This is a genomic window from Streptomyces sp. NPDC050145 (genome assembly GCF_044460245.1).
Taxonomy (GTDB): Bacteria; Actinomycetota; Actinomycetes; order Streptomycetales; family Streptomycetaceae; genus Streptomyces.
This window is the reverse complement of the sequence record NZ_JBITJS010000005.1, coordinates 1-54,710: the sequence shown is the minus strand read 5'-3', so window position 1 is coordinate 54,710 and position 54,710 is coordinate 1. Positions and strand designations below refer to the sequence as shown.

Here is a 54,710-nt window from a genome sequence, read left to right as displayed (position 1 = left end):
TGCGAGCTGGAGCACCCGCTGACCCTGCGCGAGCTCGCGGGCCGCGCCGCCGACCGCCTCCCGGCCACCGCCCAGGGCATCCGCGTCGCCGGCGACCTCGACGCCACGATCCGCACGATCGCCGTCTCCGGCGGCTCCGGCGACAGCCTCTTCGCCGACGTCCGCGCGGCCGGCGTCGACGCCTTCCTCACCGCGGACCTGCGCCACCACCCCGCGAGCGAGGCTCGCGAACACGCTCCTCTCGCGCTGCTCGACGCGGCGCACTGGGCCACCGAGTGGCCCTGGTGCGAGCTGGCCGCCGCCCAGCTCGACGAGATCTCCGACCGTCACGGATGGGGCCTGCGGGTCCACGTCTCCAAGACGGTCACCGACCCCTGGACCGCCCACGCGGCGTCCAACCCCGCATCACTCTCTACCTTTGGAGCCCCCAACTGAACGCCGCGCCCGCCGACCAGATCCGCCTTCTCGACGTCCAGGCCCTGGACGTCCGTCTCCAGCAGCTCGCGCACAAGAAGAAGTCGCTGCCCGAGCACGCCGAGATCGAGTCGCTCACCAAGGACCTCACGCAGCTGCGGGACCTGCACGTCGCCGCGACGACGGAGGAGAGCGACTGCGCCCGCGAGCAGACCAAGGCCGAGCAGGACGTCGACCAGGTCCGCCAGCGTGCCGCCCGCGACCAGCAGCGCCTCGACTCCGGCGCGGTCACCTCGCCGAAGGACCTGGAGAACCTCCAGAAGGAGATCGCCTCGCTCGCCAAGCGCCAGGGCGACCTGGAGGACGTCGTCCTCGAGGTCATGGAGCGCCGCGAGTCCGCGCAGGAGCGCGCCGCCGAGCTCGGTGAGCGGCTCGCCTCCGTCCAGGCGAAGATCGACGACGCGACGTCCCGGCGCGACGAGGCCGCGTCCGCGCTCGACGCGGAGGCCGCCACGGCCACCAAGGAGCGCGAGGTCGTCGCCGGGTCCATCCCCGCCGACCTGCTGAAGCTCTACGACAAGCTGCGCGTGAAGGAGGGCGGCGTCGGCGCGGCCAAGCTGTTCCAGCGCCGCTGCGAGGGCTGCCGCCTGGAGCTCAACATCACGGAGCTCAACGAGGTCCGCGCCGCGGCCCCCGACGCGGTCGTCCGCTGCGAGAACTGCCACCGCATCCTGGTCCGCACCTCCGAGTCGGGCCTGTAGTTCCGTCGAACCGAGCATGAGCCGAGGTTCCGGGGCCCTGCCCCGGACCCGGCTCCTCACCTGCCGGAGGGGCTTGTGGTGAAGCCGGACATGTCCCCGCCCACCACCTTCGTGCTGCTGCGGCACGGGGAGACCGCGCTGACGCCCGAGAAGCGGTTCTCGGGGTCGGGGCGGGGGGCCGACCCCGAGCTGTCGGACCGGGGCCGCGAGCAGGCGGACCGCGCCGCGCGGGCCCTGAAGCCGAACACCCCGCCGATCGACGTGATCGTCACGTCCCCGCTGGCCCGCTGCCGGCAGACCGCCGACGCCGCCGCCGGCCTCCTCGGCCTGGACGTGACCGTCGACGACGACCTCCGCGAGACGGACTTCGGCGCCTGGGAGGGCCTGACGTTCAAGGAGGTCGGGGAGCGCCACCCGGACGACCTGAACGCCTGGCTGGCGTCACCTTCCGCAAGCCCCACCGGCGGAGGCGAGTCCTTCGACACGGTCACCACACGCGTCGCCGCGGCCCGTGAGCGCCTCTCGGCGTCCCATCGGGGCCGCACCCTTCTCCTCGTATCGCATGTGACGCCGATCAAGACGCTGCTGCGCCTGGCACTGGGCGCTCCGACGGAGGCCCTGTACCGGATGGAGCTGTCGGCGGCGTCGCTGTCGTCGATCGCGTACTACGCGGACGGCAACGCGACCGTCCGCGGCTTCAACGACACCGCACACCTGCGCCGGGATTAGCCGGCGAGGCGGCTCGCCTCGCGGGCCAGTTCCTCGACCCGCGCCCAGTCCTTCGCCGCGACGGCGTCCGCGGGAAGCATCCAGCTGCCGCCGACGCAGCCGACGTTCTTCAGCGCGAGGTACGAGGGCGCCGACGCGGGGGAGATGCCGCCCGTCGGGCAGAAGCGGGCCTGCGGGAGCGGGCCCGCCAGCGACTTCAGGTACGCCGTGCCGCCCGCGGCCTCCGCCGGGAAGAACTTCATCTCCGTCACGCCGCGCTCGAGCAGCGACACGACCTCCGAGGTCGTCGAGACGCCGGGCAGGAACGGCACGCCCGAGCCCTTCATCGCGTCGAGCAGCGTGTCCGTCCAGCCGGGGCTGACCAGGAACCGGGCCCCGGCGGCCACCGCGTCCGCGACGTTCGCCGGCGAGATCACGGTGCCCGCGCCGACGACGGCGTCCGGCACGGCGTCCGCGATCGCGCGGATCGCGTCGAGCGCGGCGGGCGTGCGCAGGGTCACCTCGATCGCGGGCAGGCCGCCCGCGACGAGCGCCCGCGCGAGGGGTACGGCGTCGGCGGCGTCCTCGACGACGACGACGGGGACGACGGGGGCGAGGTCAAGCACGGAGGAGGAGGTCATGGGGACATCCTGCCGCGCGCGACGCAGCATGCGCAAAGCCCATTGCGCATGCTGCAACGCAGGTGGGGGTGGGCCTCAGTGGATCTCGTCGACCAGGACGTCCAGGCTCCACGGCCGCCCGGCCTTCGCGGGCTCCTCGACCTCCACCACGTAGCCCTGCTCGCGCAGCACGTCGACGAGTTCCGCGGGCCCCGCCGGGGCGACGCCGGACGTCAGCAGCGAGCGGACGATGCGGCCCTTCGTCGCCTTGTTGAAGTGGCTGACCACCTTGCGGGTCGGCGCGTGCAGCACCCGGACCGTCGCCGTCCGCCCCGCGAGCTCGCCCTTCGGCTTCCACGCGCTCGCGTACGCCGCCGACCGCAGGTCAAGGACCAGGCCCGCGCCCGCCGCCTCCGGCATCACCTCGGCCATCGGCGTCCGCCAGTGCGCGCCGAGCGCGCCGAGGCCCGGCAGCTTCACGCCCATCGAGCAGCGGTACGACGGAATCCGGTCCGTCACCCGCACCGCGCCCCACAGCCCGGAGAACACGAGCAGCGAGCGCGCCGCCCGCTTCTTCGCCGCCGCGTCGAGCGAGGCCAGGTCCAGGGCGTCGTAGAGCACTCCGGTGTAGATCTCCCCGGCGGGCCGGGCGCCGGCCGTGCGCAGCTCCACGTTCTTCGCGATCTCGCCGCGCAGCCCCTCGCTCAGGCCGAGCACCTCGCGCGCCTTCTCCTCGTCGGCGGCGCACAGCTCGACCAGCTCGTCGAGCACGGCCGCCCGCGCCGCGGCGAGCCCCGGCAGACTCAGCCCCTCCGGCTTCAGCGGCGCCCCGCGTCCGGAAGCGGCCTTACCCTCCGACGGCGGCAACAGCACAAGCACGGGCACTCCTCATACGGCGGTTCATCGGGCGGTCGGATCTCGACCGCCCAGGGTACGGCCCGTGCGCCGCCGCCTCCGCTTCCGCTCAGTCCGTGGTCTTGGTCTTGGTCGGCTGCCAGGGCGGCGTCTGGCCCCAGTGCCAGCGCGGCACGTCCGCCGCGTCGACCGGCGGCGGGTTCGTCCCCGAGTAGACCAGCGCCATCCGCGTGCCCCACTCGATGTAGTAGACGAACACCGCGCGGAACTCCGGGTCGGACGGCAGCCCCACCTCGTCGGCGGAGTCGAGCAGCAGGTCCACCCAGCGGCGGCGCTGCTCCTCCGTGATGCCGCGGCCCAGATGCTGCCGGGCCATGTGCGGATGCCCGCCGCGCTCCTGCGTGTACCGGGACGGCCCGCCGAAGACCTCGGCCAGCCACAGCGCCACGTGCCGCGGGTGCCCCGCGTCCATCCCGGCGAAGACGGGTTCGAGGAGCGGGTCGCTCAGGACGTGCCCGTAGAACACCTCGGTCAGCCGGTCGAACGCCTCGGCGCCGCCCGCCCACGTGAAGATGCTCGGGGTGCGGCCCCCGGTACCGGCGATGCCTGTGGGCTCGTAGTGCTGCATCTCCTCGATGGATTCGATGTACGGCCGGATGGCATCGAGGAAGGCGGGAAAGTGGGGCCCCCGGCGGAAGCCCTGAAGATGGTCCTCGACGGAGGTCCACCGGATCCGCAGCACGTACCGCTCCGGCTCCTCCACACAGTGCGTCAGCTCGTAGTCGACGCACTCGGGCGCGGCGGCGAGCGACCCGGCCGCCTTCCGGTAGGCGTCCTCGAACTCCTTCTGCCGGTCCGGTGCGATGCGATAACGGATGTACTCGACGCTCGACGACATGCCGCTGCTTCTCCCCTTGACGGTCACGGTGCTCCGGCGCCCACCTTGCCCCGTACCGCCGAGCGCTGTCAGCCGGACCAGGCATCGCCCCTGAAGGCGCGCGGCGAAGCCGCATGCCTTCAGGGGCGCGGGGAACTGCGCGACCAGCCACGACGCACCCGCACCCGCCCCACCACCCGCACCCGGCACACGAAGAGGCGCCCCCGCACCCACCCACCCCGAGCCCACAATGCCGCCCCGCCCGGAGGGCCATACGCTCGATGCATGCCCCGTCGCCATCTCCGTGTGACCGGCGCAGCGCAGGTGCCGCTCGGCGCCCTGCTGCGCGAGCTGCGTACGACGCTGGACGTGCCCGGGGCGTTCCCGGACGACGTGCTCGCCGAGGCCGAGCGGGCCGCCGCCGATCCGCCCGGGCTGCCGACCCGGGACGAGACCGCGATCCCGTTCTTCACCATCGACCCGCCCACCTCCGTCGACCTCGACCAGGCGATGCACCTGTCGCGGCGCCCCGGCGGCGGCTTCCGGGTGCGGTACGCGATCGCCGACGTCGCCGCGTTCGTCCGGCCCGGCGGGGCCGTCGACGCCGAGGCCCACCGGCGCGTCACCACCCTCTACTTCCCCGACGAGCGCGTCCCGCTGCACCCCACCGTGCTCAGCGAGGGCGCCGCCAGCCTGCTGCCCGACCAGGTCCGGCCCGCCGTCCTGTGGACGATCGACCTCGACGCGGACGGCCGCACCGAGACCACCGACGTCGTCCGCGCCCTCGTCCGCAGCCGCGCCAAACTCGACTACGAGGGCGTGCAGCGGGCCATCGACGACGGCAGCGCCGAGGAACCCGTCGCCCTGCTCGCCGACATCGGCCGGCTCCGGGAGGCCCTGGAGATCGAGCGCGGCGGCATCTCCCTCGACGTGCCCGAGCAGGAGATCGTCGCCGCCGACGGCACGTACGAACTCGCCTACCGCGCCCCGCGCCCCGCCGACTCCTGGAACGCGCAGATCTCCCTGCTCACCGGCATGGCCGGCGCCGACCTGATGCTCGCCGCCGGCACCGGCATCCTGCGCACCCTGCCCGCCGCCCCCGACGGAGCCGTCGGCCGGCTGCGCCGCACCGCGAAGGCCCTGCGCATCGACTGGCCGCACCACGTCTCCTACTCGGACCTGGTCCGCTCCCTCGACCCGCACGTCCCGCACCACGCCGCGTTCCTCCAGGAGTGCACGACCCTGCTGCGCGGCGCCGGATACACCGCGTTCAGCGGCGGCGACCTGCCCGAACTCAGCACGCATGCCGCCGTCGCCGCCCCCTACACCCACTGCACGGCCCCGCTGCGCCGCCTCGTCGACCGCTACGCCTCCGAACTGTGCCTGGCCGCGAGCGCCGGCCAGTCCCCGCCCGGCTGGGTCACCGAGGCGCTGTCCGCCCTGCCCAAGGAGATGGCCGAGGGCACCCGGCGCGGCAACACCGCGGAGCGCGAGAGCATCGACCTCGTGGAGGCGGCGCTGCTGCGCCACCGCGTCGGGGAGTTCTTCGACGCCTGTGTCGTGGACGTCAAGGAACGCGAACCGGCGGTCGGCACCGTCCAGTTGAACGACCCCGCCGTCGTCGCCCGGATCGCGGGCGGCACGTCGCCGCTGCCGCTGGGGGAGCGGCTGCGGGTGCGGCTCACCCAGGCCGATCCAGGACGGGCGAAGGTCGAGTTCGCGCCTGCCTGACCCGGTCCAGGGCGCGGGCCAGCTGATCCGGGTCCTCGGCGTGCAGCCGCACCACGCCGACCTCCTTCGGACGGCCGAGCAGCGTCAAGTACCGTACGGGCTCGGTCAGTTCGATGGTGATGCTGGTCTGCGCGCCCACGTCCAGGTTGAGTTCGCCCTCGCGCGGGGTGTGCGTGAACCGGTTCTCGCGCCGCACCTCCGCGATCCGCTCCACCGGTATCCGCAGGTCCACATGGGCGCCGCGCCGCACCCGCAGCGCCTCACGCGTCACCACGTGCGGCCGCGTCACCGACGCCGCGTGCAGCCCCAGCACCATCACCACCGTGTACACGTCCAGCACCAGCGTCACCCGGTGCAGCACCGGATAGTCCCGCAGCAGCGCCCACATCCCGAACGTCTCCACAGCGCACACGAACGCGAACGCGTACATCATCAGGGCCTGCCCCCGGGCGTACGGGAACGCGCTCGCCCCCGCCGGAACGCCGTGCCGGCGCCGCGCCGCCCACATTCCGAAACTCGCGAACACCCGCAGCTCGTGCCCGGCCATCCGCCGCACCGGCTCCGGCAGCACCGCCCGCGGCGCGCCGCGCTTCATGACGCCCCGCCTCACGAGGCACCCCCTTCCGCGGCCAGGCGCAGGGCCAGCCGGACGGCCTCCGCCTGCGCGGGGGAGAAGTCGGCGAGGAACGCGTCGAGCAGCGCGGGCCGGTCCGGCCCGTCCGGCGCCGGCAGGTCGGCCGGCAGCCACGCCGCCAGGGCGCGGGCCGCCTCCGCGACCCGCGGATCGTTCGGTGCCGCGTCGGCCAGCGCGTCGAGCCGCGCGTAGATCTCACGGGCTGCGTCCGCCGCGCCCGGTGCGGCGAACGCCGTGGTCATCGCCGCCATCATCTCCGCGCGGGCCTCGGGCGGAGCGGTCGTATCGATCAAGGTCAACATCTCCCGGTCCTTCACGGCCATCGGCGACTCACCCTCGCTCTCTCCCGACTCGCCCGACTGGCTCAACTCGCCCAGAAAGGCGGAAAGTTCCGCCGACACGAACCCGGCGTCCGGCAACGTCCCCTCCTTCGCATCGGCCAGCAGCGCCCGTAGCCGCGCCCGCCGCTCATGGATCGCGGCCTCCTGTCGGGCCAGGTCGGCGTCCAGCTCGGCCAGCACCTCGACGAGGTCGCGCCCCGCGTCGTCCGCGAGCACGTCCCGCACCTCGGTCAGGCCGAGCCCCAGTTCGGTCAGCCGCCGGATGCGCGCCAGTTCGACGGCGTGCCGCAGCGTGTACTCCCGATAGCCATTGGGCCGCCGCTCGGGCTCGGGCAACAGTCCCAGGTGGTGGTAGTGCCGGACGGCCCGCGTGGTGACGCCGACGGTCGCGGCCAACTCTCCGATCCGCATGCCCTCAGTAGAAACCCTGACGCTGCGTGAAGGTCAACAGCCACTTGACGGCTAACGCCGTTAGCCCTACGCTCCGAGTCTCAGGCTAACGTCGTTAGCCGCACTGTTCGGATCGGGGAGGCCCTCATGAGCACGACCACAGCACCCACTGTCACCTCCGCCCCCTCCGCCACCTCCACCCCTACCGGAAGCAGGCCGCTCACCGTGATCCGCCGCACCGCATGGCTGCTGGGCGCACTGTTCTGGTCGGCGTTCACGATCGTGGAGGCGATCAACCACGGGTGGCTCGCCGGACTCCTCGCCGTGGTGTTCTTCATCGCCCCGGACCTGACGTTCGCGGTGGGCGCGGGAGAGGCGGGCCGGCTCCGACTGGAGAAGGGGCAGCTCCAGCCCAAGGCCGTGCCCTTCTACAACCTGGCGCACCGCGCCCTGGTCCCGTTCGCCCTGGCCGTCGTCTGCACGGTCCTGCCCGGCGACTGGACGCCGGCCTTCGCGGGCATGTGCGGCTGGCTCGCCCACATCTCGTACGATCGCGCCTTCGGCTACGGACTGCGGACCAAGGAGGGCTTCCAGCGTGCCTGACCTGAAGGAGGGCCGGCGGCTCACGCCCCGTGCCACGGAGATCGCCGCAGAGGCGCGCGCCCTGCTGGAGGAGTCCGGCCCCGAGGCGCTGACCATGCGGGCCCTCGCCGACCGCCTCGGCATCAAGGCCCCCTCCCTCTACAAACACTTCCCCGACAAGCAGGCCGTCGAGGCCGAACTCGTGGCGCAGATACTGGCCGAGTCGGCGGCGGCCTGCGAGGAGGCCGAGCGGGCGCACCCCGGGTCGTTCGACGCCCTCGCCGGGGCGTACCGCGACTGGGCCCTCGCCCACCCGCACCTCTACTGCCTCGCCACCGAGCGGCCCCTGCCCCGGGCCGCGCTGCCCGCCGGCCTGGAGGATCGGGCCGCGGCGCCCCTCGTCCGGGCCTGCGGCGGTGACGCCGACCGGGCCCGCGCCGCCTGGGCCTTCGCCCACGGCATGGTCGTCCTGGAGATCCACGGCCGGTTTCCGGACGGCGCCGACGTGAGCGGCGCCTGGCGGACGGGGGCGGCGGCTCTCGTCCCGTAGTGACGGGAGCGGCGGGTAAGATGGCCCGCACGGCAGACGAGCCGGGCGGGCGGCCGCGTGGGGTTCCACCAGGAACCTCCCGAGGAACGTCCGGGCTCCACAGGGCAAGGTGGTGGCTAACGGCCACCCGGGGTGACCCGCGGGACAGTGCCACAGAAAACAGACCGCCGGAGGCTTCGGCCGCCGGTAAGGGTGAAACGGTGGTGTAAGAGACCACCAGCGCCTGAGGTGACTCAGGCGGCTAGGTAAACCCCACCTGGAGCAAGGTCAAGAGGAGCCACCTCGGTGGCTCTGCGCGGACGATCGAGGGCTGCCCGCCCGATGTCCGCGGGTAGACCGCACGAGGCCGGTGGCAACGCCGGCCCTAGATGGATGGCCGTCGCCCCGACGACCGCGAGGTCCCGGGGAACAGAACCCGGCGTACAGCCCGACTCGTCTGCCCCTCACTCCCCGCCCGGTCATCGGGCGTCGACCGGTCCCGCGGCCGGCGTGCTGCGCGCACCAGTAATCCATCTGCCCCCGGCGGAAGTTCGCGAGGGCGCCCGCGAACGCGCTGTAGGCGTCGATCCGTTCCTGGCGCAGCCGCTCCGAAGCCGTCAGATCAGCGGAGGTCGCCCCAGGCGCGTCATGCGCCACACCGTGCGCCACCGCATCGGACGCCGCTCACCCGCCGACGTGCGGACGCCCTCGACGAAGCCCGCCGCCCATGCGCGCAGGCCGCCGAGCGAGCGGGTGCGGGCCAGGGTGAGGAGGGTCCAGGTCGTCAGGTAGAGGGGGATCAGGGGGAGGGGGAGGCGGCGGCGGGCCAGCCAGACGCGGTTGCGGGCCGTCATGCGGTGGTAGACCGCGTGCCGGGCGGGGGAGGTCTTCGGGTGCTGGAGGAGGAGGGAGGGTTCGTAGAGGACCTTCCAGTCCGCGTCGAGCGCCCGCCACGCCAGGTCCGTCTCCTCGTGCGTGAAGAAGAAGTCGGCGGGCCAGTCGCCCGTCTCGGCGAGCATGTCCATCGAGAAGGCGTGGCCGCCGCCGAGGAACGAGGTGACGAGGCCGCGGCGCATCGGGTCCTTCGCGCGCAGCCGCGGCACGTGCCGGCGCTGCGTCTCCCCGTGCTCGTCGGCGATCCGGAAACCGACGATGCCCAGGCGCGGGTCCGACGCGTACAGCTCCCGGATCGTGCCGAAGACGTCGGCGTCGACGAGGAGCCCGTCGTCGTCCAGCTCGACGGCCACGTCCACGTCGCCGAACGCGCGCAGCCGGGCCAGGGCGACGTTGCGGCCGCCGGGGCAGCCCAGGTTGTCGTCCAGCTCGACCGTCGTGACCTCGAAGGGGTACGTGTCGTACGCGGGCAGCACCGTGCCGTTGCCGATCAGGACGACGCGCACCGGGGCGACACCCTGCTTGGCGACCGAGTCGAGGAGGGCGGCCACGTCGTCGGGGCGGTTGCCCATCGTGATGATGGCCACGCCCAGGCGGGGCGGTTCGGTCGTGCGGCGCCTGTCAGTCATGGCGGCGATGGTAGTCGTTCACCTGGTTCACCTCGTGGCCGCCTCGACGGCGCCCGAAGAGGCCCGTCCCCCGGGCGCGGCAGGCGCGGCCGACGCGTCAGACCTTCTCCAGTGGCTTGTGCGGGCCCTGCGGCAGCTCCACGCGGATCGCGTCGCCGGGGCGCACGACACCGCCCTCGCGGACCACGCTCATGATCCCTGCCTTGCGGACCACGGCGCCCGTCTCCTCGTCCCGCCCGACGCACTGCTTGAGCAGCCCGTCCTGGAACGTGTCGATCTGCACGCACGGATTGCGCAGCCCCGTGATCTCGATCACCGCGCCGCCGTCCCCCAGGTGCAGCAGCGCCCCCGTCGGCAGGGCCAGCAGGTCCAGGCCGCGCGTCGTCACGTTCTCCCCGAGGTCGCCGGGGCGGACCGCGAAGCCCTCACCCGCCACCTCCGCGAACAGCTCCTCGTGCATCAGATGGACCTGCCGCAGATTCGGCTGCGTCGGGTCCTGACGCACCCGGGAACGGTGCTTGACCGTGACCCCCGCGTGCACGTCACCCTCGACACCGAGCCCGGCGAGCAGTGTGATGCTGTCCCGGTTCGGCTTGGTGAAGGAGTACGCGCCGTTGCTGCTGACCGCAGTGACGAACCCGGTGGTTCCCTGCATGATCTGCCCCCTGTGCCTCGTGATCCCGGGACACCCTAACCAGGGGCCGCGCACCGCCGGTCAGGCGCCGCCCAGCGAGCGTTCGGCGACGCCTGTGACATGGGCGGAGAGCCTCGCGCGGGGGTCGGGGGTGAGGGTGCTCAGGGCGACCAGGGCCGTCACGACGACGTCGCACAGTTCCGACTCGACGTCCTGCCAGGAGTGGCTGACGCCCTTGCGCGGGTTGTGGCCGATCGCGCCGATGACCGCCTCGGAGACCTCGCCGACCTCCTCCGACAGTTTCAGCATGCGCAGCAACAGCGATTCCTGGGGCGGCAGTTGGCTGTTCTCGTCGATCCAGGTGCGCAGTCGGCCGATGGTCGTCCACAGTTCGTCGTCGTTCATGGGGTGAGGGTAGGCGGGCCGGGGCGGGTCACTCCTCGCCGGTCTCGCCCTCCGCCGGCTCGGCCACCCGCTTGTTGCGCGAGCCGACCACCGCGAGCGCCGCCGCCCCGGCCCCGACGAGCGCCGCCGGCACCATCCAGGGCCGGTCGAGGACGCCCGCGAAGGCGCGGTCGAGGGAGTAGCGGCCCGGTCCGGTCACGGCGAGGCCCGCCGCGACGAAGCCGAGAAAGGCGGGGTACTCGTAGCCGCCGCCCATCGCGAAGAACCCGTTCGGCGCGTGCACCGCGGCGGCTCCCGCCATCGTCCCGGCCGCGGCGGCGCCCGCCACCGGCGTCGCCAGGCCCAGGGCGAGCAGCGCGCCGCCGCCCGCCTCGCCGAGCCCGGCCGCGAGCGCGCTGGCCTTCGGCGGGCTGTAGCCCATGGACTCCATGGCGGCGGCCGTGCCGGACAGGCCACCGCCGCCGAACCAGCCGAGCAGCTTCTGCGCGCCGTGCGCGGCGAGAACCCCGCCGGTGCCCAGGCGCAGCGCGAGCAGGCCCAGGTCGACGCGGTTCGAACGGGAGGCGGAGGACGTACGGAATCGTGTGCAGGTCATGTCTCCACGGTCCTGCAGCAGTGGGCCCCGCACCACGCGTACGGGGCCCGTTCGGGTGGTGGGCCCGGTGGCGGGGTGCCGGGGCCGGTGCCAGCCTGAGTCCATGCCCATCCAGACAGCCAAGCTCAGCGACCCCGCGGTCCGTGCCTTCGTCACGGCGCTCAACTCCCACGACCGGGACGCCTTCCGCGCCGCCCTCGCACCCGGTGCGACCATGGCCGACGACGGCAGTGAGCGGGACCTCGAGGACTGGACGACCCGCGAGATCTTCGACTCCCACGGTCACATGGAGATCGAGAAGGAGACCGCGGGCGGCCGCGGTCTCGTCGCCCAGTACAGCAACGACACGTGGGGCGAGATGCGGACCGCGTGGCGGTTCGACGTCGCCGGCGGGAAGGTCACCCGGTTCGAGACCGGTCAGGCGTGAGGCTCCGTCCCCGCGGGCCGGGGGTCAGGGGATCGGCACCGCCGTTCCGCTCACCCGGACGCGGGGGTCGCCCGCGCGCAGCGTCACCGTGAGCTCGCCGGGACGGCCCATGTCCGCGCCCTGGTGCAGGGTCAGCACCGCCTCGTCCGGCACCAGGCCGAGCTCCCGCGCGTACGCGCCGAACGCGGCGGCCGCGGCGCCCGTCGCCGGATCCTCGACGACTCCGCCAACGGGGAACGGGTCCCGTACGTGGTACGTGAACTCCGCCTCCCGCCATACGAGTTGTACGGTCGTCAGGTCCAGGCGGTGCATCAGCGCCGCGAGCCGGTCGAAGTCGTAGGCGAGGTCGGCGAGTCGTTCGCGGGTGGCCGCGCCGAGGACCAGATGGCGGGCGCCTGCGTACGCGATCCGGGGCGGGAGCGCCGGGTCCAGGTCGGCGGCCGGCCAGTCGAGCGCCGCGAGTGCCTCCGTCAGGTCGGCGGGGGCGACGTCCTCGGTGTGCGGGGCGACGCTGGTCAGGGTGGCGCGCAGGGTGCCGGCGTCCTCGTGGACGCTGACGGGGACCTCGCCGGCCCGGGTGTGGAACAGGTAGTCACCGGTGCCGTGGCGCTCCGCGAGGGCGACCGCAGTGGCCACCGTCGCGTGGCCGCAGAACGGGACCTCGGCGCGGGGGCTGAAGTAGCGGACGGTGTGGCCCGTGCCGGTCTCGGCCGGGGTCACGAAGGCGGACTCGCTGTAGTTCAGGTCGGCGGCGATCTTCAGCATGTCGTCGTCGCTCAGGGCGGTGGCGTCGAGGACGACGCCGGCGGGGTTGCCTCCGGCGGGGGTGGTGGCGAAGGCGGTGTAGCGCAGCACGTCTGTCATGCCGCCCATTCTTGTCATGCCTCGGCGGTGAGCGCCGGGGTGTTGCGATCTTGTTGCCCGGGGCGCGTGCGCGCCGTTGTGGATTGCTGGTTCGTCGCCGGCTGCGGGGCGGTGGGGCTTCTCGCGCCCACGCGGCGGAGCCGCAAATAGACACAGCCCCGCGCCCCTGGAGGGCACACTTCGTGCGCCCCCAGGGGCGATGGGCCCGCCCTGCGCCGGAGGCGGTCAGCCTCGGCCCACGTACGGCATGTTCGTGGCCAGGATCGTGGCCGACTGGATGTTCGCGTCGAGGGGGAGTTCGGCCATGTGGCGGACCGTGCGGGCGACGTCCGCCACGTCCATCACGGGCTCCGCCGCCACCGTCCCGTCGGCCTGGAGGATCCCGCTCTGCATGCGCTCGGTCATGTCCGTCGCCGCGTTGCCGATGTCGATCTGGCCGACGGCGATCCGGTACGGGCGGCCGTCCAGGGACAGTGACTTCGTCAGACCCGTCAGCGCGTGCTTCGTCGTCGTGTACGCGACCGAGTGCGGCCGGGGCGCGTGCGCCGAGATGGAGCCGTTGTTGATGATCCGGCCGCCCTGGGGGTCCTGCTCCTTCATCTGCCGGAACGCCGCCTGCGCGCACAGGAACGCCCCGTTGAGGTTCGTGTCGACGACGTGCCGCCAGGCGGCGTAGTCGAGGTCCTCCACCGGCACGCCGCCGGGACCGAACGTCCCCGCGTTGTTGAAGAGCAGATCGAGCCGCCCGAAGTGCTCCCGCACGGCGGCGAAGAGCGCGGCCACGGCGCCGGGGTCCGAGACGTCGGTGCGGACCGCGAGGGACTCGGTGCCGGGCGCGAGCCCCGCCGTCTCCTCCAGGGTCTCCACGCGCCGGCCCGCGAGGGCCACCCGCCAGCCGCCCCGCAGCAGTTCGAGGGCGACGGCCCGGCCGATGCCGGACCCGGCTCCCGTGACGACAGCGGTGCGCGGCGCGGTGGGGTGCGAAACGTTCATGGGGCCGCAGCGTACGGGTCGTACCGCCACGTGGACATCACCCATCCGACATGTGGCTGTCGTGTCCGCGACAGTGCGGCTTCGTCCCGGCTTCGTCCCGGGCCACTCCAATCTCCCTTGACGCCGGCGCCGGCCGGCCGCCAGGGGAGGGCACATGTCGCACGAAAGCTCGCACGTACCGCAGCACGCCCAGGAACTCCGCGCCGCCGCCCGCCACTTGGGCCGCCGCCGCTTCCTCACCGTCACCGGCGCGGCCGCCGCGCTCGCCTTCGCCGTGAACCTCCCGGCCGCCGGCGCCGCGGCCGCCGCCGAGCTCGACGCCCGCAGAATCACCGACGACCCGTTCACCCTCGGCGTGGCGTCCGGCGACCCGCTCCCGGACTCCGTGCTCCTGTGGACCCGGCTCGCCCCCGCCCCGTACGAACCCGGCGGCGGGCTGCCCGCCGAGCGCGTCGAGGTCCGCTGGGAGCTCGCCCACGACGAGCGGTTCCGCCAGGTCGTGCGGCGCGGCACCACCACCGCGCACCCCGAGTTCGACCACGCCGTGCACGTCGAGATCGAGCACCTCGCGCCCGGCCGCGTCTACTACTACCGCTTCCGCGCCGGCGACTGGACCAGCGAGACCGGCCGCACCCGCACCGCCCCCGCCGCCTCGAGCCGGGCCGCCGCGCTGACCCTCGCCGCCGTCTCCTGCCAGGCGTACCACGACGGCTACTTCACCGCGTACCGCCACCTCGCCCAGGACGACGTCGACGTCGTGTTCCACCTCGGCGACTACCTCTACGAGTACGCCGTGAACTCCGCCGGCGGCGCCCGCAAGTACACCGACCGCGTCCTGCCCGCCGTCTTCAACCGGGAGACCATGACGCTGGAGGACTACCGACTGCGGTACGCCCTCTACAAGTCCGACCCCGACCTGCGGGCCGCGCACGCCGCGCACCCCTTCGTCGTCACCTGGGACGACCACGAGACCGAGAACAACTACGCGGGCGACACCCCCGAGAACGACGTGCCGCCCGAGGAGTTCCTGCTGCGCCGCGCCTCCGCGTACCGCGCCTACTGGGAGAACCAGCCGCTGCGCCGCCCCCAGCGCCCCGACGGCCCCGACATGCGGCTCTACCGGCGCCTGCACTGGGGCCGGCTCGCCCAGTTCGACATCCTCGACACCCGCCAGTACCGCACGAACCAGGCCAACGGCGACGGCTGGAAGTCCCCGACCCCCGAGTCCGAGGCCGCCTCCCAGACCCTGCCGGGCCTCACCCAGGAGCGCTGGCTCACCGACGGCTGGCGCCGCTCCCGCGCCCTGTGGAACCTCGTGCCCCAGCAGGTCACGTTCGCCCGCCGCAACAACCCCGCCGCCGGCAACACCACGCTCTCCATGGACTCCTGGGACGGCTACCCCGCGTCACGCGAGCGGGTCCTCGCCGGGGCGGAGGCGGCCCGCGTCGAGAACCTCATGGTGCTCACCGGGGACGTGCATGTCTCGTACGCGATGGACATTCACCGGGACGCGAACGACGCCGGGTCGCGGACCGTCGGTACGGAGATCGTGACCACGTCGATCACCAGCGGGAAGGACGGATCGGCCCGCCCGTCCAACTGGGCCGGGTATCTGGAGCGCAATCCGCACCTCAAGCACTATGGGGGGCAGCGGGGTTACGCGACGGTCGCTCTGGGCGAGCGGGAGGCTCGGGCCGACTTCAAGGTGGTCCCGGCGGTTACCGTCCCGGGGGCGCCGGTCTCGACGGCGGCCTCCTTCATCGTGCCGGTCGGTAGCCCTGGCCTGCACCCGGCCTAGGCGTCGCGTCTGCCGGGCCGTGGTCCGTCGCCGACCGCGGCCCGGTGGGGCTTCTCGCGCAGTTCCCCGCGCCCCTGAAATGCAGACCCTTCGGGTCGCATTTCCCCGACCAGCCTCCCCCACTCACCCGCACCCGGCGACGAAACCGATCACGCCTCCCCCGGATACCGCACCCCGATCGCCGAGCGCACAGCGTCCAGCGTGCGCATCACACCCAGAGATCCATCCAGCGGCACGAGCGGCGATTCGACCGACCCGCCCCGAAGGCACCGCATGACCTCGACCGCCTCGTGCCGCATCGAATCCCGCGGCCCGTCCTCCGCCGTCGCCACGAACTCCTCCGGCTCCCGCCCGTCCCGGTGCAGCACGAAGCGGTCCGGGTAGAAGAAGCCGCCCGGCACATCGATCCGCCCCGCGGAACCCGTCACCGAAGCCGTCACCCCCGTACCGGAGTTGACCGCACAGTGCAGCAGCGCCTGCGCCCCGCCGGACCAGGACAGCAGCATCCCGGTCTGGAGGTCGACGCCCTCGGGGGAGAGCTGGGCCCGCGCCGTCACCGACTCGGGCTCGCCGAGCAGCAGATGGGCGAACGACACCGGGTACACGCCGAGATCGAGGGTCGCGCCCCCGCCCTGCGCCGGGTCCCGCAGCCGGTGCGAGGGAGGGAAGGGACCCGCAAGCCCGAAGTCGGCCTGGACCGTGCGGACTTCACCGATCACGCCCTCGTCGACGAGTGCCTTCAGGCGCCGGATCAGCGGATGGCAGTACATCCACATGGCCTCCATCAGGAACAGCCCCCGCGACCGGGCGAGAGCGACGAGCTCCTCCGCCTCCCGCGCGTTCAGGGTGAACGCCTTCTCGCAGAGCACCGCGCGCCCCGCCTCCAGGCAGAGCCCCGCCGCCTCGCGGTGCGCGGAGTGCGGCGTGGCCACGTACACCACGTCGACGTCCTCGTCCGCGGCGAGCGAGGCCCAGTCGCCGTACGCCCGGCCGATCCCGAACCGTTCGGCGAAGGTCTTCGCGCCGGCCTCGGTGCGGGACGCGACCGCCACCACCTCCGCGTCCGGCAGATCCATCAGCTCCGCCGTGAACTGCTGCGCGATGCCGCCCGTCGCGAGGATCCCCCAGCGCACGCGTTCCCCAGCCATCCCAGTCCCACCCCGGTTCCCGGTCCCGACCACTCCGCCGAGCTGAGAGCATAGGTAATCGCACGCACGACCGGGAGAGTCGGCGGACACCAGGACGGGATACGGGGGAGCTTCGGGATGGCGGAGAGCGGGAGCACCGGGACGGCAGGGAGCACCGGGACAGCGCCACCGCCACCCCGGACCGGACCGCCCGGCGCGGCGGCCCGCACCGGCCTCCTCGTCACCCTCGTGCTCGGCGGACTCACCGCCGTGCCGCCGCTGTCGATGGACATGTACCTCCCGGCCCTGCCCGAGGTCACCGGCGCCCTGCACACCTCCGCCGCCACCGCCCAGCTCACCCTGACCGCCTGCCTCACCGGCATGGCGCTCGGCCAGCTCGTCGTCGGCCCGATGAGCGACAAGTGGGGCCGCCGCGGACCGCTCCTGGCCGGCCTCCTCGTCTACGTAGCCGCCACCGCGATCTGCGCCCTCGCGCCGAACGCCGCCCTGCTCATCGCCTTCCGGCTGCTCCAGGGCCTCGCGGGCGCCGCCGGCATCGTCATCGCCCGCGCCGTCGTCCGCGACCTCTACGACGGCGTCGCGATGGCCCGCTTCTTCTCCACCCTGATGCTGATCTCCGGTGTCGCCCCGATCGTCGCCCCGCTCATCGGCGGCCAGGTGCTGCGCGTCACCGACTGGCGCGGCGTCTTCGTCGTCCTCACCGCGATCGGCCTCGCGCTCACCGCGCTCGTGTGGAAGTGCCTGCCCGAGACGCTGGTGCCCGAGCGGCGCCACGGCGGGGGAGTGGGCGAGGCGCTGCGCACCATGCGCGGCCTGCTCGCCGACCGTGTCTTCGCCGGGTACATGATCGCGGGCGGTTTCGCGTTCGCCGCGCTGTTCGCCTACATCAGCGCCTCGCCGTTCGTCATCCAGGAGATCTACGGCGCCTCGCCGCAGACCTTCAGCCTGCTCTTCGGGCTGAACTCGGTCGGCCTGATCCCCGTCGGCCAGCTCAACGGCAAGCTGCTCGTCGGCCGCGTCGACCTCGACAAGGTCCTCGGCACCGGGATCGGCCTCATCGTCCTCGCCGCCGCCTTCCTGCTCCTCGTCGCGACCGGCGTCCTCGGCAGCCCCGAGCGGCTCGGCCTCGTACCGGTCTCCGCGGGCCTGTTCGCGCTCATGGCCTCCATGGCCCTGACCACCCCGAACACCAACGCGCTCGCCCTCATGCGCACCCCGCACGCCGCCGGCTCCGCCTCCGCGCTGCTCGGCACCTCCTCCTTCCTCATAGGGGCCGTCGCCTCGCCGCTCGTCGGCATCGCGGGCGAGCACACCGCCGTCCCCATGGCCGTCGTCCAGCTCTGCTGCGGACTCGCCGCCGCCCTCGCCTTCGTCACGCTGTGCCGCCCCTGGCAGCAGCGCGCCGAGGAGGTGCGGGAAAGCTGAGCACGCCAAGACTGCGCCACGGCACCCCCGAGCGGGCCGGGCTCGACCCCGCGCTTCTCGCCGAGCTCGTACGCGGCGTACGGCTGCTGCCCGAGGGACAGCAGCCCTGGTGCGCGGGCGCCGTCCTGCTCGCCGGACGCGGCCCGGTGATCGCCGCCGAGGCCGTCTGCGGCTGGGCCGTGCGCTACTCCGCCTACGACGAGCGCACCGACCGGGGCGTGGAACTGCCACTCGCCGCCCGCGTCCCCATGACCCTCGACACCCCCTTCGACCTGGCGTCCCTCACCAAGCTGTTCACCTCGATCGCCGCCGTCCAGCAGATCGAGCGCGGCACCCTCGGCATCGACGCCAAGGTCGGCGCGTACATCCCCGAGTTCACGGCCGCCGCCGAACACGGCATCACCGTCCGCCGGCTCCTCACCCACACCTCCGGCCTGCGCCCCGAACTCCCGCTCTACGAGGCCCGGGACCGGGCCGCCCGGATCGCCGCCCTGCGCACGGAGCGACCCGTGTCGGCGCCGGGCGAGTACCGCTACTCCGACCTCAACATGCTGCTGCTCCAGCACGTCCTGGAGCGCCTCACCGGCCGCCCGCTCGACGTGCTGATCCGCGACGGCATCACCCGGCCCCTCGGTATGACCGCCACCTCGTTCGGGCCCCGGCCGGGCGCCGCCGCCACCGAGGACCAGGGCCGCCCCTGGGCCAAGGCCGACCGCGGCATGCTGCGCGGCGAGGTGCACGACGAGAACGCCTGGGCGCTCGGCGGCGTCGCGGGCCACGCCGGCCTCTTCTCCACCGCGCCCGACCTGGCGATCCTGTGCCGGACCCTGCTCGGTGGCGGCTCCTACGGCACCGCCCGCATCCTCGGCCCCGACTTCGTCGACCTGATGCTGGCCGCGCCCGGGCTCGGCTTCGCCGTCGACCAGCCCGGGTTCATGGGCGAGCTCGCCGGGCACGGCGCGGCGGGGCACACCGGCTTCACCGGCACCAGCCTCGTCGTCGACCCCGCCACGGACACGTTCCTCGTGCTGCTCGCCAACACCGTCCACCCGCGCCGCCGCCCCGCCGACAGCGCGCCGCGCGCCGCGGCGGCCACCTGTCTCGCCCGCGCGGTGATCCCGCTCGGCGCCCCTTAAAATTCCCGGCCTTAAAATCTCTGGGTGAACGCCCCGATCCAGTCCTCCGCCGACACTCTCCGTTCGGCCCTCGCCGGTCTCCTCGACGGACTGCCGCCCACCCAGGCGGCCCGCGCCGTCGAGCGGCTCATCGCCAGCTACCGGGGCACCACCCCGACCGACGCGCCGATCCTGCGGGACCGCGCCGACGTCGCGGCGTACGCGGCGTACCGGATGCCGGCCACGTTCGAGGCGGTGCGCTCGGCGCTGGGCGCGCTGCTCGACGCCGCCCCGGCCGACTGGCTGCCCGGCTCCCACCTCGACATCGGGGGCGGGACCGGCGCGGCGGTCTGGGCGGCGCACGACGTCCTGCCCGGCAACCGCCCCACGACGGTCCTCGACTGGTCCGAGCCCGCGCTCGCCCTCGGCCGCGAACTCGCCTCCCGCGACGCCGGCCTGAAGTCCTCGGTCACCTGGAAGCGCGGCCGCATCGGTACGGGCGATCCGCTCCCCGGCGCCGATCTCGTCACCATCTCCTACGTCCTCAAGGAGCTGACGGAGGCGGATCGCGCGGCGGTCGTCGACGCGGCGGCCGGTGCCGCGGACGCCGACGGCGGGGCCGTGGTCGTCATCGAGCCCGGCACCCCGGACGGCTACCTCCGCGTCATCGAGGCCCGCGACCGGCTGATCGCGGCCGGATTCCAGGTCGCCGCGCCGTGCCCGCACAGCGCGGCCTGCCCGATCGTGGCCGGCACGGACTGGTGCCACTTCTCCGCGCGGGTCGCCCGGTCCTCCCTGCACCGGCAGGTCAAGGGGGGTTCGCTGGCGTACGAGGACGAGAAGTTCGCGTACGTGGCGGCCGTCCGCTTCGACCCGGAGCGGGGGGCGTCCCGCATCGTCCGCAAGCCCCAGATCCGCAAGGGCCAGGTCCTCCTCGACCTCTGCGAGCCGGTCCCCGGGCTGGACCGTGTCACGGTGACGAAGAAGCACGGCTCGCTCTACCGGGCGGCCCGGGACGCGGAGTGGGGCGACCCCTGGCCCCCGGCCTCGGCCTGAGCGCGGCGTCACCCGGCGACGGTCGTCACGGGGCCTCGGACTCGCCCCGCTGATCCCGCAGCCTGCGCAGCAGCTCCCGTTTCTGCGTGGCCGCGTCTACCCCCGCACCTCCCGTGCGGCCTCCGCGGCCACCGCCGCGCAGCGCCTTGCGGGAGAGGTTGCTGCGGGTGCCGCCGACGCCCAGCATGTTGCCTGATCCACCTCGGGTCATGGTGTCCTCCACGAATCGACCGACGAAAATGAGGACGAGACGTTGCGTCTCGTTCTCGGAACGTGCCCCACTCTGGGCGAGACGCACCGTCTTGTCAAGCGTTTTCGAGGGTCGCCCAAGGCTTGTGAGACGGCACGTCTCGCCTCGCTTCGCTGCTACATTCGATCCATGTCAGCCACGCCAGCCAGCAATCCCGCCAAGAAGACGGCCCCCGACTCGGCCCGCCGCAGCGAACGCTCCCGCCGCGCCATCTACGACGCCGCCCTCGGTCTCGTGGGAGAGGTCGGCTACCCCCGCACCACCATCGAGGGCATCGCCGCCCGCGCCGGCGTCGGCAAGCAGACGATCTACCGCTGGTGGGGATCGAAGGCCGAGGTCCTGATGGAGGCCTTCATCGACCTCAACGAGCAGAACGCGCGCGCCGTCGCCGCGAACCACCCCGGCGTCCCCGTCGGCGGCTCGGGCCTGCCCGACACCGGCGACCTCGCCGCCGACCTCAAGCTCGTCCTGCGCGCCACCGTCGACGAACTCCAGGACCCCCGCTTCGAGGCCCCCGCCCGCGCCCTGGCCGCCGAGGGCCTCGCCGACCGGGAGTTCGCCGAGGGCTTCGTCCGCCGCCTCCTCATGCCCGGCCTCGACCTCTACACCGCCCGGCTGCGCGCCGCCCGGGACGCAGGGCAGCTGCGCGCCGACCTCGACCCCGAGACCGCCCGCGACCTGTTCGTCTCGCCGATCGCGCAGCGCTGGCTCCAGGGCACGGGACCGCTCGACCACGCGTACACGGACCGCCTCGTCGAGTACGCCCTCCACGGGATCGCGGCCCGCCCCGCCACCCCCTGAACGCCTGTCCGTACGGGCCCGGGGTACCCCGGATGGGGACTGTGGCCACCCGGGGCGCAGGATGGTGGGACCATGTTGGTCCGGGATTCATCCGGTCACTCGGCACGACGGCGATGGTGAGGGGATAGATGGGCGCGGCGCACGACGGCAGCGGACACGGCGGCCTGGGCCGGTTCACCCGGTGGCTGAAGGCCTCCCGGGCGCCCAGAGAGGCCCCCGTCGACCCGGACCGCGAGGCGCTGCTGCTGGCCGCCGCCGCGGCCGGGCTCCCGCTGGCCCCGGCCGCGCACCCCGCCGACTACCGCTGTTCGTGCAACCGCATCGGCTGTCCGACGCCGGGCCGGCACCCCATCTCGTTCGCCTGGCAGACCCAGTCCACGACGGACCGCGGCCAGATCGAGCGCTGGGCCCGGCACCAGCCGCAGGCCAACTTCGTCACCGCGACCGGCCTCGTCCACGACGTCCTGGACGTCCCGCTGGCCGCCGGCCAGGAGGCGCTGGAGCGACTGCTCACCAGCGGCATCGACGTCGGCCCCGTCGCCGAGTCCGGCGGCGACCGCATGCTGTTCTTCACGGCGACCCGCGGCACCCCGGCCGACGAGGACGAGTGGTGGCCCTGTGAGCTGGACTGCCACCCCGAGACGATGGACGAGCACCCCGGCCTGCGCTGGCACTGCCGCGGTTCCTACGTCCTGGTCCCGCCGGCCCGCCTGCCCGGCGACCGCGCGGTGACCTGGCTGCGCGGCCCGGAGCACCCGCTGCCGGACCCGCTCACCCTCCTCGAGGCCCTCACCGACGCCTGCGCCCGCCACACGGGCGCCGACGAGCCGGACTACACCAGCGCCTGGCCGTAGACCCGGTAGGCCCTGTAGGGAGCCGCGGGGCTCAGGAACCCTCGGCCGTCGTGATGCCCTGGACGCGGCCGAGCACCTGGACCGCGCCGGACGAGCCCGCCGGGGTGAGCGCCGCCTGGTTCGACACGTAGCCGTACGTCGCCGACTGCTTCGGCTCACCCGTCATCAGCGCCTTCACGCTGGGGTTGATCGCCGGCAGGTCGCTGCCCTGGGACGCGGTCTGCTTCTCGTAGCGCCGCGTCGTGAAGAAGACGAGCGCCCCGCCGTCCTTGGTGCGCAGCGCGACCGGGGCGTAGTCGCCCGAGGTGAGCGGCTCGTCGATGAACTGGGTCGCGAGCCCGGGCCGCGACTCGTTCTTCTTGCGGGTCTCGCGCCACACCGAGGTGTAGGGGCCCGGCGCGAAACCGGAGCCGCCGTCCTTCAGGTACGCCGTGTACCGCGCGGGCACCTTCTGCGGCGGCACCGCGAGACCGGACGCGTCCGCGTCCACCGCCTCGCCCCAGCCGTCCGCGTCCACGTCGAACGCGGGAACCTGGCTCTCCTGGAGCACCGTCAGGTACGACACCGCCCACGGCCGGTTCTCCGCGTCACGGGTGAAGACGAGGAGCCAGCGGGTGCCCGTACCGCGATTGCTGTCCGTGTCCGCGACGAACCAGCGGGGCCAGCCCGCCTTCTTCGGCACGGTGAACTTCGCGTCGGTCAGCTCCAGCGGGGAGTGCTTCGGATTGCCCTCCGGCTGCAGCGCGTGACCCGCCTTCAGCTTGGCCGTGTCGATCGCGGCGAGCGGCCCGGTCACGTACTTCTCGTCGGCGGCCCGGTCGTACGTCCGGTCCGCCTTGTTGTACGCGGTCACGAAGGTGCCCAGAGCCCGCGCGGCCTCCGTCTTCGTGGTCGTCGGGACGACCTCGAGCTCCCCGTGCACGGTCACGCACCCGCTCGCCGTGAGGGACAGCAGGGCCGTCGCCACGACCGCCGCGGCCGGGCGGACGCGCCTGTTCCTGACCTCGCTCATGACCTTGACCTCACCTACCCCTTCCCGGGGCCGAACCCTACCGGGAAGAGGCAGGCCGTAGTTCCGCCGGGGCCCTCGGGCCTCAGGCCTCGACCCGCTGCCGCGTACGACGCGAGAACAGGCCGGGCGGGGCGAAGAACAGCGCCAGCGTCGGCACCAGGTAGGCGCACCACACGGCGACCTGGAGCACGGTCGGGTCGGGCTGGAAGTTGAAGACGCCCTTGAGGAGCGTGCCCAGCCAGCCGTCGGGCGCGATCGTCGAACTGATGTCGAAGGCCAGGTTGTTGAGGCCGCCGATGAAGTCCGCCTCCTGGAGGTCGTGCACGCCGTACGCGAGCACGCCCGCCGCCACGACGACCAGCATGCCGCCGGTCCACGTGAAGAACTTCGCCAGGTTGATCTTCAGCGCGCCCCGGTAGAACAGCCAGCCCAGGAACACCGCCGTGGCGAGGCCGAGCAGCGCGCCGATCACCGGCTCCGACGTGCCGTTGCTGGTGGCGTGCACCGCCGTCCACACGAACAGGGACGTCTCCAGGCCCTCCCGGCCCACGGCGAGGAACGCCGTGACGACCAGCGCCGCCGTACCCATCTGGAGGGCGGCGTCCAGCTTGCCGTGCAGCTCCGACTTCAGGTGCCGGGCGGTGCGCCGCATCCAGAACACCATCCACGTCACCAGGCCGACCGCGACGATCGACAGCGAACCGCCGAGCGCCTCCTGCGCCTTGAACGTCATCTCCTGCGATCCGAACTCCAGCGCAGCGCCGAACCCGAAGGCCACGAGCACGGCCACGCCGACCCCGAGCCATACCGGCTTCAGCGCGTCCTTGCGGTCCGTCTTCACCAGGTAGGCGATGAGGATGCAGACGATCAGGCTCGCCTCGAGGCCCTCACGCAGGCCGATCAGATAGTTCGCGAACATGCCCTCACGCCTCCGTGCGCTCGAAGAGGCCGCGGCCCCACCAGTCGTTCTTGTCCCGCACCCCCGGCGGCACGGCGAACACGGCCGAACCGACGTGCTGGATGTACTCGTTCAGCGCGTCCGCCGCCAGACTCCGCTGCACCGGGATGAACCCCTTGCGCACGTCCTTCTGGTAGGCGAGGAAGAACAGGCCCGCGTCGAGCCGGCCGAGACCGTCGGTGCCGTCCGTGAACGAGTAGCCGCGGCGCAGGATCGTCGCCCCGTGATTGGCGTCCGGGTGCGCGAGCCGCACGTGCGCGGTCGGCTTCATCGCCTTCAGGAACGGCTGGTCGTGCTCCTTCGCCTTGCCGACGGGCGCGCCCTCGCGCTTGTCGCGGCCGAACACGTCCTCCTGCTCCTGCAGCGAGGTGCGGTCCCAGGTCTCGACGTTCATCCGGATCCGGCGGGCCACGAGGTACGAGCCGCCGTCCATCCACGTCGAGTCGCCGACCCACACGTGCTCGGCGAGGCGGCCCTTCTCGGTGCCCGCGATGTTGCGGGTGCCGTCCTTGAAGCCGAACAGGTTGCGCGGGGTCTGCGCGTTCGGAGTCGTCGAGGAGGTCTTGCCGAAGCCGAGCTGCGACCAGCGGATGGCGACCTTGCCGAAGCCGATCCGGGCCAGGTTGCGGATGGCGTGCACCGCGACCTGCGGGTCGTCGGCGCAGGCCTGCACGCACAGGTCGCCGCCGCTGCGCGCCTTGTCGAGGTTGTCGCCGGGGAACTTCGGCAGGTCGACGAGCGCCTCGGGCCGCCGGTCCGCGATCCCGAACGCCTTGCCGTGCTTGTCGAAGAACGAGGGGCCGAAACCGATCGTCAGGGTCAGCCGGGACGGCTTGAGGCCGAGCGCCTCGCCCGTGTCGTCCGGCGGCGCCTCCGGCAGCCCGCCGTACGCGCCGTCGCCGACCGTCCGGCCCTCGCACATCAGCGCGGCGGCCTCGGTCCAGTCCTTGAGCAGCTGGACGAACGCCTCGCGGTCGTCCGTCTTCACGTCGAACGCCGCGAAGTGCAGCCGGTCCTGGACCGGGGTCGCGATGCCCGCCTGGTGCGCGCCGTGGAACGGCACGGCGCCGCCCGTCTCGGCGGCCGGCTGCATGTCGTCGGCCCCGGTGCGGGTCAGCGCGACGGCCCCGCCCGCCGCGGCGGCGCCGAGCGCGAGCCCGGCCCCTCCGGCGGCGAGCAGCGAACGCCGGGACGGGGCGGAGGACGAAGTCGTCCCCGTGTCCTTGACCTGGTCCGTGTCGGTGTCGGTCATGGGCTGCCTCCTGATGTCTCTCGTACGTTCGCCGGTTACTTGACGACGACGGCCGCGGCCAGCTTGGACAGCGGCTCCGCCAGCGCGTTCACCGCGTCGGACAGCTCCTTCTGCTCCGGCTTGCCGACCTTGTCGTAGGACGTGAAGTCGTAGGAGTTCTTGTCCTTGCGGTACTTGTCGAGCAGCTTGTCGACGGCGGCGAACTGGCGGTCGAGCTCCTTGGTGAGCGCCGCGTCGTTCTCCGAGGCGACCGGCTTGAGCAGGTCGTACGCCTTCTCGGCGCCCTCGACGTTGGCCTTGAAGTCGACGAGGTCGGTGTGCGAGTAGGCCTCCTCCTCGCCGGTGACCTTGCCGGTGGCGACCTCGTCGAGCAGCTCCTTGGCGCCGTTCGCCATCGAGGTCGGCGTGATCACGGCCTTGCCGACGCGCTCCTGCCAGTCCTTGAGGTCCTTGTCGAGCAGCGTCGCCAGCTCCTTCTCACGGGAGCCGATCCTGCCGTCCTTCCACAGCGACTTCTCCAGGCGGTGCCAGCCGGTCCAGTCCGTCTTCGGGTCCTGGTCGTCGGCCAGACCGTCCTCGCGGACGTCGACGGCCGGGTCGATGTCACCGAAGGACTCGGCGACCGGCTCGGTGCGCTCCCAGCCGATGCGGGAGTCGGCGTAGGCCTTCTTGGCGCCCTCGACGTCGCCCTTGCGGATCGCGTCCGTGAACTTCTTGACCTTGGGCAGCGTCTCGTCGGCCTGCGTCTGCGTGTACGTGCGGTACGCGGCGACGGCCTTGTCGAGGCGCGGGTCGCGCTTGGCGGCGGCCTTGCCACCGGTCGCCTCGACCTTCTGCCGGATGCCCTTGCCCGTCATGCCGGGCTTGCAGGCGATCTCGTACGCGCCGGCCTTGATCTCCGCGGTGATGTTCGCCTTGGTGCCGGGGGCGATGTTCTCGCGCTCGGTGACGATCCGGTCGTCGGGGAACAGGACGTAGACCTCGGTGACCTTGGCGCCCTTGTTCTCGACCGCCAGCTTGACGTGGCCGGCGGGGAACGAGGTCGCCGAGACCTTGCAGCTGTCGTCGGTCGCGGTCACCTTGATCGCGTCGGAACCCTTGTCCTTGGACTCGCTCTTCTCGGTGCAGCCCGTGACGGCGGTCAGGGCCGCCACCGTGGCGACGGCGGTGGCGACGGTGAGTCGGACGGCTCGCATGCGGGCTCCAGGTAAGTACGGGTCGTGCTGCAACTAACGACTAAGGCGGCCCTAACTTATATGAGGCTTACCTCAGTTCTACCCCTCTGTTCCGTGATTCAGCTCTCATGTGGAAGCGGGTGGTAGCGACCCGGACACGACCGACCCTCAAGCGACCCAGGAATCGGTCAAGAGACGGTCAAGTCGGCTGGTGGGCCGGACGCCGTGGTTCACTGCGGGACGTGGAGAACGGCACGGAGAACCGCGGGGGGAACGGTATGGAGGCCATGGGTGACGTGCCCTACGACGTGCTGCGCGTCTTCTGCGGGCCCGACAGCCGGCACGGCAACGAGCTCGGCGTCGTCCGCGACGGCTCCCTGCTGCCCGGCCGCGCCGAGCGACAGGCGTTCGCGGGCAAGCTCGGCTTCAGCGAGACCGTGTTCGTCGACGACCCCGAGCGCGGCGTCATCGACATCTACACCCCGACCCTGCGGCTGCCCTTCGCCGGCCACCCCTGCGTCGGCTCCGCCTGGCTCCTCGACGTGCCCGAGCTGAGCGTGCCCGCGGGCGTCGTCGGCGCCCGCCTCGACGGCGAGTTCAGCTGGATCGAGGCCCGCGCCGAGTGGGCCCCGCCGCGCACCCTGCGCCGGTACGGGTCCGCCGCCGAGGTGGACGCGCTGCCCGTGCCGCCCCTCGGGGAGTGGATCTACGCCTGGGCCTGGGAGGACGAGGCCGCCGGGCGGGTCCGCGCCCGGGGCTTCCCCGGCCGCGACGACGGCATCGTGGAGGACGAGGCCACCGGCGCCGCCGCGCTGCTCCTCACGGACCGGCTGGGCCGCGCCCTGAACATCCGCCAGGGCGCCGGCTCCCAGATCCTGACGGCTCCCCAGCCCGGGGGCTGGGTGGAGGTCGGGGGCCGCGTCCGCTTGACCACCCGCTGAGCCCCGCCGGGCGAGGAGATCAGGCGGCCGAGGAGGAGATCAGGCGGCCGTGGAGAACTCCTCGCCCAGGGCCGAGAACAGGGCCGTGTTCAGGGCGAAGGCCCGCTTGCACTCGGCTATGACCCGCTGCTTCTCCAGATCGTCCACCGCGATCCCGTCGAGCAGCTCGCGGTACGTCCGCTTGAACGCCGCCGGGTTCCCGACCTCCTCGAACACGTAGAAGCGCACGCCGTCGCCCTTGCGCGCGAAGCCCCACGTCCGCTCCGCCTTGTCCCGGATGATCTGCCCGCCCGAGAGGTCGCCCAGGTAACGCGTGTAGTGGTGCGCCACATAACCGCCGGGCCAGGACGCGGCGCACTCCGCGACCCGCGCCGCGTACTCCCGCGTCGCCGGCAGCGCCGACACCGAGGAACGCCACCCGGCACCCCGCAGATGCGCCAGATCCCGCTCCAGCTCCGGCACCCGCAGCAGCTCGGGCCGGATGAACGGGCCCGCCACCGCGTCCCGCGCCAGCCGCTCCGCGTCGGCCTCCAGCGCCCGGTACACGAACCACAGCTGCTCCGTGTACCGCGCGTACGCCTCCACGCCGAGCGCTCCGCCGAGCAGGTCGCCCATGAACGTCGACGTCTCCGCCTCCGTGTGCTGCTCGTGCGACGCCGTACGGATCAGCGTGGAGAACGGGGTGGAGAACGGGGTGTCCATGAAGCCTCCGCGAGCCGATTCATCTTCCCGACAGTCTGTCGGTAAAAGAACCTACCCCTTCCCCGTTCAGCGGAACATAAGAAGCCGGCACGAGAAGCAGGCACGAGAAGAGCCCGCCCCGGATCTCCGGGACGGGCTCCACAAGCGGCGCGGCGGGGGACTACGGCAGGGTCAGAATCTCCGCGCCCGTGTCCGTGACCACCAGCGTGTGCTCGAACTGAGCCGTCCGCCTGCGGTCCTTCGTCACGACGGTCCACCCGTCGTCCCACATGTCGTAGTCGTGCGTGCCCAGCGTCAGCATCGGCTCGATCGTGAACGTCATGCCCGGCTGGATCACCGTCGTCGCGTGCGGGGAGTCGTAGTGCGGGACGATCAGCCCGCTGTGGAACGACGAGTTGATGCCGTGCCCGGTGAAGTCCCGCACCACCCCGTAGCCGAAGCGCTTGGCGTACGACTCGATGACCCGGCCGATGATGTTGATCTGGCGGCCCGGCTTCACGGCCTTGATCGCCCGGTTCAGCGACTCACGGGTGCGCTCGACCAACAGGCGCGACTCCTCGTCCACGTCGCCGACCAGGTACGTCGCGTTGTTGTCGCCGTGCACGCCGCCGATGTACGCCGTCACGTCCAGGTTCACGATGTCGCCGTCGCGCAGCACCGTCGAGTCCGGGATGCCGTGGCAGATGACCTCGTTGACGCTCGTGCACAGCGACTTGGGGAAGCCGCGGTAGCCCAGCGTCGAGGGGTAGGCGCCGTGGTCGCACATGTACGCGTGCGCGATCCGGTCCAGCTCGTCCGTGGTGACGCCCGGCGCGATCGCCTTGGCCGCCTCCTCCATCGCCTGCGCCGCGATCCGGCCCGCGATCCGCATCGCCTCGACCGTCTCGGGCGTCTGCACCTCGGGGCCCTTGTACGGGGTCGGCGCGGGCTTGCCTACGTACTCGGGGCGCCGGATGTTCCCCGGCACGGAGCGGATCGGGGACTGTTCCCCGGGGACGAGAAGCGACGACTGCGACGGGACTGACATGCCAGCGAGTGTAACGAGCGACAGTGGGGGACCATGGCTCTGAGCGCCCCTGAGGAGATCCTGAGGAGAGGAGTCGGCCGTGGCCCTGTTCAAGAAGCGGACCGTCGGTAAACCGGGTGAGTGGTACTACTGCCTGGAGCACCAGAAGGTCGAGGAAGGGCCCGAGTGCCCCGCCAAGGACCGGTTCGGCCCGTACGCCTCCCGCGAGGAGGCGGCGCACGCGATGGATACGGCGCGTGAACGGAACCTCGAATGGGAGGGGGACCCGCGCTGGCACGACAAGTCCGCGGGCACGTCCGGCACACCCGGCTCCCCGGAGGACGAGGACTAGCGCCGCCGCACCTCGATGCCGGCGAGGCAGCCCGGTGCCTGCGGTGAGGCCCGCTCACCACCGGGTCGGCGGCGGAGCCGTCAGGTGGTCGGCGAGGCGGGAGAGGCGGTCGCGGAAACCCCGGCGGGCCCGGGGCACCGGCACCGCGTTCTCCCCGGCCGCCGCACTCACCAGGTGCTGCACCGTGTCGAGGTCCAGGTCCGTGTCACCGGGCACGGTCAGCGCCTCGTGCGCCATCGCCCGCAACTCCCCGCCCGCCCCCTCCGCATCGAGCGCGAGCACCGTCGCCCCGGCCCGCCGCGCGTCATGCACCCGCTCGAGGAGTCCCGCCCCCGCCTCGTCCGGCGTCACCACCAGCAGCGTCTCCCCGCGCCGCGCCGCCTCGAGCCGCCCCAGCCCGACCGCCAGATGCGCCGGATCGTCGGGCCGCGCCGCGTGCCGGACCAGCGTGGGCGCCAGCTCCGGCGTCCCGGACCACGCCGCCTCGTCCACCAGGTGCGCCGCCAGATGCCACGGCTCGTACGCCTCCGTGCCGACGAGGAGCAGCCCGCCCCCGTGCGCCGACACCGAGGAGCGCAGCGCCCCGGCGAAGCGGCGGGTGGCGGCGGGCCACCCCGTTCCGGCGAGGACCTCGCGCAACAGGGCTACTCGTACGGCGTCCATGGCCCCGCATGGTGCCCGAACCACCGCCCCCGTCCGGCCCGTTCGCCTCAAGTCCGCCCGTACGAGTCACACGGCGACCCTGCTGACCAGGACCGTACGCATGAGTAAGGTCGCCCCATGACTACCAGTGACAGCGCACAGCCCGCCGCCCCCGTGAAGGCCCCCGCCAAGGACCCGTGGGAGCTGCCCGACGTGTCCGGGCTCGTCGTCGGCGTGCTCGGCGGCACCGGACCGCAGGGCAAGGGCCTCGCCTACCGGTTCGCCCGCGCCGGACAGAAGGTGATCCTCGGCTCCCGCGCCGCCGAGCGCGCTCAGGCCGCCGCCGACGAGCTCGGCCTCGGCATCGAGGGCGCCGACAACGCCGAGTGCGCCCGGCGCAGCGACATCGTCATCGTCGCCGTCCCCTGGGACGGGCACGGCGCGACCCTGGAGGCGCTGCGCGAGGACCTCGCCGGCAAGCTCGTCGTCGACTGCGTCAACCCGCTCGGCTTCGACAAGAAGGGCGCCTACGCCCTGAAGCCGGAAGAAGGCAGCGCCGCCGAACAGGCCGCCGCCCTGCTCCCCGACTCCAGGGTCACTGCCGCCTTCCACCACCTGTCCGCCGTGCTGCTCTCCGACCCGGAGATCGAGGAGATCGACACGGACGTGATGGTGCTCGGCGAGTCCCGCGAGGACACGGACACCGTGCAGGCGCTGGCCGCCCGCATCCCCGGTATGCGCGGCGTCTTCGCGGGCCGGCTGCGCAACGCGCACCAGGTCGAGTCCCTGGTCGCGAACCTCATCTCGGTGAACCGCCGCTACAAGGCCCACGCGGGCCTGCGCGTCACGGACGTATAGCCACACGCCCGCGCAATCAGGGCGCGTTCAGGCGCGGGCGGGGCATGGGGGACACTGGTCGGCGAAACGGCGAAACACCGCCGTGCCGTACGTGCCGTATTGGAGCCGACCCCCATGCCCCGCATCGCACTCTTCGCCCTCGTGCTCTGCGTCCTCGCCGTCGCCGCCGCGGTGGTCTCCTTCGTCCAGGGCAGCTTCCTGGGTGTCGTGTGGGTCCTGATCGCCGGCGTCACGTCGAACATGACGTGGTTCTACATCCGCAAGGCCCGCATGGAGAAGGAAGCCGCGCGCCCTACCGAGGCAGCGTGACGGTCGGGATCTCCGGCGTCCCCTTCCAGAACTCGTAGAACCGGCGGCCCCAGTACGTGTCCCACTCGGTCACGCCCAGGCCGCGCAGCAGGGCGTCGACCGCGTCGAAGAACCAGTGGTTGACCGACGGGATCCACAGGATCGCGAAGACCGCGAGCAGCCCGAACGGCGCGAACGGCTCCACCTGCCGCCGGATCTTGTACGACAGCCACGGCTCGATCACCCCGTACCCGTCCAGGCCCGGCACCGGCAGGAAGTTCAGGATCGCCGCCGTCACCTGGAGCAGCGCCAGGAAACCCAGCGCGTACCGGAAGGTGTCCGGCACCCCTTCGAGCCCGTCCAGCCAGAACGGGGCCGTGCACACGACGGCGAACAACGCATTCGTCAGCGGCCCCGCCGCCGAGATCAGGCTGTGCTTCCAGCGCCCGTGGATCCGGCCCCGCTCGATGTAGACCGCCCCGCCGGGCAGACCGATGCCGCCCATGATCACGAAGATCACGGGGAGGACGATGCTCAGCAGGGCATGGGTGTACTTCAGCGGGTTCAGCGTGAGGTAGCCCTTGTCGCCGACGGACAGGTCCCCGCTGTGCAGCGCCGTGCGGGCGTGCGCGTACTCGTGCAGACACAGCGAGACGATCCACGCGCCCGTGACGAACAGGAACACCGGGATCCCCGGCACTTCCGAGAAGTCCGTCCACACCGCCCAGCCGGTCACGGCCGTCACGGCGGCGATCCCGAGAAAAACGGGGCTGATCCGGCGATCGCCGCGCCGGGCGGAGGCGGACTTCATGAACGGGCACTCCAGGGGTCGCGGGTTCGATGACGCCGGTGATCAGTGGCGTGACCGAACGTACCCGGCCACCCCCGAAAAACGCCCCGCCGTACACAAGGAGTTCCCGATCAGCGACTCCGCCGCGCCCCTGGGGCGCACGGAGTGTGCCTTCAGGGGCGCGGGGAACTGCGCGACCAGCCACGACGAAAGCCGCACCCGGCAACGCGATCGCAACCCCCAACGGCGAGAGACCCGCCCCCCCCACACAACCCCGCGCTGACCCCACACCCCCGACCGGCGACAATGGGCCCCGTGCGCTATCGCCTGCTAGGTCCGACGGAAGCGCTCCGCGACGACGGCACCCCCGTCCCGGTCGGCGGAGCCAGACTCCGCGCGCTGCTGACCACCCTCGCCCTGCGCCCCGGCCGCACCGTGCCCGCCGCCCTGCTCGTCAACGAGGTGTGGGGCGCCGAACCGCCCGCCGACGCCCCCGGCGCGCTGCAGGCCCTCGTCGGACGCCTGCGCCGCACCCTCGGTGCCGGCGCGGTCGACTCGGCGGACAGTGGCGGCTACCGGCTCGCGGCGACCTCCGACGACATCGACCTGTTCCGCTTCGAGCGGCTCACCGCCGACGGTCTGCGCGCCCTCGCCGACGACGACCCCGCGAAGGCCGCCGACGCCCTCGACGACGCGCTCGCCCTGTGGCGCGGCCCCGCCCTCGCCGACCTCCCCGACCGCGCCGCCGAGGCAGCCCGCTGGGACGCCCGCCGCCTCGACGCCCGCCGCGCCCGCCTCAGGGCCCTGCTCGCGCTCGGCCGGGCCGAGTCCGCGCTGCCCGAGCTGACCGCCCTGTGCGAGGCGCACCCCCTCGACGAGCCGCTCCAGGCGCTGCGGCTGCGCGCCCTGCGCGACACCGGCCGCGCCGCCCAGGCCCTGGCCGCCTACGAGGACGTACGCCGGGAGCTGGCCGACCGGCTCGGCGCCGACCCGGGGACCGAACTACGCGCCCTGCACGCCGAGTTGCTCGACCCCGGAACGGTCGAGAAGCCCGTACCGAAGGCGGCGGCCGGGGTGCGGGGCAACCTGCGGGCCCGGCTCACCTCCTTCGTGGGCCGCGAGCACGACATCGAGGCGATCCGCGCCGAGCTGGGCCGCGCCCGCCTCGTCACGCTCCTCGGCCCCGGCGGCGCCGGAAAGACCCGGCTGTCGCAGGAGGCCGCCGACGGCCTGGCCGGTACCGACGCCGCCCCGGACGGGGTGTGGCTCGCCGAGCTCGCCCCCGTCGGCGACCCCGCGTCCGTGCCGGAGGCCGTCGTCAGCGCGCTCGGCGCCCGCGAGACCGTGCTGCGCGGCGCCGGCGCCGAGGAGTTGCGCGTCGCGAGCGAACGCCACGGCGACGACCCGCTCGTCCGCCTCGTCGAGCACTGCGCCGACCGCCGCATGCTGATCGTCCTCGACAACTGCGAGCACGTGATCGACGCGGCCGCCGCCCTCGCCGAGCAGCTGCTCGCCCACTGCCCCGGCGTCACCGTCCTCGCCACCAGCCGCGAACCCCTCGGCGTCCCGGGCGAGTCCCTCCGGCCCGTCGAGCCGCTCCCGGAGCCGTACGCGCTGCGGCTGTTCGGCGAGCGCGGCGCCGCCGTGCGCCCCGGGTTCACCGTGGACGAGGCCCCGGAGGCCGTCGGCGAGATCTGCCGCCGCCTCGACGGCCTCCCGCTCGCCATCGAACTCGCCGCCGCCCGGCTGCGGATGCTCACCCCGCGCCAGATCGCCGACCGGCTCGACGACCGTTTCCGGCTGCTGACCTCCGGCGCGCGCACCGCGCTGCCGCGCCAGCAGACCCTGCGCGCCGTCGTCGACTGGTCCTGGGACCTGCTCGACGCGCCCGAACGCACTGTCCTGGCCCGCCTCTCCGTGTTCAGCGGCGGCTGCGACCTGGCCGCCGCCGAGGCCGTGTGCGCCGGCGCCGCCGCGGACGCCCCCGACGTGCTGGAGGCGCTCGGCTCGCTCGTCGACAAGTCCCTCGTGGTCGCCGCCCCCGACGACGCGGGCGGCATGCGCTACCGGCTCCTGGAGACCGTCGCCGAGTACGCGGGCGACCGCCTCGACGAGGCCGCCGACCGGGAGAGCGCCGAGCGCGCCCACCTCACGTACTACCGCGAACTCGCCCGCACCACCGACCCGTTGCTGCGCGGCCGCCACCAGCGCGCCGCCGTCGCCCGGATCGAGTGCGACTACGAGAACCTGCGCACCGCCCTGCGGCACGCCGTCGCGGCGGGGGACGAGCAGGAGGGGCTCAGCCTCGTCCTGTCGCTCGCCTGGTTCTGGCAGATGCGGGACCTGCGCGCCGACAGCCGCACCTGGACGCGGGAGGTCGCCACGCTGGGCCCCGACCCGTTCGCCGGGCCCGCCCGCCCCGCGCCGCCGATCCTGGAGCGCTGCACCGACGCCCCGCCCCCGTTCACCGGTGAACTCCTCGACGAGGCCCGCCGCCAGCTCCACCTGTGCCGCTTCTCGACCATGGACATGGAGATGGACGAGTGGCGCTCCGAGGCCGGGCAGGCCCGGCTGCGGATCATCGTCGACACCTACCGGGCCGACCTGCCGCAGGCCTGCCGCCCGCCCGGCAACATCTGGTTCTTCGCCGTCGTCATGACCGGCGACCTGGAAGGGCTGCACCGGCTCACCGACATCACCGTCGCGACCTGCCGGGAACTCGGCTACGCGTGGGAGCTCGCCCTCGTCCTGCAACTGCGCGCCAACCTGCACGCCAACCGGGCCACCTGGGCCGCCGCCGGGATCGCGGACGCCGACGAGTCGATCGAGCTGTTCACCCGGCTCGGCGACGAGTGGGGCGTCGCCGAGGCGCTGTCGGCGCGCGGCGAGGCGCACGAGAAGCTCGGCCGGTTCGCGGAGGCCGCCGCCGACTTCCGGCGGGCCCGGGAGGTCGCCGAGGACATGGGCGCGCACGCCCAGTCGACGATCCTCCAGGTGCGGCACGGGCAGGTGCTGATCGAGCTGGGGGAGGCGGAGGAGGGGGAGCGGATGCTGTGGCAGGCCCTCGAGTCCGTGCGGCGGCCGGCGAACGAGGCCCGGCCCGTGGCCCGGATGATCCTCGTCGGCCGTCTCGCCTCGACCGGCCGGATCGCGGACGCGCGGGAGCAACTGGAGCTGCTGCGCGGGGAGTTCGACGGGAACGGGGTCAGTTTCTTCCACTCGATGATGACCGGCATGGAAGCGATGATCGACGTCGCCGAGGGGTACGCCGAGGCGGCGCTGGCGAACGTGACGCGGGCCGTGGAGCTGGCCGCCGACCCGCTGGCCGTCGTCATCATGCCGCACCTGCTGGCGATGCAGCTGATCACCGCGGCCCGCGCGCTCGCCCTGCGCGGCCGGGACGGCGACGTGTGCCGTGCGGCCCGGCTGGTCGGCGCGGCGGACGCCTCGCTCCCGGAGGGGCACATCCCGAACGGGATGGAGCGCAAGTGGCGGGCCGACGCGGAGGCGGCCGTACGCGCCGTGCTCGACGACGCGGCCTACGAGCGGGAGCACGCCGAGGGCGGCGGCCTCTCCGTGGAGGAGGCCACCGCCCTCTTCTGACGACGCGTGCCGGGTGAACTCGCCCTGTGCCAGGCCCTCTTGGTGTCTCAGGCCTTCTTGGTGAACTTGCGGATCGCGACCGGCGCCATGACGACCGTCAGGCCGGCGGACCAGGCGAGCGTCACCCACAGGCCGTGGGCGACCGGGCCGCCCACCATGAGACCGCGGGCGGCGTCCGCGAGCCCGGACATCGGGTTGTACTTGGTGAAGCTCTCCAGCCAGCCCGGCATCGACGCGGTCGGCGCGAAGATCGACGAGCCGAACTGCAGCGGCATCATCACCAGGAAGCCCATCGCCTGCACGGACTGGGCGTTCTTCATGGTCACGCCGAGGACCAGGAAGATCCACATGATGGCGGAGCCGAACAGGGCGGACAGGCCGAGCGCGGCGAACAGACCGCCCCAGCTCGTGATGTCGAAACCGACCAGGACCGCGACGACCATCAGCACGGTCGTGGCGACGAGCAGGCGCAGCAGCTCGACGGAGATCTTCGCGATCAGGACCGAGCCGCGCCCGATGGGCAGGGACCGGAAGCGGTCCATGATCCCCTTGTGGAAGTCCTCGTTGAAGCCGGTGCCGACGCCCTGCGCGATGTTCATGCTCATCATCGCGACCATGCCGGGGATCACGTACTGCACGTACTGCTGCTGGCCGCCGCCGAGGGACTGGCCGATCGAGCCGCCGAAGACGTACACGAACAGCAGCGTGAAGATGACGGGCATCAGGACCGCGTCCATCATCGACTCGGGGTCCTGCTTGATCCACAGCAGGTTGCGGCGGACGAGGGCGCCGGTGTGGCGCAGGTGGCCGCGCAGTCCGATCCGGGGGTCGGCCGCGACGGTGATGGTGGGAGCGGTGACGGGGGGAGTGGTGGTGGCGGTACTCATACGGCGACCTCCTCGAGCTCGGGCCTGGCGTCCTGGGGGACGGTCGCCTTCTGGCCGGTGATGGACAGGAACACCTCGTCCAGGCTGGGCAGTTCGGTGGCGATCGAGCCGATCGTGATGCCGCGCGCGGTGACCGCGCCGACGACGGCGGTCAGCTGCTCGTCGCTCAGGATCGGGACGAGTACGGTCCCGGACTCGGGGTCCACGGTGGTGGTGGCCAGGCCGGTCAGGCCCAGGTCGTCCAGCGCGTGCGCCAGCGGGCGCAGCTCCAGCGGGTCCGCCGGGCGGATCCGCAGCGTGCGGCCGCCGACCTTCGCCTTGAGCGCGTCGATGCCGCCGTTCGCGATGACGCGGCCGCGGTCGATGACGGTCAGCTCGGAGGCCAGCTGCTCGGCCTCCTCCATGTACTGGGTGGTGAGCAGCACGGTCACGCCGTCCCGCACCATGCTCTTGACCTCGTCCCACACCTCGTTACGGGTCCGGGGGTCGAGCCCGGTCGTCGGCTCGTCGAGGTAGAGCACGTGCGGGCGGCCGATCATCGAGGCGGCCAGGTCGAGCCGGCGCCGCATGCCGCCGGAGTAGGTCCGGGCGGGCCGCGCCGCCGCGTCGGTCAGCGAGAACCGCTCCAGCAGCGCGTCGGCCCGTGCCCTCGCGTCCTTGCGGGACAGGTCGAGCAGCCGGCCGATCAGATAGAGGTTCTCCCGCCCGGAGAGCTTCTCGTCGACCGAGGCGTACTGGCCGGTGAGGCCGATCACCCGGCGCAGCTGGCGGGGCTGGCGCACGGTGTCGTAACCGGCGACGACCGCGGTGCCGGCGTCCGGGGTGATCAGGGTGGACAGGCAGCGTACGAGGGTGGTCTTGCCGGCCCCGTTCGGCCCGAGCACACCCATCACGGTGCCCTCGTGCACGTCCAGGTCGACACCGTCCAGGGCCTTGGTCTCGCCGTAGTGCTTGACCAGCCCCCGCACGGCCACGGCGACTCCTCGGCCGCCTTCGGGGTTCACATCGATTCGCGTCATGCCCCCAACCTGACGCACCCCACCGACACCCGACCGACATCCCACCGACAGCCCATACGCTCCGCCGACAGCAGGCCGACATCGGGGGCGCGACCAGCGGGCCCCTGGGGCGCACGGAGTGTGCCTTCCAGGGGCGCGGGGCTGTGCCCGATCAGCGACTCCGTCGCGGGGTGCGACCAGCCGACCTCTGGGGCGTGCGGAGCGTGCCGTCAGGGGCGCGGGGCTGTATCGATATGCGGCTCCGCCGCGTGGGCGCGCCCAGTGGTCCCCTGGGGCGCACGGAGTGTGCCTTCCAGGGGCGCGGGGAACTGCGCGAGAAGCCCCACCGGCCGACACCCAGGATCAAAGCCCAGCCACCAGAGGAAACCCCGGGTACACAGTGCGGCTCAACCCAGCGGAGCGTGACGCAGCCCGTCGACGGGGGAAGATCGACGGGCTGCGATGGTGCCGCTATGGCTCAGATGTGTTCAGGAGGGGCCCCGCCTCAGTGGACGGAGTGTTCCTCCTGAGGGAACGTTCCGCCGACCACGTCCTCCGCAAACGCCTTCGCCGCGTCGGACATGACCGTACGCAGATCCGCGTACTGCTTGACGAAGCGCGGCACCTTGCCCCCGGTGAGCCCGAGCGCGTCCGTCCAGACGAGGACCTGCGCGTCCGTCTCGGGGCCCGCGCCGATGCCGACCGTGGGGATGTGCAGCACCCGGGTGACCTCGGCGGCGAGCTCCGCCGGGACCAGCTCGAGGACGACCGCGAAGGCGCCCGCGTCCTGGACCGACTTCGCGTCGCGCAGCAGCTGCTGCGCCGCCTCCTCGCCGCGCCCCTGGACCCGGTACCCCTGCGTGTTGACCGACTGCGGGGTCAGGCCGATGTGCGCCATGACCGGGATGCCGGCCTCGACGAGCAGCTTGATCTGGGCGTGCGAGCGCTCGCCGCCCTCCAGCTTGACCGCGCCGACGCCCGCCTCCTTCACGAGCCGCATCGCGGAGCGCAGGGCCTGCGTCGGCCCCTCCTGGTACGACCCGAAGGGCAGGTCGCCGACGATCAGCGCGCGGGAGGTGCCGCGCACGACGGCCGCGGAGAGCATGGTGAGCTGGTCCAGGGTGACCGGGACCGTGGTCTCGTAGCCGAGGTGACAGTTGCCTGCGGAGTCGCCGACCAGCATCACGGGGATGCCGGCCTCGTCGAACACCGACGCGGTCATGGCGTCGTAGGCGGTGAGCATGGGCCACTTCTCGCCCCGCTCCTTGGAGAGCGTGATGTCGCGCACGGTGATGCGCCGGGTGCCCTTGCCCCCGTACAGCGCTTTGGGATTGCTGCTGTCGGCGGACTGCGTCGGGGCAGCCTGAACGGGTTGCGTCATCGCAACGGCTCCTTCAATTCGTCTCGAGGCGCCCTGACGGCGTCCCCGGATCACCTCCCATGGTGGCACCGCGTGCAGCCCCCGCGCCAGAGCACACGACCCCGGTAAAGCCTCGGTAAGGGAAGTCTCCCGGACTTCCAATACGGAACGGTGCCGTATCGAAATAGGGCTAGGCTCTTACGCATGACCACTCCCGTCGCTCCCGCGGCCCCGCGGATACCCGAGGCGGTGCACCGCCGTCGCTGGGCCATCCTCGGCGTGCTCATGCTGAGCCTGCTGATCGTCGTCCTCGACAACTCCATCCTGAACGTCGCGATCAAGACGATCTCGACCCCCGCCCCGACGGGCCTGGGCGCCACGCAGAGCGAGCTCGAGTGGGCCATCAACGCCTACACCCTCGTCTTCGCCGGCCTCCTGTTCACCGCCGGCCTGCTCGGCGACCGCATCGGCCGCAAGAAGGTCCTCATCGGCGGCCTCGTCGTCTTCGGCATCGGCTCCGCGCTCGCCGCCGAGTCCGGCTCCCCGGTCCAGCTCATCGCGTTCCGCGCACTCATGGGCCTCGGCGCCGCGTTCGTCATGCCCGCCACCCTCGCCGTGCTCATGAACGTCTTCGAGCGCGAGGAGCAGCCCAAGGCCATCGGCATCTGGGCGGGCGGCGTCGGCCTCGCCATCGCCATCGGCCCGATCACCGGCGGCCTGCTGCTCGACCACTTCTGGTGGGGCTCGGTCTTCCTGGTCAACGTGCCGATCGTGATCCTCGCCGTCGTCCTGATGCTCGCGCTCGTGCCCGACTCCAAGGACCCGAAGCCCGGCCGCATCGACCTCGCCGGCGTCGCGCTCTCCATCGTCGGCCTCGTCCTCCTCGTCTACGGGATCATCAAGGGCGGCGACGAGGGCGACTTCACCAGCCCGCAGGTCCTCGCCACGATCGCCGCCGGCCTCGTCGTACTGGTCGGATTCGTGCTGTACGAGAAGCGCAGCGACCACCCGTCGATCGACATCGACTACTTCAAGAACAAGGTGTTCTCGGCGGCCATCGCCGCGATCGCCCTGGTCTTCTTCGCCCTCATGGGCGTCACGTTCTTCTCCGTCTTCTACACGCAGAGCGTGCGCGGATACTCGCCGCTGCAGACCGGCGCGCTGATGCTGCCGCTCGCCGCCGCCCAGCTGGTCTTCGCGCCGCGCGCCCGGCTCGTCGTCGACCGGTTCGGGGTGCGGGCCACCACGACGGGCGGTCTGGTGCTGCTCGCCGCCATGCTCGCCGCGTTCACGATCCTCGACGCCGACACCCCCATCTGGATCCTGGAAGTCATGTTCTTCCTGATGGGTACGGGCATGGCTCACGTCATGACGCCGACCAGCGTCGTCATCATGCAGGCCCTGCCGCGCGAGAAGGCCGGCTCGGCGTCCGCGCTGAGCAACACGTTCCGGCAGGTCGGCGGCGCGCTCGGCATCGCCGTCCTCGGCTCCGTCCTCTCCACCGCCTACCGCGGCGGCATCGAGGACAAGCTGGGCCTGCTCCCGCCCGGCCTGCGCGACGCCGCCGGCGGCTCCATCGAGGCGACGCTCGGGGTCGCCGAGAAGCTCGGCCCGCGCGGCGAGGCCCTGATCGGCCCGGCCAACGACGCGTTCCTGCACGCCATGCACGTCACCGCGCTGTGGGGCGCCGGGGTCGCCCTGGTCAGCGCGGTCGTCACCGGCCTCTTCCTGCCCGGCCGACCGCCCGCGGCGCCGCAGGGACAGAGCGGCGCGCCGGAGAAGGTGGGCGCGGAGCACTGATCACCGCACACGGGGGCTGACGACGCTGAGAGAATCACCCCGGACCCCTGCCGGACGGCCGGGTTCCGGGGCGTGGCGGAAGCGGAGGCGACACGTGGACACGGGCACGGGCACGGGCACGAGCGCGGGTACGGACACGGCTACGGGTACGGACATGGGTGCCGGTGCCGGTGCCGGCGGTGTGGCGACCGGTGCGCGGACGAGCCCGGCGAAGGCCCCGGTGAACGGCCCGACGACCGACGGCCCGGCGGCGGCCCCGGCGAACAGCCTCGCGACGAACCCGGCTGACGGTCTCGCGGCGAACGACCTCCCGGCGAACGGCCTCTCGGTGGACCCGGAGCCGGGCGACGCCGGGGCGGTCGCGCGGGCGTACCAGCGCTACAGGCTGCGCGGCGCCGCCGACTGCCCCGCGCCCGCGCGCGGCCGCCCCCGCAGCGAGGCCGCCGAACTCGCCATCGTCGAAGGCGTCGTGAAGCTCCTGGAAGAGGGCGTCCCGCTCGCCGAGCTGTCCATCGAGCGCATCGCCCGCACCGCCGGCGTCGGCAAGGCCACCATCTACCGGCGCTGGAGCGGCAAGGAGGAACTCTTCGTCGACGTCGTCGCCTCCATCGAGGGACCGGACCCCGAACTCCCCGGCACCTCCATGCGCGACGACCTCGTCCGCCTCCTGGAACACATGCGCAGGCGCGGCCTCAACCTGCGCACCTCGGCCCTGCTCCACAATGTGTTCGCCCAGATGAAGACCCTGCCCAAGCTCTGGGACGCGTACCACGAGGTCGTCGTCGAACCCCGCCGCCGGGCCATGCACGGTGTGCTGCGCCGCGCCGTCGCCGAGGGCGAACTCCCCGAAGGCACCGACATCGAGCTCGCCGGCGACCTCTTCAGCGGCCCCATGCTGCTGCGCACCGTCATGCGGCCCGACGCGCCGCTCGCCGACGACCTCGCCGCCCGGGTCGTCGACACCGTCCTCGCCGGGCTCCTCAACGCGCCGGGAACAGAAGGCGTCCGGCCCGAAAAGCCGCAGGTCCCGCCCCTCGGGTGATTGTGCGGGTTTCGTCACAGAGGCCCCCGGCAGCGGCCGGACCGGAACCCGGCACCCCGCCCCGTTCGTCCTCGTCGCAGTACGGACGACACTTCACCCCCGTGCCACGGGGGTGTGACGGAACAGCGAGCCGTCGTCATCGCCTAGGGTGCTTCGGGCGGGGACGGCGGGCACGGCAGGCAGTGAGGCGACGACGGCATGGCGCAGGCGTACTACAGCTCGGACGCCCAGGAATCCGAGCGCACAGGATCCCGGCTCCGACGCCTGGGAGTCCGGCTGCGCGAGGACCGCGGCTACTGGCGGCGCGGCATCGTCCTCGCGGTGCTCGCGGTCCTGCTCGGCCTGGTCATGCTGCTGCACGCGCAGATCCCCAACACCATCGGCAACCTCGGCTCGTTGACCGAGACCTTCCTGCCCTGGTTCGGCCTCTTCGTCCCGGTGCTGCTGATCCTCGGGCTCGTGCGCCGCTCCGCGACCGCCGTGATCGCGGTCCTCGTCCCCGTCATCGCCTGGTTCAACCTCTTCGGCGGTCTCCTGCTGTCCGACAAGCAGTCCGGCGGCGGCGACCTGACCGTCGCCACCCACAACGTGAACGCGGACAACCCCGACCCCACCCGCACCGCCCGCGACGTCGCCGCCTCCGGCGCCCAGGTCCTCGCCCTCGAGGAACTGACCGCGGAGGACGTCCCCGTCTACGAGAAGGCGCTCGCGGCGACCTACCCCTTCCACTCCGTCCAGGGCACCGTCGGCCTGTGGAGCAAGTACCCGCTCAGCGCCACCCGGCCCGTCGACATCAAGCTCGGCTGGACCCGCGCCATGCGCTCCACCGTCGCCACGCCGCGCGGCGACATCGCCGTCTACGTCGCGCACATGCCCTCGGTACGGGTCAAGCTCCACTCCGGGTTCACCGCCAGCCAGCGCGACGAGAGCGCCGACGCACTCGGCGCCGCCATCGCCCACGAGCAGCTCGGCAAGGTCGTGCTCCTCGGCGACCTCAACGGCACGATGAACGACCGCGCCCTGAACGCCGTCACCTCCCAGATGCGCTCCACCCAGGGCGCCGCGGGCAGCGGCTTCGGCTTCAGCTGGCCCGCCTCGTTCCCGATGGCCCGCATCGACCAGATCATGGTCAGGGACATCGAGCCGGTCTCCTCCTGGTCGCTGCCCGCCACCGGGAGCGACCACCTGCCGATCGCGGCTCGCGTCAAGCTCTGACGGGGGAGCGGACGCGGTGAGGGAATATTTGTTCAGGGCGTAAACTTAATAGTTCTGCTCACCGCCCGCCCTCCCCGGAAGATCCTTCATGCCCCTCGCCCTGCTCGCGCTCGCCGTGGGCGCCTTCGGCATCGGCACGACCGAGTTCGTGATGATGGGCCTGCTGCCCGACGTCGCGGCCGACCTCGGCATATCCATCCCCTCCGCCGGACACCTCGTCTCCGCGTACGCCCTCGGCGTCGTCATCGGCGCCCCGCTGCTCGCCGCGCTCACCGCGCGCATGCCGCGGCGCCGCGTCCTCATCGGGCTCATGGTCCTCTTCGTCGTCGGCAACGCCGTCTCGGCCGCCGCCCCCGGCGAACACTCCCTTCTCCTCGCCCGCTTCGTCAGCGGTCTGCCGCACGGTGCCTTCTTCGGCGTCGGCGCCGTCGTCGCGACCTCGCTGGTGGCGCCCGAGCGCAAGGCCCGCTCCGTCTCGCTGATGTTCCTCGGCCTCACCGTCGCCAACGTCATCGGCGTCCCCGTCGCCACCGCCATGGGCCAGCACCTCGGCTGGCGCGCCACGTTCCTCGCCGTCAGCGCCATCGGGCTCGTCGCCATCGCCACCCTCGCGCTGCTCGTGCCCGCGGACCACGGGCACGGCGAACTCGTCGGCGTACGCGGTGAGCTGCGGGCCCTCAAGTCGCTGCCCGTGTGGCTCGCGCTCGGCACGACCGTCGCCGGGTTCGGCGCGCTGTTCGCCGCGTACAGCTACATCACGCCCATGCTCACGGACGCCGCCGGGTACGCCACGGGGAGCGTGACCCTGCTGCTCGCCCTGTTCGGCGTCGGGGCGACCGTCGGGAACCTGCTCGGGGGGCGGCTCGCCGACCACCGTCTGCGCGGCACGCTGTTCGGCGGGCTGGCCTCGCTCGTGGTCGTGCTCGCGCTGTTCCCCGTACTGATGCGGGCGCAGTGGAGCGCGGCCGTCGCGGTGCTGCTGCTCGGGATGGCGGCGTTCGTCACGGGGTCTCCTCTGCAGCTCATGGTGATGGAGAAGGCCGCTGCGGCGCCCTCGCTGGCCTCCTCGGCCAACCAGGCCGCGTTCAACCTCGCCAACGCGGGCGGCGCGTTCATCGGCGGGCTCGCCCTCAGCGCGGGCCTGGGTGTCACGTCCCCGGCGCCGGCCGGAGCGATTCTGGCCGTTCTCGGACTCGGGGTCGCCGGGGTGGCGCTGCTTGTCGATCGGCGCCGGGTCGCCTCCGGCGGGGTGGTCGCCGCCGGTTCTGGTGGGCGGGTGGTCGCCGGACAGGTTCTGGAGGACGCCGCTCCTGCCGAGCGGTGAGGCCGGCGCCGGCGCCGGCGCCGTTGCCGGTTGCGGGCTACTTGCTTTCTGCCGCCCGGTGGGGCTTCTCGCGCAGTTCCCCGCGCCCCTGAACGCACGCCCTTCGGGCGGCGTTCAGGGGCGATCGCCGGACTTCGCGCAGGGGGCTACCTGCGGTACGCCAGGACCGTCATCATGCCCGCCTCCGAGTGGTAGATGTTGTGGCAGTGGAGCATCCACAGGCCCGGGTTGTCCGCCATGAAGTCGGTCGTCACCGTCTCGCCCGGGCGGACGATCGCCGTGTCCTTGCGGGCGCCCGACGCCTTGCCGGTCAGGGCGAAGGTGTGGCCGTGGAGATGGACCGGGTGCCACATCTTCGTATGGTTCCGGAACACCAGACGGACCCGCTCGCCCGCGCTGACCGGATGGCGCTGGTCCGCCGTGTACGGCTTGTTGTCGAAGGCCCAGTCGTACTTCTCCATGCTGCCCGTCAGGGTGAGGGAGAGCGTGCGGTCCGGCTCGGCGGAGGGCAGGGCCACCGAGTCCGCCGGGCGCAGAAGGTCCGCCGTGACGAGCTTCCCGGTCAGCTCCTTGGGGCGGGTCCCGGCGGAGGGGGCCGAGCCCGAGCCGGTGCGCAGGACCGCCAGCGCCGTCTGCTTCTTGCCCTCGGCCAGTGCCGTCAGCGGGAAGACCCCGTCGCCGGCGGTGACCAGCACGTCGTACCGCTCACCCATGCCGAGCAGCAGCGCCTCCGTCTTCGCGGGCCGCACCGGGAAGCCGTCCGTGTGCGTCACCGTCATCTCGTGCCCGCCGAGCGCGACGCGGAACGCCGTGTCCCCGCCCGCGTTGATGATCCGGAGCCGGATGCGGTCGCCGGGGCGGGCCTTGAAGGACGACGGGGCGTCGGGCGTCCGCCCGTTGATCAGGTAGTGCGGGTAGGCCACGTCGCCCGCGTCCCCGCCGAGCAGATCGCTCGTGGCGCCCATCATCATGCGGGACGGTCCGGTGCCGGCACCCGTGCCCGCGCCCTTGCTCGGGGACGCGTCGGCGCCGCTCATCCCCGACATGTCGTGCCCGGAGTGGCCGCCGCCCGAGCTGTCCGAGCTGTCCGAGCCGCCGGAACCGCCCCCGTGGTCCATGCCGGACCGCAGCTCCTTCAGCACCGCGTCCGGGGTCGAGCCGTCCACGCCGTCGACCCAGTCGTCCAGGACGATCACCCACTCCTTGTCGTACGACAGAGGCTCCTTGGGGTCGTCCACGATCAGCGGCGCGTACAGCCCGCGGTCCTGCTGGGTGCCGGAGTGGGGGTGGAACCAGTACGTGCCGGGGTGCGTGACCGTGAAGCGGTACGTGAAGTCGGCGCCCGGTGCGATCGCCTTCTGCGTCAGGCCGGGGACGCCGTCCATGTCGTTGCGCAGCGCCAGGCCGTGCCAGTGCAGGGAGGTCGCCTCGGGGAGGTGATTCGCCAGGGTCAGGGCGAGGGTGTCGCCGGCGGTGACGCGGACCTCCTTGCCCGGCAGATCACCCCCGTACGACCACGACTTGACGGTCCGGTCGCCCAGGGCGAGGGAGGTCGCCGCGGCGGTCAGGCGGACGGAGCGGACCGGTCCGGAGCCGCGCTTGCGCTCAGCCGCCTCGACCTCGGGGCCCGCCGGGTCGACGTAGCCCTGGGGACCGGAGCCGCCCGAGCCGTGACCGCCGTGCCCGGAGCCCGTACCGGCGTCGGAGGAACAGGCGGTGAGCAGGCCGGTGCCGGCCACGGCGAGCGAGGCGCCGAGAAGAGTGCGGCGGCTGGTGAGGGAGGAGGTGAGGGAGGCGGGAAGGGAGTGGGGGAGCGAACGTGTCGTGCGCATAGGTGAGTTGCACCTCGATGTCGGTGTCGTGCGTGATGCGTGCTGCGGGCAGTGGGCGAACTCATCTGCTGCCTCTGATACACCGCTCGACCCGATCGGGTTCCCACTCTTCAAAGGTGGGTGCCGATCCGGTTCCGGGCAGCGCGAGGCAGCCGGTGCGAGGCCTATATGCGCAGGACCGACAGTTGTGCGAGGAGCGTGCGTGGCGGGGGAGGGTGTGGGTGCTGGGCGTACGCCATGCCGCGGGGTCCGGGCAGCGCGTGGCCCGCGGTGAGCGGGCGCAGCACCAGAGCCGTCAGCAACAGCAGCGTCACCGAACCGAGCACGGCCAGGCACACGCTCAGCGGGTCCATGCCGCCGTCGCCGTGCATCGGCTGCCCGGCGCTCGGCGCGGACACGGCCTGCGGGCCCGCCGTCGACCCGTCCGAGTGCCCCGGCATCCGCGGACCCGAAGCCGAAGCCGAAGCCAAAGCCGAAGCCGCAGTCGAGGCCGAAGCCGACACCGATGGGGTCGTCATGTGTCCCGACCCCGAACGGCCGGACGGGTGCCCCAGCGTGTGCATCCCGACGATCCCGAAGAGCAGCACCACGAACAGCAGCAGCTGTCCGCGGCCGGTGCGGCCCCTCGTCGTCGTACCCGTCATGATCCGCACCCTACCCCCACCCGGTATCGGGCGACATGCGAGCCCTCCGGGTGCCGTTGATCATGACCTCATGACGACAACGGACAAACCGGAGCAAGCCGCGGAAGTCGGTGACGACGGGACCCGCCGCCAGTTCATCTCCTGGGTGACGCTCGGCCTCATGACCACGGCCTCCGTGGCGAGCCTGCGCCCCTCGCCCACGATGGCCATCTACGGCCTCGCCGCGATCTTCCTCTACCTCCTCCCGGCGATCGTCTTCCTCCTCCCCACCGCCCTCGTGGGCGCCGAACTGGCCTCCGGCTGGACGGGCGGCATCTACCGCTGGGTCAGCGAGGCGCTCGGCAAACCGCTCGGCTTCGTCGCCGTCTGGTGCCAGTTCGCCATGACGATCGCCTACTACCCGAGCCTGCTCGCCTACGTGGCGTCCACGTTCGCGTACGTCATCCACCCGAGCCTCGCCGAGAACGGCCTCTACGTGGCGATCGTCATCGTCGTCATCTACTGGACCGGCGTCTGGGTCAGCTCGCGCGGCACGAAGACCGTCGCCGGGCTCTCCTCGTTCGGCCTCATCGTGGGCACCCTGATCCCCGGCGTCGTGCTCGTCGCCCTCGGCATCGTCTTCCTCGGCCAGGGCAACGCGTCCGCCGCCCCGATGACCGCCGACCACTGGCTGCCCCCGTGGACGGGCCTGGCCAGCCTGGTCCTCATCGTCAACAACTTCCTCTCCTACGCGGGCATGGAGATGAACGGCGTCCACGTGTCGTCCCTGCGCGACCCGCGCGGCGAGTACCCCCGGTCGATCTTCCTGGCCACCGGGCTCGTGCTGCTGATCTTCATCCTTCCGGCCCTGGCCATCAGCTGGGTCATGCCGGCCAAGGAGCTCAGCCTCACCGCCGGCCTGATGCAGGCCTTCCAGGCGTTCTTCGACCACTTCCACGTGGGCTGGATGACGAAGGTCGTCGGCATCATGCTGGTGTGCGCGGCCCTCGGCGGCATGCTCACCTGGCTGTCCGGACCGGCCAAGGGCCTCGTGCTGCTCTCCCGCCAGGAGGGCTACCTGCCGCCCTTCCTGCAGAAGTTCAACAAGTACGGCGTGCCGCAGAACGTGATGGTCGCCCAGGGCGTCCTGACCACCCTCATCGGCGTCCTCTACGCCTTCAGCGACAGCGTCTCCAGCCAGTACTGGATGTTCTCCGTCATCACGATCCAGATCTACCTGGTCGCCTACCTGCTCATGTTCGTGGCCGTCGTCGTGCTGCGCCGCACCCGCCCCGACGTGCCGCGCGGCTTCGTCGTGCCCGCCGTCAAGATCGTCGCGGGCGTCGGCTTCGTCGCGTCCGTGCTGGCGCTCGTCATCGGGTTCGTGCCGCCGGACCAGTACGACACCGGGCCGCTGTGGCGCTACCTGCTGGTCGTCGGCGGCGGTCTGCTGCTGCTCGGCATCGCGGCGCCCGCGGCCTTCCTCAAGTTCCGCAAGCCGAGCTGGATCCACCCCGACCACCGCGATCCGGCCGGGCCCGCGAGCCCAGCCTGATCCAGACGAAAGACCCTACGGCGTGAGGCGGCGCACGCTGTCCCGGATCACGATGTGCGTGCCGAGGAGCTGGCGCCGCTGCCCCGAGCGGCCGGTGTCGCCGAGCGCGAGCCGGACCGCCGTGCGGCCCAGCTCCTCACCCGGGATGTGCACCGTCGTCAGGCCCGGCGTCATGTCGGCGGCGACCGGGTCGTCGTTGTACCCCACCACCGAGATGTCCTCGGGGACCCGGAGCCCGTACGCGTGCAGGACCTTCACCGCGGCCAGGGCCACCCGGTCGTCGCCCGCGAACACCGCCGTGAAGTCCGGCTTCCCGTCGCACCGGTCGAGCAGGTCGCGCATCGCCCGGTCGCCGTTGTGCTGGCCGAAGCCGACGCCGTGCAGCACCGCGTCGGACCGCGGCACGCCGTGGTCCGAGAGAGCGCGCAGATAGCCGCGCACGCGGTCCTCACCCGTCGTGTTGCCCGGCTGGTAGCCGATCATCGCGATCTTCCGGTGCCCCGCGCCCAGCAGATGGCTGGTGACGGCGTGGGCGCCAGCCTCGTTGTCGTACTCCACCACGACCGCGGGCACGTCCGGCGCGGGCGCCGGACGGCCGCACAGCACGAGCCGGGAACCGGCCGCGGCCAGCGACTGCGCGTACTGCGCCATCCGCTCCCGGTACGCCGCGTCCTCGACCACACCACCGACGAGCACGACCGCCTCGGCCGTCTGCTCGCGCATCATCTGCACCAGCGCCAGCTCGCGGGCCGGATCGGCGCCCGTCGACGCGACGAGCGTGAGCCGGTCGCGCTGCGCGGCCTCCTTCTCGACGCCCTGCGCGACGGCCGCGTAGTACGAGCTCACGACGTCGAGCAGGAGCACCGCGATCGTCTTGCGGCCCGCGCCGGCCAGCGCGCGGGCGTGCGCGTTCGCGACGTAGTCCAGGTCCTTGGCCGCCCGCAGCACCTTCGCCCGGGACGCCGCGGACGTCGGATAGTTGCCCGCGAGAACGCGTGACACCGTGGCCACCGACACACCCGCGCGTGCCGCCACGTCGCGGATGGTGACCCGGCCCGTCGCCTCGGTCTCGCCGCGCTCGCCCACTCTGACTCCCTCGGTCCAGCGGTGCGGGGCGCGCCTTCCCGCGCGCCCCGCACCATCATCGCGTGTGCCTGTGTCCGGCCGGCCCGCTTCAGTGGGCCGCGGCGTACTCCGTGGTGAACTCGCCGATGACCTTCTTGCCGCCCTGCGCCTCCCACTTCCCGTACAGGGCGTCCCAGTCCGAGACCTTCCTGCGGCCGGAGACGACGGCGGTGACGCTGTCGTTCATCAGCTGCTCCAGCGCCGCACCCTGCTTGTTGTACGTCTCGGACTGGAGGCCGAAGCGGGCGTTGGGCTGCATCATCGGGACGACCTTCTGCTGCCAGGAGTGCAGCCGCTTCACGACGTCCCCGAAGCCGGGAGCGTAGAGCACCTGCGGGGCGTCGGAGAGGTACATGAACGGGACGTTCGTCTTCGACTCGACCAGGCCGAGCTCGTTGGCGATCGGGTTGTTGTCCTTGTCGCGCTCGAAGTGCGTGCCCTCCACGCCGAAGTGGGTGAGCTCGTACTCCTCGGAGCCGAACGGGGAGGCCAGGTAGTCGAGGACGCGCAGGATCAGCTTGATGCGGTCCTTGGACGCCTTCTTGACGACCGTGTAGCCGAAGATGCCACGGCTCTGCTGGTACTTGGGGGTGGCGCCCGGCGCGGCGTACGGGACGAGCGCGTCGAGGTCGAAGCTGTTCTTGATGCCCTGCGCGGCGGCCGGGTAGGCGAGGAAACCGTCGGTCATGGACAGCACCGAGCCGTTCCAGAACTGGGTCTTGAGGTCGACCTGCGAGACCGAGGTGGCCTCCGGGTAGTACGAGCCGTCCTTGCGCAGCTTGGCGAGGTACTCCAGCATCGCCTTGAACTCGTCCGTGGCGCCCCAGTGCACCATCTTGCCGTCCTGGAGGGCGAACTCGTTGGGCGTGCCGAACCAGTTGGCGTGCGTCTTGTAACCGAAGTACGCGGTCGTGGAGGCGCCCAGCGCCCACTTCTTGGCGCCCGTCGCGTCCTTGGCGAGGGCCGCGAAGTCGTCCGCGGACATGCCGGGCTTGTAGCCGGCCTTCGTGAAGACCCCGTTGTTGAAGAACATCGTGTCCTGCGGCTTGGGCCGCTCCACCGGGACGCCGTAGATGCGGCCCGCGATCCGGCCCATGCCCTCCCAGGCGTACGTCGGGATGCCCGCGAGGTTCGGGTAGTCCTTGACCGCGTCGCCCGACAGGTACTCGGTGAGGTCGGCGCAGCGCGTCTTCACGAACTGGGCCTCGCGCGGGAGCACGTAGCCGCCGCCGATGTTGATGATGTCGGGGATGTCGTCCCCCGCGAACAGGGTCGCCATCTTCGCGCGGAAGTCGGCGTCCGGCACGATCGTGAACTCGACGTCGACACCCAGCGCCTTGTTGACCGCCGCCCAGTACTTGTTCTGCGCGGCCGGCTTCGGCGGGGTGCCGTACGTGATGGTGAGGACCTTGATCTTCTCCTTGCCGGTGCCCGGCTTCTCGGCGATCGCCTTCACCAGCTCGGCCGGGTACTTCGTGTAGCCGGCCTGCACACCCTCGGCGGTCGGCGCGAGATCCGGGGTGGCGCCCTTGGCCGGGGTGTACGTGGGCCAGGCGGCCGCCTTCTTGCCCGCGTTGGAGACGGAGCCGCCGCCGCTGCTGTCGGAGGAGCAGGCGGTGAGCACGGAGGGGGCGGCGAGCGCGGCGCCGCCGATCGCGATGGAGCGCAGCAGGGTGCGGCGGGAGAGGTTCGCGGACATGGTGAAGGACCCTTCGGATCAAGGAGGTCGAGACAGAGAAGTGCGGGGGGTTGCTCAGCTCTTTGGTGCTTGACCGTGCTCTGTGGTGCTTGACCGTGCTCAGCTCTTGATGGCGCCGGTGAGCACGCCCTTGGTGAAGTACTTCTGCAGGAAGGGGTAGACGATCAGGATCGGCACGGTGGCGATCACCAGGACGGCCATCTGCGTCGTCTGCGGGGCGGAGACCATGCCGGCCTCGCTCAGCCCGGTGTCGGCGATCTGCGCGCCGCCGATCACGTACGTGCGCAGCACCTGGGAGAGCGGCCAGTGGTCGGACTCCAGGTAGATCGAGGCGTGGAACCAGGCGTTCCAGTAGCTGACCGCGTAGAACAGGCCGACCACCGCGAGCGCCGCCTTGGACAGCGGGAGCACGATCCGCCAGAACACCGTCCAGTCGCCCGCGCCGTCCAGCCGGGCCGCCTCGTACAGCTCCTCCGGGATGCCCTGGAAGAAGCCGCGCAGGACGACGAGGTTGAAGACGTTGATCAGCACGGGCGCGATCAGGGCGGCGTACATGTTCTCCATGCCGAGGCCCTTGACCAGCAGGAACGCAGGGATCATGCCGGGCGGGAAGAGGAACGTGAACAGCACGACCAGCAGGACGGGCTTGCCGCCGAAGACGCCGGGCCGGCTCAGCGCGTACGCCAGGCACGCGGTGCAGGCCAGCGACGCGAACGTACCGATCGCGGTGATCCCGACGCTCACGCCGAGCGCCTTCGTCACGATGCCGCCGCTGAGGATCTGCTCGTAGGCGCGCAGGGTGGGATCGGTGGGCCACAGGACCCAGCCGCCGTTCGCCACGACCTCCTTGTTGGAGGCCAGCGACGTCGAGATGATCACCAGGAACGGGACCAGGACCAGCGCCAGGAGCACCAGGACGGCCACGCCCTTGGCCGCCTTGGTGACCGGCTTGGGCCGCTCCATCCAGGCCGGACGGTCGACTCGGGTGGACGTGCTGCTCACTTGTAGACCCCCTGCTCGCCGAGCTGGTGCGCGATGCGGTTGGCGACGAAGACGAGGAGGGCGCCGACCAGGCCCTTGAAGAGGCCGGCCGCGGTGGCGTAGCCGATGTCGCCGCCGATGATGCCCTGCCAGTAGACGAAGGTGTCGAGGACCTCGCCGACCTCCGGGCCCACCGACGGGCGCTGGAGCAGCATCTGCTCGAAGCCGACGGAGAGGATGTCGCCGAGCCGCATGATCAGCAGCAGCACGACGATCGGCCGGATCGACGGCAGCGTCACGTGCCAGAAGCGCCGCCAGGGCCCGGCCCCGTCGATCGCGGCGGCCTCGTACTGCTGCTCGTCGACCTGCATCAGCGCGGCCAGGAAGATGATCGTGCCCCAGCCGGCGTCCTTCCAGATCACCTCGGCGACCACCAGCGGACGGTACGCGTCGGGGTTGCCGATGATGTCGACGGTGTGCAGCCCGCTGTCGCCCAGGAAGCTGTTGAGCAGGCCGGTGTCCGACAGGACCTGCTGGAACAGGGCGACGACGATCACCCACGACAGGAAGTGCGGCAGGTAGACGACGGACTGCACGAAGCGGCGCAGCAGATCCGAGGTCAGGCTGTGCAGCAGCAACGCGATCGAGAGCGGCACCGGGAAGTAGAACACCAGCTGGAGCACGGCGATGTAGAGCGTGTTCCACGTCGCGTGCCAGAAGTCGGGGTCGCCGAACATCCGGCTGAAGTTCCCGAACCCGACCCAGGGGCTGCCCCACAGGCCGGCGAACGGGTCGTACTCCTTGAACGCCACGACGTTCCCGACGAAGGCGCCGTAGTGGAAGACCAGGAAGTACGCGACGCCCGGCACCATGAGCAGCAGCAGCGTGCGACTGCTCCGAAAACGTTTCCACCGGCTGTCACGCCGACCTATGACGGCCTTTGTGCCGGTTTCCGGCCCACCGGGAGAGTCAGCCACCCCGGCATCGGGCCTTTCCTTCGCCACCGTGGGCACGGGAACCCCTCCGTCGTTCGAACAAGGTGAGGCGGAATCTAAAACGGTTACTACGGCCGGTCAACCCCCTTGGCGCAGGGAAGTATTGACCGTACTGTCGTCCCGTGCCCGGCCATCTGCGGCACTGCTGTAACCGGTTACAGAGGTCCTGCGCGAGAACTGCGCGACCTTCTGCGAGATCCTTGCGAGGAGAGGTAGGAGCGCGTGACGGCACACCGACCGACCGCGGTACTGGCCATGGGTGCCCAGGTGGTGGAGCGGGTCTTCCCGCCCGACCTGCGCGAACGGCTGGACCGCAGCGTGCGGTTGGCGGCCCCGCCGCTGACCGGGCCGCTCGACGCGCCCGAGGCCGTCGCGGCCCTCGCCGAGGCGGAGATCCTGGTCACCGGCTGGGACTGCCCGCCGCTCACAAGGCAAGTGCTCGACACCGCCCCTCGGCTGCGCGCGGTCATCCACGCGGCCGGATCCGTACGGCCCATCGTCACCGACGCGGTCTGGGAGCGCGGGCTGCTCGTCTCCTCGGCGGCCGACGCCAACGCCGGGCCCGTCGTCGCCTACACCCTCGCCGCGATCACCTTCGCGGCGAAGGGGGCCCTGGCCACGGCCGCGGGATACGCGACGGCCTGGCCCGGCTTCACCGAGCGGGACGGGGCCGACGGGCGCACCGTCGGCGTCATCGGGGCCTCCCGCATCGGGCGCCGCGTCATCGAGGGGCTACGGGCGGACGACGCCGGGTACCGGGTCCTGCTCTGCGACCCGTACGTCGACGACGCGGAGGCCGCGCGGCTCGGCGTCGAGCGGGTCTCGCTCGACGAACTGTGCCGGCGCAGCACGATCGTCAGCGTGCACGCGCCGCTGCTGCCCGAGACACGGGGCATGCTGAGCGCTCAGATGCTGGCGCTGGTGCCGGACGGGGGGACCGTGATCAACACGGCTCGGGGGGCGCTGGTCGACAACGAGGCGCTGGCCGTGGAGTGTTCCGCCGGGCGGTTGTCGGCGTACCTCGACGTGACGTGGCCCGAGCCCCTGCCCTCCGGGCATCCGCTGCTCCGGTTGCCCAATGTGCTGGTCACTCCGCATGTGGCCGGGGCGCAGGGGAGCGAGGTGCGGCGGCTCGGGGTGTTCGCGGTGGAGGAGGTCGAGCGGCTCGTCTCGGGGGCGGAGCTGCGGGGCGGTACGGGGCGGGGGGACATGGCGCGGGTCGCCTAGTCGTTTGCGGGGTGCGCTTGTCGGGCGGGTGCGGGTGGTTCGTGGCTGGTCGCGCAGTTCCCCGCGCCCCTGATGAGGCTGCGCCTCATCGGGGAGATGCCACCCGAAGGGTGTGCATCTCAGGGGCGCGGGGAACTG

53 protein-coding genes, 1 other RNA gene and 1 pseudogene (1 of these 55 running past the window's edge) are annotated in these 54,710 nt (G+C 72.3%); 25 read left to right on the top strand and 30 right to left on the bottom strand.

Annotation, left to right across the window (positions count from 1 at the left end; all coding sequences use genetic code 11):
- The 3 genes and pseudogenes from ACIBTU_RS11740 to ACIBTU_RS11730 form a co-directional block, all read left to right on the top strand.
- Positions 1-435 carry the 3' portion of a Nif3-like dinuclear metal center hexameric protein gene (locus tag ACIBTU_RS11740; RefSeq protein WP_399125860.1) on the top strand. It extends 426 nt beyond the left edge of the window, so the window shows 435 of its 861 coding nt (coding positions 427-861); its start codon lies beyond the left edge, outside the window; the stop codon is at positions 433-435.
- A complete protein-coding gene (locus ACIBTU_RS11735; RefSeq protein WP_399126218.1) occupies positions 432-1,175 on the top strand; it encodes a zinc ribbon domain-containing protein in 744 nt (247 codons plus the stop codon). The genes ACIBTU_RS11740 and ACIBTU_RS11735 overlap by 4 nt, the downstream gene beginning before the upstream one ends.
- Before the next feature lie 87 nt (positions 1,176-1,262).
- Positions 1,263-1,904, top strand: a pseudogene (locus ACIBTU_RS11730) (histidine phosphatase family protein); the annotation flags it as partial.
- Here ACIBTU_RS11730 and eda read toward each other — a convergent pair.
- The 3 genes from eda to ACIBTU_RS11715 form a co-directional block, all read right to left on the bottom strand.
- A complete protein-coding gene (eda, locus tag ACIBTU_RS11725; protein WP_399125859.1) occupies positions 1,901-2,524 on the bottom strand; it encodes a bifunctional 4-hydroxy-2-oxoglutarate aldolase/2-dehydro-3-deoxy-phosphogluconate aldolase in 624 nt (207 codons plus the stop codon). The pseudogene ACIBTU_RS11730 and the gene eda overlap by 4 nt on opposite strands.
- A gap of 75 nt (positions 2,525-2,599) precedes the next feature.
- Complete coding sequence (gene yaaA, locus ACIBTU_RS11720; protein ID WP_399125858.1) at positions 2,600-3,382, bottom strand: peroxide stress protein YaaA; 783 nt, start codon at positions 3,380-3,382, stop codon at positions 2,600-2,602.
- An 85-nt stretch (positions 3,383-3,467) separates the two neighbouring features.
- Complete coding sequence (locus ACIBTU_RS11715) at positions 3,468-4,256, bottom strand: group II truncated hemoglobin (RefSeq protein ID WP_399125857.1); 789 nt, start codon at positions 4,254-4,256, stop codon at positions 3,468-3,470.
- Positions 4,257-4,520: 264 nt separating this feature from the next.
- Here ACIBTU_RS11715 and ACIBTU_RS11710 point away from each other — a divergent pair, with 264 nt between their 5' ends.
- Positions 4,521-5,966, top strand: a complete 1,446-nt coding sequence (locus tag ACIBTU_RS11710; RefSeq protein ID WP_399125856.1) for an RNB domain-containing ribonuclease — start codon at positions 4,521-4,523, stop codon at positions 5,964-5,966.
- On the opposite strand, the gene ACIBTU_RS11705 is transcribed toward ACIBTU_RS11710, so the two are convergent.
- Both ACIBTU_RS11705 and ACIBTU_RS11700 read right to left on the bottom strand, forming a co-directional pair.
- Positions 5,917-6,561: a hypothetical protein gene (locus ACIBTU_RS11705; protein ID WP_399125855.1), complete on the bottom strand. Its 645-nt coding sequence runs from the start codon at positions 6,559-6,561 to the stop codon at positions 5,917-5,919. The two genes, ACIBTU_RS11710 and ACIBTU_RS11705, sit on opposite strands and share 50 nt — an antisense overlap.
- Positions 6,562-6,572: 11 nt before the next feature.
- Entirely contained in the window at positions 6,573-7,352 is a 780-nt protein-coding gene (locus ACIBTU_RS11700) for a MerR family transcriptional regulator (RefSeq protein ID WP_399125854.1), read from the bottom strand.
- Positions 7,353-7,478: 126 nt separating this feature from the next.
- On the opposite strand from ACIBTU_RS11700, the gene ACIBTU_RS11695 reads away from it, so the two are divergent.
- The 3 genes from ACIBTU_RS11695 (at position 7,479) to rnpB (ending at position 8,902) form a co-directional block, all read left to right on the top strand.
- Positions 7,479-7,934 carry a DUF4260 family protein gene (locus ACIBTU_RS11695; protein ID WP_399125853.1) on the top strand — a complete coding sequence of 152 codons (456 nt, stop codon included), beginning with the start codon at positions 7,479-7,481 and terminating at the stop codon, positions 7,932-7,934.
- 1 nt (position 7,935) lies between these two features.
- Entirely contained in the window at positions 7,936-8,463 is a 528-nt protein-coding gene (locus ACIBTU_RS11690) for a TetR/AcrR family transcriptional regulator (RefSeq protein WP_399126216.1), read from the top strand.
- Positions 8,464-8,500: 37 nt separating this feature from the next.
- Positions 8,501-8,902: RNase P RNA component class A (rnpB, locus tag ACIBTU_RS11685), an RNA gene on the top strand.
- 157 nt (positions 8,903-9,059) lie between these two features.
- On the opposite strand, the gene ACIBTU_RS11680 is transcribed toward rnpB, so the two are convergent.
- From ACIBTU_RS11680 to ACIBTU_RS11665, 4 genes are all read right to left on the bottom strand, one after another.
- On the bottom strand, positions 9,060-9,965 hold the full coding sequence (locus ACIBTU_RS11680; protein WP_399125852.1) for a glycosyltransferase family 2 protein: 906 nt from the start codon (positions 9,963-9,965) through the stop codon (positions 9,060-9,062).
- A 97-nt stretch (positions 9,966-10,062) separates the two neighbouring features.
- A complete protein-coding gene (locus ACIBTU_RS11675) occupies positions 10,063-10,620 on the bottom strand; it encodes an MOSC domain-containing protein (RefSeq protein ID WP_399125851.1) in 558 nt (185 codons plus the stop codon).
- A 60-nt stretch (positions 10,621-10,680) separates the two neighbouring features.
- Positions 10,681-11,004, bottom strand: a complete 324-nt coding sequence (locus ACIBTU_RS11670) for a MazG-like family protein (RefSeq protein ID WP_399125850.1) — start codon at positions 11,002-11,004, stop codon at positions 10,681-10,683.
- 28 nt (positions 11,005-11,032) lie between these two features.
- A complete protein-coding gene (locus ACIBTU_RS11665; protein WP_399125849.1) occupies positions 11,033-11,599 on the bottom strand; it encodes a DoxX family protein in 567 nt (188 codons plus the stop codon).
- A 103-nt stretch (positions 11,600-11,702) separates the two neighbouring features.
- Here ACIBTU_RS11665 and ACIBTU_RS11660 point away from each other — a divergent pair, with 103 nt between their 5' ends.
- Positions 11,703-12,026 (top strand): nuclear transport factor 2 family protein, encoded by a 324-nt coding sequence (locus ACIBTU_RS11660; RefSeq protein WP_399125848.1) that lies wholly within the window; start codon positions 11,703-11,705, stop codon positions 12,024-12,026.
- Positions 12,027-12,050: 24 nt separating this feature from the next.
- Here ACIBTU_RS11660 and ACIBTU_RS11655 read toward each other — a convergent pair whose 3' ends face one another.
- A complete protein-coding gene (locus tag ACIBTU_RS11655; protein WP_399125847.1) occupies positions 12,051-12,890 on the bottom strand; it encodes a PhzF family phenazine biosynthesis protein in 840 nt (279 codons plus the stop codon).
- 225 nt (positions 12,891-13,115) lie between these two features.
- The gene (locus ACIBTU_RS11650) at positions 13,116-13,883 is read right to left on the bottom strand and encodes an SDR family oxidoreductase (protein ID WP_399125846.1); all 768 of its coding nucleotides are present in this window, start codon (positions 13,881-13,883) and stop codon (positions 13,116-13,118) included.
- Between the two features lie 154 nt (positions 13,884-14,037).
- On the opposite strand from ACIBTU_RS11650, the gene ACIBTU_RS11645 reads away from it, so the two are divergent.
- The gene (locus ACIBTU_RS11645) at positions 14,038-15,681 is read left to right on the top strand and encodes an alkaline phosphatase D family protein (protein ID WP_399125845.1); all 1,644 of its coding nucleotides are present in this window, start codon (positions 14,038-14,040) and stop codon (positions 15,679-15,681) included.
- Between the two features lie 149 nt (positions 15,682-15,830).
- Here ACIBTU_RS11645 and ACIBTU_RS11640 read toward each other — a convergent pair whose 3' ends face one another.
- On the bottom strand, positions 15,831-16,829 hold the full coding sequence (locus ACIBTU_RS11640; protein WP_399125844.1) for a Gfo/Idh/MocA family protein: 999 nt from the start codon (positions 16,827-16,829) through the stop codon (positions 15,831-15,833).
- A 117-nt stretch (positions 16,830-16,946) separates the two neighbouring features.
- On the opposite strand from ACIBTU_RS11640, the gene ACIBTU_RS11635 reads away from it, so the two are divergent.
- The 3 genes from ACIBTU_RS11635 to ACIBTU_RS11625 are packed head-to-tail and all read left to right on the top strand — an operon-like array spanning position 16,947 to position 20,425.
- Positions 16,947-18,254 carry a multidrug effflux MFS transporter gene (locus tag ACIBTU_RS11635; RefSeq protein WP_399125842.1) on the top strand — a complete coding sequence of 436 codons (1,308 nt, stop codon included), beginning with the start codon at positions 16,947-16,949 and terminating at the stop codon, positions 18,252-18,254.
- Positions 18,209-19,390 (top strand): serine hydrolase domain-containing protein, encoded by a 1,182-nt coding sequence (locus tag ACIBTU_RS11630; RefSeq protein WP_399125841.1) that lies wholly within the window; start codon positions 18,209-18,211, stop codon positions 19,388-19,390. The genes ACIBTU_RS11635 and ACIBTU_RS11630 overlap by 46 nt, the downstream gene beginning before the upstream one ends.
- A gap of 24 nt (positions 19,391-19,414) precedes the next feature.
- Positions 19,415-20,425: a small ribosomal subunit Rsm22 family protein gene (locus ACIBTU_RS11625; protein WP_399125840.1), complete on the top strand. Its 1,011-nt coding sequence runs from the start codon at positions 19,415-19,417 to the stop codon at positions 20,423-20,425.
- Positions 20,426-20,450: 25 nt separating this feature from the next.
- Here the strand turns inward: ACIBTU_RS11625 and ACIBTU_RS11620 are convergent, their stop codons facing one another.
- Complete coding sequence (locus ACIBTU_RS11620) at positions 20,451-20,636, bottom strand: DUF6243 family protein (protein ID WP_399125839.1); 186 nt, start codon at positions 20,634-20,636, stop codon at positions 20,451-20,453.
- A 168-nt stretch (positions 20,637-20,804) separates the two neighbouring features.
- Here ACIBTU_RS11620 and ACIBTU_RS11615 point away from each other — a divergent pair, with 168 nt between their 5' ends.
- Together ACIBTU_RS11615 and ACIBTU_RS11610 are read left to right on the top strand one after the other, a co-directional pair.
- Entirely contained in the window at positions 20,805-21,476 is a 672-nt protein-coding gene (locus ACIBTU_RS11615) for a TetR/AcrR family transcriptional regulator (protein WP_399125838.1), read from the top strand.
- Between the two features lie 128 nt (positions 21,477-21,604).
- Entirely contained in the window at positions 21,605-22,330 is a 726-nt protein-coding gene (locus tag ACIBTU_RS11610) for a bifunctional DNA primase/polymerase (protein ID WP_399125837.1), read from the top strand.
- A 31-nt stretch (positions 22,331-22,361) separates the two neighbouring features.
- On the opposite strand, the gene ACIBTU_RS11605 is transcribed toward ACIBTU_RS11610, so the two are convergent.
- The 4 genes from ACIBTU_RS11605 to efeO form a co-directional block, all read right to left on the bottom strand.
- On the bottom strand, positions 22,362-23,342 hold the full coding sequence (locus ACIBTU_RS11605; protein ID WP_399125836.1) for a hypothetical protein: 981 nt from the start codon (positions 23,340-23,342) through the stop codon (positions 22,362-22,364).
- Positions 23,343-23,424: 82 nt separating this feature from the next.
- The gene (efeU, locus tag ACIBTU_RS11600; protein ID WP_399125835.1) at positions 23,425-24,261 is read right to left on the bottom strand and encodes an iron uptake transporter permease EfeU; all 837 of its coding nucleotides are present in this window, start codon (positions 24,259-24,261) and stop codon (positions 23,425-23,427) included.
- 4 nt (positions 24,262-24,265) lie between these two features.
- A complete protein-coding gene (efeB, locus tag ACIBTU_RS11595; RefSeq protein WP_399125834.1) occupies positions 24,266-25,552 on the bottom strand; it encodes an iron uptake transporter deferrochelatase/peroxidase subunit in 1,287 nt (428 codons plus the stop codon).
- Positions 25,553-25,587: 35 nt separating this feature from the next.
- Entirely contained in the window at positions 25,588-26,748 is a 1,161-nt protein-coding gene (gene efeO / locus ACIBTU_RS11590; protein ID WP_399125833.1) for an iron uptake system protein EfeO, read from the bottom strand.
- A 266-nt stretch (positions 26,749-27,014) separates the two neighbouring features.
- Here efeO and ACIBTU_RS11585 point away from each other — a divergent pair, with 266 nt between their 5' ends.
- Positions 27,015-27,668 (top strand): PhzF family phenazine biosynthesis protein, encoded by a 654-nt coding sequence (locus tag ACIBTU_RS11585; protein ID WP_399126215.1) that lies wholly within the window; start codon positions 27,015-27,017, stop codon positions 27,666-27,668.
- A 39-nt stretch (positions 27,669-27,707) separates the two neighbouring features.
- Here the strand turns inward: ACIBTU_RS11585 and ACIBTU_RS11580 are convergent, their stop codons facing one another.
- Both ACIBTU_RS11580 and map read right to left on the bottom strand, forming a co-directional pair.
- Positions 27,708-28,370, bottom strand: a complete 663-nt coding sequence (locus ACIBTU_RS11580; RefSeq protein ID WP_399125832.1) for a heme oxygenase (biliverdin-producing) — start codon at positions 28,368-28,370, stop codon at positions 27,708-27,710.
- Between the two features lie 160 nt (positions 28,371-28,530).
- Positions 28,531-29,397, bottom strand: coding sequence for a type I methionyl aminopeptidase (gene map / locus ACIBTU_RS11575; protein ID WP_399125831.1), 867 nt, complete (start codon positions 29,395-29,397; stop codon positions 28,531-28,533).
- Positions 29,398-29,476: 79 nt separating this feature from the next.
- Between map and ACIBTU_RS11570 the strand changes: the two genes are divergently transcribed.
- Positions 29,477-29,728 carry a hypothetical protein gene (locus tag ACIBTU_RS11570; RefSeq protein ID WP_399125830.1) on the top strand — a complete coding sequence of 84 codons (252 nt, stop codon included), beginning with the start codon at positions 29,477-29,479 and terminating at the stop codon, positions 29,726-29,728.
- 54 nt (positions 29,729-29,782) lie between these two features.
- Here ACIBTU_RS11570 and ACIBTU_RS11565 read toward each other — a convergent pair whose 3' ends face one another.
- Positions 29,783-30,391, bottom strand: coding sequence for a hypothetical protein (locus ACIBTU_RS11565; RefSeq protein ID WP_399125829.1), 609 nt, complete (start codon positions 30,389-30,391; stop codon positions 29,783-29,785).
- Between the two features lie 117 nt (positions 30,392-30,508).
- On the opposite strand from ACIBTU_RS11565, the gene npdG reads away from it, so the two are divergent.
- Entirely contained in the window at positions 30,509-31,228 is a 720-nt protein-coding gene (gene npdG / locus ACIBTU_RS11560; protein WP_399125828.1) for an NADPH-dependent F420 reductase, read from the top strand.
- 114 nt (positions 31,229-31,342) lie between these two features.
- Complete coding sequence (locus ACIBTU_RS11555; RefSeq protein WP_399125827.1) at positions 31,343-31,537, top strand: hypothetical protein; 195 nt, start codon at positions 31,343-31,345, stop codon at positions 31,535-31,537.
- Here ACIBTU_RS11555 and ACIBTU_RS11550 read toward each other — a convergent pair.
- Positions 31,521-32,327, bottom strand: a complete 807-nt coding sequence (locus ACIBTU_RS11550; RefSeq protein WP_399125826.1) for a site-2 protease family protein — start codon at positions 32,325-32,327, stop codon at positions 31,521-31,523. The two genes, ACIBTU_RS11555 and ACIBTU_RS11550, sit on opposite strands and share 17 nt — an antisense overlap.
- Before the next feature lie 285 nt (positions 32,328-32,612).
- Between ACIBTU_RS11550 and ACIBTU_RS11545 the strand changes: the two genes are divergently transcribed.
- Complete coding sequence (locus ACIBTU_RS11545) at positions 32,613-35,909, top strand: ATP-binding protein (RefSeq protein ID WP_399125825.1); 3,297 nt, start codon at positions 32,613-32,615, stop codon at positions 35,907-35,909.
- Positions 35,910-35,956: 47 nt separating this feature from the next.
- Here the strand turns inward: ACIBTU_RS11545 and ACIBTU_RS11540 are convergent, their stop codons facing one another.
- The 3 genes from ACIBTU_RS11540 to panB all read right to left on the bottom strand — a co-directional run bounded on the left by ACIBTU_RS11540 (position 35,957) and on the right by panB (position 39,175).
- Complete coding sequence (locus ACIBTU_RS11540) at positions 35,957-36,796, bottom strand: ABC transporter permease (RefSeq protein ID WP_399125824.1); 840 nt, start codon at positions 36,794-36,796, stop codon at positions 35,957-35,959.
- Positions 36,793-37,815 (bottom strand): ATP-binding cassette domain-containing protein, encoded by a 1,023-nt coding sequence (locus ACIBTU_RS11535; protein WP_399125823.1) that lies wholly within the window; start codon positions 37,813-37,815, stop codon positions 36,793-36,795. Before ACIBTU_RS11535 ends, ACIBTU_RS11540 begins: the two co-directional genes overlap by 4 nt.
- Positions 37,816-38,299: 484 nt before the next feature.
- Complete coding sequence (panB, locus tag ACIBTU_RS11530) at positions 38,300-39,175, bottom strand: 3-methyl-2-oxobutanoate hydroxymethyltransferase (RefSeq protein WP_399125822.1); 876 nt, start codon at positions 39,173-39,175, stop codon at positions 38,300-38,302.
- Positions 39,176-39,358: 183 nt separating this feature from the next.
- Here panB and ACIBTU_RS11525 point away from each other — a divergent pair, with 183 nt between their 5' ends.
- From ACIBTU_RS11525 to ACIBTU_RS11510, 4 genes are all read left to right on the top strand, one after another.
- The gene (locus ACIBTU_RS11525) at positions 39,359-40,954 is read left to right on the top strand and encodes a DHA2 family efflux MFS transporter permease subunit (protein WP_399125821.1); all 1,596 of its coding nucleotides are present in this window, start codon (positions 39,359-39,361) and stop codon (positions 40,952-40,954) included.
- 385 nt (positions 40,955-41,339) lie between these two features.
- On the top strand, positions 41,340-41,996 hold the full coding sequence (locus tag ACIBTU_RS11520) for a TetR/AcrR family transcriptional regulator (RefSeq protein WP_399126214.1): 657 nt from the start codon (positions 41,340-41,342) through the stop codon (positions 41,994-41,996).
- Positions 41,997-42,194: 198 nt separating this feature from the next.
- A complete protein-coding gene (locus tag ACIBTU_RS11515) occupies positions 42,195-43,211 on the top strand; it encodes an endonuclease/exonuclease/phosphatase family protein (RefSeq protein ID WP_399125820.1) in 1,017 nt (338 codons plus the stop codon).
- 88 nt (positions 43,212-43,299) lie between these two features.
- Positions 43,300-44,535, top strand: coding sequence for an MFS transporter (locus tag ACIBTU_RS11510; protein ID WP_399125819.1), 1,236 nt, complete (start codon positions 43,300-43,302; stop codon positions 44,533-44,535).
- A 146-nt stretch (positions 44,536-44,681) separates the two neighbouring features.
- On the opposite strand, the gene ACIBTU_RS11505 is transcribed toward ACIBTU_RS11510, so the two are convergent.
- Together ACIBTU_RS11505 and ACIBTU_RS11500 are read right to left on the bottom strand one after the other, a co-directional pair.
- Positions 44,682-46,367, bottom strand: coding sequence for a multicopper oxidase family protein (locus tag ACIBTU_RS11505; RefSeq protein WP_399125818.1), 1,686 nt, complete (start codon positions 46,365-46,367; stop codon positions 44,682-44,684).
- A 164-nt stretch (positions 46,368-46,531) separates the two neighbouring features.
- Positions 46,532-46,807: a hypothetical protein gene (locus ACIBTU_RS11500; RefSeq protein ID WP_399125817.1), complete on the bottom strand. Its 276-nt coding sequence runs from the start codon at positions 46,805-46,807 to the stop codon at positions 46,532-46,534.
- A 274-nt stretch (positions 46,808-47,081) separates the two neighbouring features.
- Between ACIBTU_RS11500 and ACIBTU_RS11495 the strand changes: the two genes are divergently transcribed.
- Positions 47,082-48,545, top strand: a complete 1,464-nt coding sequence (locus tag ACIBTU_RS11495; protein ID WP_399125816.1) for an APC family permease — start codon at positions 47,082-47,084, stop codon at positions 48,543-48,545.
- A 15-nt stretch (positions 48,546-48,560) separates the two neighbouring features.
- On the opposite strand, the gene ACIBTU_RS11490 is transcribed toward ACIBTU_RS11495, so the two are convergent.
- From ACIBTU_RS11490 to ACIBTU_RS11475, 4 genes are all read right to left on the bottom strand, one after another.
- A complete protein-coding gene (locus ACIBTU_RS11490) occupies positions 48,561-49,631 on the bottom strand; it encodes a LacI family DNA-binding transcriptional regulator (protein ID WP_399125815.1) in 1,071 nt (356 codons plus the stop codon).
- 88 nt (positions 49,632-49,719) lie between these two features.
- The gene (locus tag ACIBTU_RS11485; protein WP_399125814.1) at positions 49,720-51,369 is read right to left on the bottom strand and encodes a sugar ABC transporter substrate-binding protein; all 1,650 of its coding nucleotides are present in this window, start codon (positions 51,367-51,369) and stop codon (positions 49,720-49,722) included.
- Between the two features lie 99 nt (positions 51,370-51,468).
- Positions 51,469-52,332 carry a carbohydrate ABC transporter permease gene (locus ACIBTU_RS11480; RefSeq protein WP_399126213.1) on the bottom strand — a complete coding sequence of 288 codons (864 nt, stop codon included), beginning with the start codon at positions 52,330-52,332 and terminating at the stop codon, positions 51,469-51,471.
- Between the two features lie 35 nt (positions 52,333-52,367).
- Complete coding sequence (locus ACIBTU_RS11475) at positions 52,368-53,222, bottom strand: ABC transporter permease (protein ID WP_399125813.1); 855 nt, start codon at positions 53,220-53,222, stop codon at positions 52,368-52,370.
- Positions 53,223-53,600: 378 nt separating this feature from the next.
- Here ACIBTU_RS11475 and ACIBTU_RS11470 point away from each other — a divergent pair, with 378 nt between their 5' ends.
- Entirely contained in the window at positions 53,601-54,572 is a 972-nt protein-coding gene (locus tag ACIBTU_RS11470; protein ID WP_399126212.1) for a hydroxyacid dehydrogenase, read from the top strand.
- Positions 54,573-54,710 lie beyond the last annotated feature (138 nt).

Excerpts from the sequence above, each read along its gene's own strand:
- ACIBTU_RS11525 (WP_399125821.1), top strand. The coding sequence starts at position 39,359 with ATGACCACTCCCGTCGCTCCCGCGGCCCCGCGGATACCCGAGGCGGTG.
- ACIBTU_RS11670 (WP_399125850.1), bottom strand. The coding sequence starts at position 11,004 with ATGAACGACGACGAACTGTGGACGACCATCGGCCGACTGCGCACCTGG.
- ACIBTU_RS11615 (WP_399125838.1), top strand. The coding sequence starts at position 20,805 with ATGTCAGCCACGCCAGCCAGCAATCCCGCCAAGAAGACGGCCCCCGAC.
- ACIBTU_RS11540 (WP_399125824.1), bottom strand. The coding sequence starts at position 36,796 with ATGAGTACCGCCACCACCACTCCCCCCGTCACCGCTCCCACCATCACC.
- ACIBTU_RS11580 (WP_399125832.1), bottom strand. The coding sequence starts at position 28,370 with ATGGACACCCCGTTCTCCACCCCGTTCTCCACGCTGATCCGTACGGCG.
- ACIBTU_RS11555 (WP_399125827.1), top strand. The coding sequence starts at position 31,343 with ATGCCCCGCATCGCACTCTTCGCCCTCGTGCTCTGCGTCCTCGCCGTC.
- ACIBTU_RS11680 (WP_399125852.1), bottom strand. The coding sequence starts at position 9,965 with ATGACTGACAGGCGCCGCACGACCGAACCGCCCCGCCTGGGCGTGGCC.
- efeU (WP_399125835.1), bottom strand. The coding sequence starts at position 24,261 with ATGTTCGCGAACTATCTGATCGGCCTGCGTGAGGGCCTCGAGGCGAGC.
- panB (WP_399125822.1), bottom strand. The coding sequence starts at position 39,175 with ATGACGCAACCCGTTCAGGCTGCCCCGACGCAGTCCGCCGACAGCAGC.
- eda (WP_399125859.1), bottom strand. The coding sequence starts at position 2,524 with ATGACCTCCTCCTCCGTGCTTGACCTCGCCCCCGTCGTCCCCGTCGTC.
- ACIBTU_RS11635 (WP_399125842.1), top strand. The coding sequence starts at position 16,947 with ATGGCGGAGAGCGGGAGCACCGGGACGGCAGGGAGCACCGGGACAGCG.
- ACIBTU_RS11660 (WP_399125848.1), top strand. The coding sequence starts at position 11,703 with ATGCCCATCCAGACAGCCAAGCTCAGCGACCCCGCGGTCCGTGCCTTC.
- ACIBTU_RS11665 (WP_399125849.1), bottom strand. The coding sequence starts at position 11,599 with ATGACCTGCACACGATTCCGTACGTCCTCCGCCTCCCGTTCGAACCGC.
- ACIBTU_RS11535 (WP_399125823.1), bottom strand. The coding sequence starts at position 37,815 with ATGACGCGAATCGATGTGAACCCCGAAGGCGGCCGAGGAGTCGCCGTG.
- npdG (WP_399125828.1), top strand. The coding sequence starts at position 30,509 with ATGACTACCAGTGACAGCGCACAGCCCGCCGCCCCCGTGAAGGCCCCC.
- ACIBTU_RS11655 (WP_399125847.1), bottom strand. The coding sequence starts at position 12,890 with ATGACAGACGTGCTGCGCTACACCGCCTTCGCCACCACCCCCGCCGGA.
- ACIBTU_RS11480 (WP_399126213.1), bottom strand. The coding sequence starts at position 52,332 with ATGGAGCGGCCCAAGCCGGTCACCAAGGCGGCCAAGGGCGTGGCCGTC.
- ACIBTU_RS11675 (WP_399125851.1), bottom strand. The coding sequence starts at position 10,620 with ATGCAGGGAACCACCGGGTTCGTCACTGCGGTCAGCAGCAACGGCGCG.
- ACIBTU_RS11500 (WP_399125817.1), bottom strand. The coding sequence starts at position 46,807 with ATGCCGGGGCACTCGGACGGGTCGACGGCGGGCCCGCAGGCCGTGTCC.
- ACIBTU_RS11710 (WP_399125856.1), top strand. The coding sequence starts at position 4,521 with ATGCCCCGTCGCCATCTCCGTGTGACCGGCGCAGCGCAGGTGCCGCTC.
- ACIBTU_RS11545 (WP_399125825.1), top strand. The coding sequence starts at position 32,613 with ATGGGCCCCGTGCGCTATCGCCTGCTAGGTCCGACGGAAGCGCTCCGC.
- efeB (WP_399125834.1), bottom strand. The coding sequence starts at position 25,552 with ATGACCGACACCGACACGGACCAGGTCAAGGACACGGGGACGACTTCG.
- ACIBTU_RS11705 (WP_399125855.1), bottom strand. The coding sequence starts at position 6,561 with ATGAAGCGCGGCGCGCCGCGGGCGGTGCTGCCGGAGCCGGTGCGGCGG.
- ACIBTU_RS11515 (WP_399125820.1), top strand. The coding sequence starts at position 42,195 with ATGGCGCAGGCGTACTACAGCTCGGACGCCCAGGAATCCGAGCGCACA.
- map (WP_399125831.1), bottom strand. The coding sequence starts at position 29,397 with ATGTCAGTCCCGTCGCAGTCGTCGCTTCTCGTCCCCGGGGAACAGTCC.
- ACIBTU_RS11565 (WP_399125829.1), bottom strand. The coding sequence starts at position 30,391 with ATGGACGCCGTACGAGTAGCCCTGTTGCGCGAGGTCCTCGCCGGAACG.
- efeO (WP_399125833.1), bottom strand. The coding sequence starts at position 26,748 with ATGCGAGCCGTCCGACTCACCGTCGCCACCGCCGTCGCCACGGTGGCG.
- ACIBTU_RS11495 (WP_399125816.1), top strand. The coding sequence starts at position 47,082 with ATGACGACAACGGACAAACCGGAGCAAGCCGCGGAAGTCGGTGACGAC.
- ACIBTU_RS11700 (WP_399125854.1), bottom strand. The coding sequence starts at position 7,352 with ATGCGGATCGGAGAGTTGGCCGCGACCGTCGGCGTCACCACGCGGGCC.
- ACIBTU_RS11510 (WP_399125819.1), top strand. The coding sequence starts at position 43,300 with ATGCCCCTCGCCCTGCTCGCGCTCGCCGTGGGCGCCTTCGGCATCGGC.
- ACIBTU_RS11610 (WP_399125837.1), top strand. The coding sequence starts at position 21,605 with ATGGGCGCGGCGCACGACGGCAGCGGACACGGCGGCCTGGGCCGGTTC.
- ACIBTU_RS11650 (WP_399125846.1), bottom strand. The coding sequence starts at position 13,883 with ATGAACGTTTCGCACCCCACCGCGCCGCGCACCGCTGTCGTCACGGGA.
- ACIBTU_RS11715 (WP_399125857.1), bottom strand. The coding sequence starts at position 4,256 with ATGTCGTCGAGCGTCGAGTACATCCGTTATCGCATCGCACCGGACCGG.
- ACIBTU_RS11550 (WP_399125826.1), bottom strand. The coding sequence starts at position 32,327 with ATGAAGTCCGCCTCCGCCCGGCGCGGCGATCGCCGGATCAGCCCCGTT.
- ACIBTU_RS11485 (WP_399125814.1), bottom strand. The coding sequence starts at position 51,369 with ATGTCCGCGAACCTCTCCCGCCGCACCCTGCTGCGCTCCATCGCGATC.
- ACIBTU_RS11645 (WP_399125845.1), top strand. The coding sequence starts at position 14,038 with ATGTCGCACGAAAGCTCGCACGTACCGCAGCACGCCCAGGAACTCCGC.
- ACIBTU_RS11640 (WP_399125844.1), bottom strand. The coding sequence starts at position 16,829 with ATGGCTGGGGAACGCGTGCGCTGGGGGATCCTCGCGACGGGCGGCATC.
- ACIBTU_RS11585 (WP_399126215.1), top strand. The coding sequence starts at position 27,015 with ATGGGTGACGTGCCCTACGACGTGCTGCGCGTCTTCTGCGGGCCCGAC.
- ACIBTU_RS11695 (WP_399125853.1), top strand. The coding sequence starts at position 7,479 with ATGAGCACGACCACAGCACCCACTGTCACCTCCGCCCCCTCCGCCACC.
- ACIBTU_RS11475 (WP_399125813.1), bottom strand. The coding sequence starts at position 53,222 with ATGGTGCCGGGCGTCGCGTACTTCCTGGTCTTCCACTACGGCGCCTTC.
- ACIBTU_RS11470 (WP_399126212.1), top strand. The coding sequence starts at position 53,601 with ATGGGTGCCCAGGTGGTGGAGCGGGTCTTCCCGCCCGACCTGCGCGAA.
- ACIBTU_RS11505 (WP_399125818.1), bottom strand. The coding sequence starts at position 46,367 with ATGCGCACGACACGTTCGCTCCCCCACTCCCTTCCCGCCTCCCTCACC.
- ACIBTU_RS11605 (WP_399125836.1), bottom strand. The coding sequence starts at position 23,342 with ATGAGCGAGGTCAGGAACAGGCGCGTCCGCCCGGCCGCGGCGGTCGTG.
- ACIBTU_RS11620 (WP_399125839.1), bottom strand. The coding sequence starts at position 20,636 with ATGACCCGAGGTGGATCAGGCAACATGCTGGGCGTCGGCGGCACCCGC.